Raw genomic sequence first — 41,415 nt, 5'->3', positions numbered from 1 at the left:
AAATACAAACAAAAAATTGCCTATATCATTTTACGGATACAGACAATTTTATTAAGTGAAAAACTTAAAGCCGCTTTTTAAGGGGTGACTAATTACAATAACAAAACTTAGTTGAAAAAAGCATGGGTGCTTTTGGGGAAAAGTACGCATGCTTTCTTTAAAAAGTACGCATGCTTTTAGGTGAAAGTATGCATGCTATTTTTGGAATTCGTAATTGATTGATATTTAAATAAGTGTGAGACTGAGAGAGGATGTGTCTTAAAATACAAATAAAATACAATAACTATCGGTAAAAAAGGTCTGTCGTAAAAAATATCCTGATAAAAAGAGCTGGATATTAACATATACTTGTTCTCTTTATCAGGATACGAGTTATCAGATATGAGGATTTTACAGTCCGCTGAAGTCCACTTCTTCGAAGGCGAGGGAGGGGATACGCCAGCTGGATGATTCGCGTACGTCGTTACCGATTTCTTTTAAGTTGCTCCATAGAGTCAGCATGTTGCCGGTAATGTTCATTTCGGACACAGGCTGGGTGAGTTTGCCGTTTTCAATCAGGAAGCCTTCTACTCCGTAAGAGAAATCACCTGTTGAGCTATTGGAATTACCTCCGTTGAAGCCTGTTACCAGAATACCCTTTTCTACGGATGCTATCAGGCCGCTTTCGTTTTTGCTTCCCATTTGCATGGTTAGGATAGATGGGCCACTGATGGTAGGAGTGGTTCCTAATTTATTGGCATTGTAGATGTCGATATAGTAGGTTTTCAATACGCCATTTTCAAAAACAGGTAGGCGTTTGGTTGCTACACCTTCTCCGTCAAAGTAGCGGGCACCTTGTTTTTTTGCCATATGAGGTTCGTCGATGATGGTAACATTGTCTCCGATCACCTTCTGGTTTAGTTTATCCAGCAAGAACGAGTTTTTCTGTTGGATAGACGAACCATAGATCGCGCCCAGAATGGGAGAGATCAAGCGAGCCGAGTTCATATTGTCTACTACCATAGTATATTTACCGGAAGCGATCTTTTTCTGTCCCAGTTTGCGTATTACGCGCTCTAAGGCTTTTTTACCGATACCTTCTTTTATCAGGGCATCGTAGAAGATAGACGAGTCGTACCAGTAAGATTCCGGACGAGCTTCGCCTTCACCCTTGATACTTACACTTCCTACTAATGTAAAGGAGGAGGAGGCTCTTTCGCCTTCAAATCCGTTGCTGGCAATCATGTAACTGGCGTTTCTTTCGTCGCCATAAGAAGATGTAGAAGAGATGATACGAGGGTCTTTTCCCATAATCTCATCGCATACTTTCATGGCGAGGTCTTTCTTGCTGTCGGGCTGGATAGCGTCGAAACGTGTGTCCAGCAGTTGCAGGTCTTTACCACCACCTTTGTAATACAAGGACGGATCGGGTAGGGTACGGGCCAGGTCTTCTGCCAGATAGCGGGTAGAATCTATTCCGTTTTGTATGAACTTTTCGAGTTCTTTTTTCTCCAGACGGTTTGTTGAGAAGGAGCCGTAGCGTCCGTCTACGAACAAGTGGATTACCAGACTACTTTCCGAGGCTTGTGTGAGACGGTCGGTTTTCATGTCACGTATCTCAAATGAGCTGTTTGTACCTTTGTACAAACCTACGCGTGAAGCTTGGCAGCCGTTTTTCAGGGCATATTCCATTGCCCATTGTGCTAATGCTTTATTATCGTTTGTTATCATATCAGCTTTCTCCTCCTACTGTAAGTTTACTAACCAAAGCCGATGGCATACCGCAAGTTACCGGACAGGATTGTCCGTCTTTACCGCATGTCCATGTGCCGTTATCCATCTCGTAATTATTACCTACCATTGTCATGTCGGCTAAGGCTTTCGGGCCATTACCGATGATGTTGATATCTTTGATAGGTTGCGTGAGCTTACCATCTTCAATGAGGTAACCGTTCTTTACGAAGAAAGTAAAGTCGCCTGCTCCGATCTGCACCTGTCCGTTGGTAAAGGTAGAAGCATAGATTCCTTTCTTTACAGTAGAGATCATTTCTGCTTCGCTTACATTGCCGGCTTCCATATACGTTGCACGCATACGAGGTATCGGCATCATGCGGAATGATTCGCGGCGTCCGTTACCTGTTGAAGGTATTCCGTAATGTTTAGCGCTGATACGGTCGTGCAGATAACTTGTAAGGATACCGTTTTTCACAATATATGTCTTTTGTCCTTCCACACCCTCATCGTCAATATTTACCGATCCACGATTGAACGGAATCGTACCATCGTCTACTACGTTGATATGCTCGTTACAAATCTTCTTGCTCAGTTGGTCAGAGAAGATAGAAACATTTTTGCGGTTGAAATCGGCCTCAAACGCATGTCCGATAGCTTCGTGTAGCAGAATACCAGAGCCTCCGGCACCCATTACAACGGGCATTTCACCTCCTTTAGGCTTTACTGCTTCAAAAAGGATAGATGTTTTCTCTACGGCTTCTTTAGCAATGGTTTCAATAATCTCATCGTTCAGGAATTCTGCTCCCATGCGGTAAGCACGTGAGGCATACGAGTTTTCTATCTTACCGTCTTGCTCCATGATACAAACGGCAGCCAGTGTTACCATCGGACGATAGTCGTAATACATTACTCCTTCCGAATTACAGAAAAAGATATGTGAGGTAGAGTCGCCCAGTGAGGCATTTACCTTCATTACACGCTTATCCAATTCAAATATTCGATCATTGATCACTTGCAGATAAGGTGTTTTTTCTTTTACGGAAATCTCATCCCAAGGCAGTTGTACCGTATAGTGATTATTGCTTATCGGCTTTTCTGTCAGGTTGATTGGTTTTTTAGCTCCTGATCCGCTGGCAATTTGTGCAGCCGTACGAGCTGCTTTCAGCATTTCGTCGAGGGTTACACTTTCTACATAGGCATAGCCGGTCTGATCACCGGACAAGACACGTACACCCATACCGAAGTCGATGTTGGAAGATGCCCTGTTTACGGCACCATCCTGCAAACTTACATTATTCCGGTAAGAATGTTCAAAGAACAGGTCGGCATAATCGCCTCCTTTTTCAAGTGCTGCAGTAAGCACTTTCCTCAGATCGCCTTCACTTACTCCGAAGTGATTCATGGCGAATAGGATACCGGCTGCTTTATCATTTGCAGCATTGGCCGTACCTCCTAAAAAAGAAGGCGCTGCTAATGACCCTAACATCACCATACTTCCAGTTTTAATAAAATCACGTCTCTTCATTGTTTTTAATTTGAGTATATTTTGTCATAACGTTTGCCGGTGGGCGTTGGGCTAATAGCTCTTTTTTCATGAAGTCCATGTAGGGGGCCACATGTGCAAAGTATTTTTTATATCCTTTGCATAAATAGTTTAAGCCCGGTTCGCCATTAGCATCGGTTATAAAACGGTTTTTGGGACATTCCCCGTTGCAGGCAAACAAATAGTTACATGTTTTGCATTGTGTAGGGAGTGTATCGTATTTATCAGCGCCGAATTTCATTTGTTCCGGGCTGTACATCATCTCTGTAATTGTTTTTGTGTAGATATTCCCCAGTTTGTATTCCGGGAATACGAAGTGGTCGCATGAATAGATGTCTCCGTTAAATTCCATGACGCCTGCATGTCCGCAGGTACGTGCCATGCTGCATATTCCCGGTTGTTCGCCTACCCAGTTGGCCAATGTAGCGTCAAATAACTGAATATAATAGGTACCTACATCCGTCTTTACCCATTCGTCGAAGATGGCACAGAGGAAATCTCCCCATTTTCCAGCATCTACTGAGAACGGAGCCAATTCGGTAGGTTGTAGGCTGTCGGCTGTTGACAAACCACCATCCGGCATCAGGCGCTCTACAATGGGGGTAAACTGTATGTAATGGCATTTCAACTCTTTAAAGAAACGGTAGAACTCCAGGGGATAGTCTACATTATAGTCGTTTACAACGGCCATTGCATTGTATTCTACTCCGTGTTTCTTTAGTAGCTGGATACCCTTCATAACCTTTACAAACGAGGGTATTCCTTGTTTATTACGTCTGTATTCGTCGTGAAATTCCTGAGGGCCATCAATGGATATACCTACCAGAAAGTTGTTATCCTTGAAGAATTTGCACCATTCGTCTGTAAGTAATGTTCCGTTGGTTTGGATACTGTTATCTATCTGACGGCCTTGTGCGTATTTCTGTTGTAGTTCCAGTGCCTTCTTATAAAAGCTGATAGGACGCATCAATGTTTCCCCTCCATGCCAGGTAAAGAGTACTTGCTGCATAGTTTGGCTTGCAAGATACTCCCGGATAAAGCGTTCCAACAGTTCTTCTGTCATAACATGATTCTTCACTTGCGAATAAAACTTTCCTTTTTCAAGGTAGTAGCAATATTCGCAAGCCAGATTACAGACAGAACCAACGGGTTTCAACATCACGTAGACTGGTCTGGCAAAAGGTGAAATATATTGTTTATTCATGCGCTATCTCTGATATATTAGATATGGCTCTCAATATATTTACATATATTTTCAGGTCCGTTTTCACTCCGTATCTGCTCTCCCAATGCAGCTGCATTTTTCTTGTAGGAGGCATTTGTCACCAGATCGCAAACCCTGGATTCCAGTAGCTCACGGGATATTCCCGACGGCTTCAGACGATTGGGGCCAATCCCTAACCTGAACACCCGGTTTCCCCAGTAATGCTGATCTATTATTAATGGGATTACCATCTGAGGCTTACCGGCTCGTCCTGCACTATGGGTTGTTCCGCATCCTCCATGATGGATAATAGCGTCACAATTGGGGAAAATCAGCGAGTGGGGAAGCGGCTTGTCTGTAATGAATACATCCTCGTTATTACGTAGATTTGAACCGGTATTTGACCATCCGCTACCTACTACGAGTTTATAATTGTGTTTGTTGCAAATCTCAACCAGCCATCCACATATCTTTTCTTTTTTCTTTGTGTCACAACTTCCCAGCGTGAAGAATACAACAGGTTTCTGGTCTTTTTGCACAAAAGAGATCAGCTCCTGATAGGCCGATACCTCATACTGTAACTTATCGTAGAAGCAATATCCTCCGATTTGCCATTTGTACTTCCAGGTAGAATCTGTATTTCCTAAATAAGAACTATACACCAGGTAATTATTTGCCGAACCGGCAGCATGATCCCCAAAGTTTTTAATGGGCGACATGCCTAACTTAGTCCTGTTTTTATTGATTGTTTTTAACACCATAAAGTTGGTTCCCACATTCAGCATCTTCCACAAGAACTTAGGGGTAAATATGGCATTTGGCTCCGGCCAGGGCAAGACCGCCGGCGGTATTTGTGTACCGGGTATAAAAGGTCCGAAAGCTGTCCGGATGAACGGCTTTTGGCAGTATTCGGCTATACTGGCGGCGGCAAACTCTGTGTTGGCAGAGATCAGCATATCATGCTTTTTGAGTAGGGGGATAAACTCTTCAAACTGTTTGTCTATTACCCTACGAACCCATTTCAGGATATGTTTTGTCTTCTGATTGGTATCTGCAGCTCCTTCAATCATTCCGCCAATGTCGTCAAAAGCCTGTAACACATAAGGAATGCCTGCATCTTTTGCATGCTTTTCAAATATGCGGGGGAGACTTAGTGTAACCTCATGCCCACGACTCATTAAAGTATCGGCTAGTGTGAGATATGGGTAGATATCTCCCTGCGAACCTCTGGTGACAAGGAACAGTTTCATAAGATACCTATTTGGGCTAGTTTTTCACTGTCCAGATTATATTTTGCTTCCAGGTCTTTCAATAGATTCTCGTTCATATTCAATGGCTTAGCCAGCTTTTTTGTTTCGCGATAGCCTTTGTATACTTTGGATACCATTTTGCCGGGGTTGAATATAATAGACGACATGATCCAGCAGCCGTGTGTACACCAGCAGTTGGCAGTATATCCGTGTCCTATCTCGTTTACTTCCTTTTTCATGGCATCTCCGTACATGATAGACTGTACGTCGCAGTTGTAATCCTTTACATTGCCAATGGGTTCTCTTAATTCGCAGGAGCGGAAGCGGCCGTCATAGTCTATAACCAAGGTTGTTTCACCAGCTGTACAATCCATTCCCCAAGGGGTAGGCTTGTCTATATTACCGGCTCTTACATTATACATGGCGCGGATAAGCCCTAGATAGAAGAAGCGGGTTACGCGTTTACGAAAACCGGTTACTCCTTCCGCCATACGGTCGGCATAGGCAGCATAGAAGGGTACGATTTTATCCTGTAGCTCGCGTAATGATTGCTCCGTAAGGATTTTCACACCGTCTTCACGGGTCATGCCGCGAGCAGCTTCTATTGTATGTGTCAATACATTCAAACGTCCGTATGCCCACATCATGAAATCGATGATTTCTTCTATATTGTATCGCGTAATAACAGTTGCTATATTTTTGAGGACTTTCCCGTCATCCCCGAAGTTTTCGTCTACTTTCTTCAGGGTTTCTACAGCTTTGTAGAAGTTACCGGGTACTCCGCGCTGTGTATCGTGTGTATTGCCAAAACCATCCAGTGATACGCTGACTGTCATATTTAAATCGGGACAGTTTTTCCGGATGCGTTTTACCCATTCTATTACACGGTCCGCTTTCAGTCCGTTAGTAGGCATGTTTACATCCTTTATATGGTTGTTTTGGTAGAACATTTCTATAATTTCAGGTAAATCTTCTCTCAGAGTAGGTTCACCACCGGATAGCCATAATCTGTTAAACTCTCCTGCGCTTTCCGATAGCTTTTTTATCTCTTCAAATGTCAAATCCTGCTCTTTCATTTCCATGTCGTTGGCATAGAAACACATGGTGCATTTGGCATTACATCTACCTGTTACAAATAAGAAAACAGATTCGAGTTTCCTTTTAGAACTCATTTGCTGAAAAGAACTTCCTTCACGTTTTGTTTTCATGCAATGTATGTTATTTGTTATTAAGTAGCCTCCCGGCTGTTGTTGGATTATTATTTCTTTATTTTAATATTTAACTTTTCGATACGTTGCTTTATTTCATCGGCCTGTTTGATGGCTAGTTGGATTTCTATTTTAAATCGCTCCTGAAGTACTGTATCTGTATAATTGGTTAGAATGATGAGATTTTTTTTAACTATTTCAATTTCTTTAGAAGTCAGCATTTTTCCCTCTTCTTCTAAATGAGTCTTTAATGCCCAGAATGCCTTGGATACCTTTTCGTATGTGGATTTCTCCGGTTCGGTAGAAGTTACTTTACGCTTAACTCTGGCCTTTTTGACTCTTAGGTTGTCTTCTTTCTTTTCTTTATTGATTTCCCTGATAATGATTTCCTGTTCACGGGTAGGAGAAAAGTCATTTAATTTGTTTTTGATCCGCTCCAACTCCGGAATATCATATTGTGGAGACAGATCTTTTGTTCTTCTTATATTGTTTAAGTATTTAATACTTGATTTAAATTCTTCTTTCTCTTCACCCTCTAGTGTGTCAATGTAAAATTCTGCTGTTTTGTTCTTTATATAACGTTTTATTTTTCCAAAATCAATTGCTTTTTTATCGGCTGCCATAGTGTCCTTGTTTTTTATTGACTAGAAATCATTTTGTTTACAAACATAATAATAATTTAAATATATTCATGCGGATGTTTAAATTATATTATTTGTGAAAGGCTATGAAACTGATTTATAATATGACGCCTGATCGACTTTGTTCTAGCATCCATTTATATATTTGAGGGTGTGTTTCATAAAGATACTGGATTCCATGTCCTTCTCCTTCTAATTTGGTAAACTTGGTTTTCCCTTTACATTTATCTAAAGCATTTATGATACGTTCTGTTTCAGAGATCGGTATTAGGTTGTCGTTGGTTCCGTGAAATGCCCATATAGGGATGTTTTTAAGGGTACAAATGCGGGGAGTGTCACTATCGTTACAACCTCCGCACAATGGTACTATGGCCGCAAATTTATCAGGATGATCCATTGCAACTATAAATGTACCATATCCTCCCATGCTTATACCTGTAAGATACACTCTGTCAGTATCAATCTGATACTCAGTCTGTATTTTTTCAAATAATGGCTCAAACCAATTATCTGACGACCAATACTTATCATCAGGGCATTGAGGTGATATTATAATAAAATCAAATTCATTTCCCTTTTCTACTAAATAAGGCAGTCCATATTTTTTCAACTTATTTAAATCATTCCCCTTGTGCGCTCCCCCGTGAAGGTAGATCACCAGAGGATAACTCTTATTTCCTACAGCATAATCTTCAGGCAAATACACCAGATAGTTATAATCTACTTTGGCTTTTTCCTGTGAGCAGATGTACCCACAGAAAGTAAAAACAAAACACACAAACAAGTATATCCTTTTGTGCAACTTGTGTTCCCATTGTTTTTTTGTTGACTTCATACGTGCAAAGATATAGGATTGCTATCCATTGCATAGCCTCTTTATCGAAATAATCGCTATTTTTACGTCTTTTTAAAAGAGCAAAAACGTGATTATGGATAATAAAATAGTGTTTCCGGCAGAGTGGTATCGGCAGAGTGCGGTGCAGCTTACCTGGCCGCATGAGGATACGGACTGGGGGCCGATATTGGAAGAGGTGATACCTTGCTTTGTTGCTGTGGCGAAGGAGATCATCAAGCGGGAGCGATTGTTGGTGGTTTGCCGGGATGAGGCGGAGGTTCGTGTTCATCTGGGAGATGTTGATTACGAAAGGATTCTCTTTTGTGAGATGGAAACGAACGATACCTGGGCGCGTGATCATGGGGGGATTTCTGTGTTTGAAGATGGGGTGCCTGCTGTGTATGATTTTGTTTTTAATGGCTGGGGGATGAAGTTTCCGGCTAATTATGATAATTTGATTACCCGCAAGTTGTTTGAGGCTGGGGTGTTTCAGGAAGATGTTTTACCCTTGAATATGCAGCCTTTTGTGTTGGAGGGAGGAAGCCTTGAAACAGACGGGAAGGGTACGCTGCTAACTACCGTAGAATGCCTGGCGTCTGTCAACCGGAATGAATACCTGGGAAAAGAACAACTGGAATATCACTTGAAAGAATTGTTTGGCCTGAAGCGTATTTTGTGGCTGGAGAATGGTTATCTGGCAGGTGATGATACAGATAGCCATATCGATACATTGGCTCGCTTTTGCAGCGAAGATACCATTGCCTATGTGCAATGCCGGGATGAGTCGGACGAGCATTTCAGTGAGTTGCAGGAAATGGAGCGGGAACTGATGGCTTTTACACAAGAGAATGGAGAAGCCTACCGCCTGATCCCCTTGCCAATGGCTGACAAAGTAGAGTGGGAGGGAGAGCGTCTGCCTGCTACATACGCCAACTTCTTGATTATAAACGATGCGGTATTGCTTCCGTACTACGGCTCTCCCAAAGATGAGGAAGCGAAAATAGCTTTACAAAAGGCATTTCCGGATCGAGAGATCGTAGGTGTCAACTGTCTTCCACTGATAAAACAACATGGCTCACTCCATTGTATAACAATGCAATACCCGGAAGGCTTTATTTGATTAGAAATTGAAAATTAAGAATTGAAGATGAAGGTAGGATTGATTCAACAGGCGAATGGCGGTGACAGGGATGCCAATGTCGCGAAATTAAAAGCAAATATAAGGCGTTGTGCCGAACAGGGCGCCGAGTTGGTGGTACTACAGGAATTACACAATGGCCTCTATTTCTGTCAGACAGAGGATACCTCTGTTTTTGATCAGGCGGAAACAATTCCCGGACCCTCTACAGACAGCTTTGGAGCCTTGGCAAAAGAACTGCAAATCGTGCTTGTTTTATCCCTGTTTGAAAAGCGGGCGCCGGGTCTCTATCACAATACGGCTGTTGTATTGGAAAAGGATGGAACAATCGCCGGTACCTACCGGAAGATGCACATCCCGGATGATCCGGCCTACTATGAGAAGTTCTATTTTACACCGGGTGATCTGGGCTTTAAACCGATCCAGACCTCTGTAGGCAAGCTGGGTGTTTTGGTCTGCTGGGATCAATGGTATCCCGAAGCCGCGCGGCTAATGGCTATGGCAGGTGCCGAAGTGCTGATTTACCCTACGGCTATTGGCTGGGAAAGCAGTGATGCGCAAAAGGAGAAAGAGCGTCAGTTAAACGCCTGGGTTACGATACAGCGGGGGCACGCAGTAGCCAATGGTTTGCCCGTAATTGCCGTAAATCGTGTAGGTTATGAGCCGGATCCCTCCGGACAAACCAAAGGAATAACCTTTTGGGGGAATAGCTTTGTGGCAGGCCCTCAGGGAGAACTATTAACGGTATTTCCTAATGAAACGGAAGAGGTACAAGTAGTGGATATTGATCAAACCCGAACAGAGAATGTGCGTCGCTGGTGGCCTTTCTTCCGCGACCGTCGCATTGATGCATACAGCGATATCACTCAGCGCTTTTTGATCTAAGCCTTTCAGGACTGCTCTTTAGGCACTTTGAGGACAAAGCGAATCAAAGCGACAAAGACTTTGCCGTATTTTTCGAGCTTGGCATCTCCTACGCCCCGTACATCGCCGAAGGCTTCTAAGGTGATGGGTTTCTTGAATACCATATCTTCCAAGGCGGCGTCTGAAAAGATGATGTAAGCCGGCATACCTTCTTGCTGGGCGATCTGTCGCCTGAGTTGGCGCAGGGAGTCCATCAGGCGTTCGTCCTCTGAACCTGACTCTATTACACGGATCGGACGTGTTTTGTCTGTTGCTTTTTTCTCTTTCTTCTCCTTTTTTTCTTTCTTTTCTTTTTTCTGAATTTCTTCCGTGTCGCGCCAGGAGGCCAGTTGCGCCTGAGCTTCGCCAAAGAGCACTTTGCGTCCGATGGAGGTGACCTTTAGCGTCTGTGCATGCGCATAATCTATTTCAATATAACCCAGTTGGAGCATTTGGTAGATGTATTCTTTCCATACCTTATAGGGTAAATCCCTTCCGGCTCCGTATGTCTTTAGTTTGTCATATCCCTGCTGAAGTAATTCGATACGTCCCGAGGCACGTAAGATATCAATCAGCATCTGCATGCCGATCCGCTCTTCTGTCCGGACAATGGCGCTTAATGCTTTTTGTACCAATACGCTGCCGTCAAAGCGTTGAGGCGGGTTCTTGCATACGTCGCAGTTGCCGCAATCCTGATCGCTTTCTTCTCCGAAGTAGTTGAGCAGAATGCGCCGTCGGCAGATATCGCTTTCGCAGTAGCGTTGCATACGGTTCAGCTTCTCCAGGTTTGTGTCACTTTGCCCGCTCTCTTCGGCAAAGCGACGGAGTAAAACAAGGTCGCCCAAGGTGTAGAATAGCAGGGTGTCACTGGCTAAGCCGTCACGCCCGGCACGCCCTATTTCCTGATAATAGTTTTCAATACTTCCGGGCATATTGTAATGGATGACCCAGCGCACATTGCTTTTGTCTATCCCCATACCAAAAGCTATGGTGGCACAGATCACCTGTGTATTGTCGTTGATGAAATCATTCTGCGCTTGTTCCCGCCTGGCTGTTGGTAATCCGGCATGATAAGCCGTAGCAGCAATACCATATCCGTTCAGGGTAGCAGCCAGTGCTTCCGTGTCGGCACGCTTCATGCAGTAGACAATGCCGCATTGTTCTTTATGTTTGTTGATAAAACCAACGATAGCAGCTATCTTTTCTTTCTTACCCAAGCCCCGGTGAACGGTGAGCGAGAGGTTCGGACGGTCGAACGAGGAAATGAATATCTGAGGCTCATGTAGTTTCAGTTGTTCTACGATATCTGCGCGGGTAATCTTGTCTGCCGTAGCCGTTAAGGCAATAACGGGAACATCAGGGAAGCGCTCTTTCAAGATAGCCAACTGTGTATATTCAGGCCGGAAATCATGTCCCCAATGCGAGACGCAATGCGCCTCGTCTATGGCGATCAGTGAAATATCCATGCGTGAGAGTAGCCAGTCCAACTCGCTGATTAGCCCCTCCGGAGAGATATAAAGCAGTTTCATCTTGCCGGCAATGCATTGCTGCCTGATACGCTGTTTCTCCTCTTCCGGCATAGAACTGTTAAGCGAAGCCGCCGCTATACCGTTGGCCACCAGTCCCTCCACCTGGTCTTTCATCAAAGCAATCAGCGGAGATATCACAATAGCCGTCCCGGGCAGATGTATCGCAGGAAGCTGGAAACAAATCGACTTCCCACCCCCGGTAGGCATTAATACCAACGAATCCTTCTTCTGGATAACCCGCTGTATAATGTCTGCCTGCAAAGGCCTGAAAGAATCAAAACCAAAGTACTTCTTCAAGAGAAGCAATAATTCATCCATTCATTGTTTTTTTACGTAGGGCAAATTTATGAAAAAAAACGCTTAAACCCTTCCTATTTTTCAGCTCTCTATTATTGTTTATTTCAGCTTCTTTTTAGCGGCTCACCTATGTGAACCGGATGGCTCACAATGGTGAACCGATCTGTTCACATAGGTGATCTGCATCGTTCACCTATGTGAGCTATTTAATAAGTCGGCATAAAAGCACGAAATTCATACGAGTAAAACAACAATTTTACCTCAGTTATATTATTTATTTTATACTTTTGTGTCAAACTTAATTGCAATGAGAAAAATACGAAAATATGAATGATTTGTCGAAGCCAGAGCGCTTTTTCAAGAAGTACAGACTATTGATCGTTTTACTGACTCTTTTCTTACTACCCTTTATATTAGTAGCCGGTGGAGCCCTTTTGGATTTATATGTGGCGGAACTATATACCTTTGGACTGAGTGTGCGTGATTTTTATCTGGTATGGGTTGCTGTCTTTGCCGTATTGGGGATAGGATATCTGATTTATTTGACACGCCGGAAGATAGATGCTCAAAAAGAATTGCTGCTTCAGCAAAAAGCACAATATGAGTTGGATAATATAACCCAGCAAAATAATCGTTTTACTAAGAGTGTTGAGCTACTGGGGAATGAGCAGGAGTCGTCCAGGATCGGTGGAGCTCAGAACCTTTATCTGCTGGCAAAAGATTATCCGGAACAATATGCTAAGTCTGTTTTTGACGTTCTTTGTTATCACCTAAGAACGATTACTAATAATCAGGACTATTTAGACAATCATAGCGAATGGCCTTCCGGTGAAATACCTACTCTTTTGAATTTACTCTTTAAAGACAAGGAAGACAGCGCTATTTTTAAAGAATTTCAGGCAGAATTGCAACATACTTATCTGGCAGGAGTAAATCTGGATGATGCCGGATTAAATAAGGCAAATATGACGGAGTCAGTGTTGGAGAAAGCCAACCTTTGCCGCGTGGCTATCCTGCATTCAAACCTGAGCCATTCTAATTTGCAGCAGATAACATTGACGAATGTGGATTTAAGCAATTCTACGTTTGAACATGTTGATTTAAAGGAAGCTGTCCTTAAAGGCACTACCTGTAAAAATGCGAATCTGAAAGAAGCGGATTTAGAGAATATTACTTTAACTGATGTTGTATTGGATGGCTCGAATGCCGAAAGTGCTTTGTTTAAAAAGGCTTCTCTGACAGGAGTAAGTATGCAAAACGTGAATCTGCATAAAGCCAATCTGGAAGATAGTGCTTTGGAGAATGTGAATTTGCAAAAAGCAAATCTATCGGATGCCAATCTGGAGTCGGTATCTATGCGTGATGTTACCCTTCAGCAGGCAATTCTAAGGAACACAAACTGGATGCATGCCAACTTAGAAAATGCAGACTTAGAAAATGCTGATTTGGAACAGGCAAACCTTAGCGAGGCAAGCTTGGTGAATGCAAACATGCTTTCGGTTAATTTATCGGACTCTATCCTATATAAAACAAATCTAAGTGACGCCAAATTGGATCGGGCAAACTTAATGAGGGTAGAACTGAAAGAGGCGAATCTTACAAAGGCCTCGCTGATAGGTGCGAATCTGCACGGAGCGCGACTGATTAAAACCAATCTGATACAGGCGGATATTGAGGGAGCCGTTTTGGCGGAAGCTCAGCTGCAACAGGCTGTATTGAAAGGAGCCAACCTGGACAAGATGAACCTGGAAAAGGCAGACCTTACCGAGGCTCTGCTGGAAAATGCTGTCTTAACGGCTAGCAATATGAACAAAGCTATATTGGAGCGAGCCAATCTTTCTAATGCAAATGTAAGTAATGCGAATGTAAGCGAAGCAAACCTTTATGAGGCTTGTCTTTGTGAAACGAACTTCACTGGAACCAACTTAATTTGCGCGAATCTGGAAAAAGCCAACTTAGGTAAAGCGATATTGAAAGGAACGCAATTAATAGATGCTAATCTGAAGAATACAGATGTAAGCAGTGCGAATTTCTTAAATGCTGACTTGGAACGGGCTGTTTTGGAAAATAGCCAGATGGAGAAAACCATCTTTGATAATGCAAATTTGCGGGAAGCTAATTTAACGAATACGAATTGTAAAGGGGCACATTTTGTTAGCGCAACAATGGAAAAAGCCTTGCTGCATAAGTCTTGTCTGGAAGAAGCCGATTTGTCGAAAGCCAAAATGGAAGGAGCTTTTCTTACAGCTGTTAATCTGGTAAAGGCAAATATGGAAGATGCGAGCCTTGTTGGAGCAGATCTGGAAAGTGCCAATCTGGAGAATGCCTTGATGATAAAAGTAAACCTGCGTGGTAGCAAACTAAAGTATGCCAATTTGCGGAATGCTCGTTTTGAAAGAGGCGTTCTCTCAGAAGCGAATCTGGAAGAAGCTAACATGGAACGGACAAACCTGAATGGTGCCAATCTGGAGAAAGCAAATATGCGAAAAGTCTACTTTGCGGATGCTTCTTTGGAGAAAGCAAACCTGAGCGGTATAAACCTGGAGGATGCCAATCTGGAAAGAACCAATTTGGAACGGGCTATTTTACTGGATGCCAATTTGGAACGGATAAACCTGACGGAGGCAAACTTGTCAAAAACAATCATGGAAAAGGTTAGTCTGACAGATGCCGTTTTATGCGGTGCCAATCTGAATGGTGCCAACTTGAATGGTGCGCTGATGAATAAAGCCAATTTTGAAGCAGCGAATCTGTCGGAAGTTTCGATGGAGCGTGTGTATCTGAAAGAGGCTAATTTGACGGATGCCCGCTTGGAATGGTCTGTTTTAGTTTGGTCTGACCTGGAGAAAGCCAAGATGAGTCGTGCACTTATGACAGGTGTGAACCTGAATGGAGCCAGTATGGCTGAAGTTGACCTGGAGAAGGCTAATCTGACCGGAGCAACGATGGTTGGTGTAAATATGGTAGGAGCTAATTTATCGAATGTTATAGCCGAGAAGGTAAACCTGAAAGGTGCTATTCTGAAAGGAGCCAATTTGAGAGGAGCCAACCTGGAAAGCGCGAATCTGGAGAATGCCAACCTGGAAAATGCCGATCTGGAAGGAGCTAATGTTCGGAACGTGAACCTGAAAAACGCGAATGTAAAAGGAACAATATTGGATAAGAGTTAAATGGACGCAGGCGATAATTTTGGCAGACTACTTACGCTGCTGTTAATTACATTAATCATTTGTGTAGGCTTATATTGGTTACCTGATTCTTTCCTTTCCCACAAGATAAAAAAGGTAGATCTGTTGTCCGATATCCGGGTAAAGCCGGTATCTATATCAATGGACTCCCTTCGTGCTCAGTTGTTACTGCCGGAGTTACCTGAGATTGATACGATTGCCGTCAATGATTCACTGATACAAGCCGGCTTGATAGATAAAAAGGCAATTGTTTTGCGCGATTCGCTCTACAAGGTCATGTCGGCCAGCCGGGGAGCTGATTCAAGCGGTGTTCATATCGAAGATTATTCCGTTGCTCATACGGGCTTGAAGCGTTTCTTTGCAGCATTGGGTCGAAGTGCAGAGCGCCCTGTTCGTATCGCATTTATGGGTGATTCATTCATCGAAGGCGATATCATGGTGGCTGACTTCAGGAACGAGATGCAAAAACTTTTTGGAGGGAGAGGCGTTGGCTTTGTTCCTGTAACCTCCAAAACCTCTCAGTTCCGCCCAACGATAGATCAGCAGGCAGAAGGATGGATCACTCGTTCAATCCTGTATGACAAGAAACAAACCTATACCATGCCGGGTATGACATTTGAGGTAAAGTCGGACGATGCCGCTTTGTCTTTCAAAACGGCAACCTATTTCAATCGCTTAAAGAAGGTATCTTCCCTCAAACTGATCTATGAACAAACGGAAGGTGTCTCTATGCAACTGGCATGTAATGGTTTGACGGATACGTTAACACAAGTAATAGCTACGCCTAATCAGATAGATCAGTTTGTGATTAAAAGTGATAGTATCACGGAAGGACAATTTATCTTCTCACAGGCAAAAGGTTTCCGTGCCTTAGGACTTGCCTTGGAAGACGACTGGGGAGTGGTGGTTGACAACTATTCGTTGCGTGGAAACTCCGGTTTGCTGATAGAGAACCTGGATCCCTTGGATTGTGTATCCTTCTCAAGAATACGCCCCTATGACCTGATAATTTTACAATACGGATTGAATGTAATAGACGAAGATATGCTGGAATATGGCTGGTACAAAGCGCGTATGGTAGAGGCAATCAGGCACCTCAGAAGCTGTTTCCCTGAAAGTGATGTCTTGTTGCTGGGTATCTCGGACCGTTGTAACCAATATAATGGAGAATTCGGAACAATGCCGGCTGTATTGGCGCTTCTGCATACACAGCGACAGATTGCCAGAAATGCCGGTATCCCTTTCTGGAACACATTCGGCGCTATGGGAGGAGAGAATAGTATGGTTCAGTTTGTAGATAAGGGTTGGGCCAGTAAAGACTATACTCACTTGAGCTTCAGAGGAGGGCGGGAAATTGCCAGAAGTTTAATCAAAGCATTAATGTTAGAAAAGAAGTTTTATGATGAAGCAGACAAGGTTATATACTGATACGATGCGCTTGCTTCTGTTTGTTGCCATACTGCTGTTTCCATGTATGCGGATGTATAGCGTAAGCGATACCATACAAACGAATCTTACATTCGTTGTTGATTCTTTGTGTATTGTAGATGATCCGGAGCACTCTCTGGATGCTTTCTTTGCCGAGTTGGATATGTTGGCAGCCGGAGCAGATACAACTGTTTCTATCGTTCATTTAGGCGACTCGCATATTCAGGCAGGATTCTTGAACGGAAGGGTTATGCGCTTACTGCAAGAGCAATACGGCAATGCCGGGCGGGGCTGGATCGCACCGTTTAAGATATCCAAAACAAATGAACCCGACGATTATTTCATTACTTCGCTTGTGAAGGAATGGGTGACCGGACGTGCCACTCAATCTGTGCCTAAATCAACGGTAGGGCCGGGGGGAATTGGTATTCAGACAGAATCTCCGTTTGTAAACTTTGATATTGCAATAGCTCCCAATAATGGAGCAGGCTATTGGTTTAATCAGGTGGTGCAGTACAGGGGAGATGAATCCATGCCAATGTTACCCGCCGGAGATGAACGGGATTCAACAATGATAGGAAGAAGCCATATAGCAATAGCTCCGGCTGTTTTAACGGATACGTTCCGCCTGCATGAACAAACGGATAAGCTGGAATTACAAAGCACAAGACGTAAAGAGGGAACAGACTCCCTGCTGACAGCCGAATCTTTTGAAAACATCTATTACGGCTTTAACCTGACAAACGGAAATCCGGGTGTCTTATATCATGGGATAGGGGTAAACGGTGCCATGTTTGTCAATTACACAGATGCGAGTTATGTGAAGCGATTAGCTCTGTTGAATCCTTCATTATTAATTATATCTTTGGGGACGAATGAGACTTTTGGGAGAAACTTCAATACTGCTGAATTTAGCGGGCAGGTACGTGCTTTCCTGTCTCTTGTACGGAAATATATGCCTCATACGGCTATCCTGCTAACCACTCCTCCCGAATGTTATAAACGTGTGTGGGTGAACAAGAAACGGACGTATACACGTAATGCTCATACCGAGAAGGCAGCTAAAGCTATCCGGGAAGTGGCCGAAGAAGAAGGCATTGCCTGCTGGGATTTATTTGCAGCAACCGGTGGAAAAGGGTCTTCGCAGAAGTGGTTTAACGGTAAGTGGATGGGGCGGGATCGTATTCATTTCACGAAGGATGGCTACCGGGAACAGGGTACATTGCTGTATAAAGCACTTATGAACCTGAAAATAAAAAGAGAAAAGGACAAAATAACAAACGATAAAGATGAACGACAAATTACAGCAGATTGATATTACCAGCTTTTTTTCGGGCTTGTCCTGGGAGAAGTTGGGCGAGCAATTCGTTTATCAGCCTAATGCTCCAATGCTGTTTAGCAGTGGTTTATTTTTCTTTCTTTTTATCGGTTTCCTGATTATTTACAAATCGCTGAAGAAGCATCTGCTGGCAAGGCTTGTCTATGTTACCTTGTTTTCTCTGTATTTCTATTATAAAAGCAGCGGTATTTGGTTTGTCTTATTGCTAGTTACAGCTACTTCCGACTTCTTTATCGGGCGTAAACTTCCACAGATATCATCTGCTTCCAGGCGTAAATGGATGGTGGTTCTCAGCCTGTGTATCAACCTGGGAATGCTGGCTTATTTCAAATATTTTAATTTCTTGTTGAGCCTTGGTGCTCAGCTGGGGCATGAGCTTGGCACTTTGCTGGGTAATGATACCTTGCAGCAAATCACATACGAACCTCTGGATATCTTTCTACCGGTGGGGATTTCCTTTTTTACCTTCCAGTCGCTCAGTTATGTTATCGATATCTACAGGCGGCAGTTGGAACCGGTGCATCGCTGGATCGACTATGTTTTCTATGTTTCCTTTTTCCCTCAGTTAGTAGCCGGGCCCATTGTTCGTGCCCGTGACTTTCTGCCTCAGATATATAAGGAGATAACAGTTACCCGGGCACAGTTTGGAGAAGGTGTATTCTTAATCCTGTGTGGCTTGTTTAAGAAAGCTGTTATATCAGATTATATCAGTCTTAATTTTGTAGACCGTATATTTGATGCCCCTTTGCTCTATACCGGAGTGGAAAATCTGCTGGGAGTCTATGGTTATGCCCTGCAGATTTATTGCGACTTTTCCGGCTATTCGGACATGGCGATCGGTATCGCTTTATTGTTGGGGTATCGCTTTAATATTAATTTCGATTCGCCTTATCAGTCGGCTACTATTACGGAGTTCTGGCGGCGTTGGCATATTTCCTTATCTTCCTGGCTGAAAGATTATTTATACATTTCTTTGGGTGGAAACAGGAAAGGCAAAGTGCGAACCTATATTAACCTGATAATCACGATGCTTCTGGGTGGTTTGTGGCATGGAGCATCCCTTCGTTTTATCTTCTGGGGAGCATTGCATGGGGTATCGTTAGCCATTCATAAGTTTGTGATGGGGCGTTTCAGTAGTTTTAAGCAATTAGGAACTCAGATGGGGTCTTTCAGACGAGTAGTAGGGATATTTATCACCTTCCATCTGGTTTGCTTTGGCTGGATATTCTTCCGGGCCGAGTCCATGCAGACAGCAGGGGAGGTGTTGACTCAGATCTTTACCCGTTTTCATCCCGAGGTTTTCCTACAGTTTGTGATGGGGTATAAGGGCGTATTTTTACTAATGCTAATAGGCTATATCCTCCATTTTATGCCTAAAAAAGCAGAGCAGGCAGCACAGGCTGTTGTCACGCGTTCTCCTTTAGTTGTGCAGTCTTTGATGTTGGTAATCCTTATTTTTATTGTTATTCAAGTCAAGAGTGCAGGTGTGCAGCCATTCATTTATTTCCAATTCTAATATAGTTGTTATGAGTGCATTATTTAAAAAGACAAAGACACCGCTTCCTGCTGTCAATAAGAAGGTTGGTTCACTTGTTATGAATGATAAACTTGTGATTATTGTAGGTGCTTCTAGAGAGGAAATAGAACTGCAGGTCAGGCAGTTTTGTAAACTGTATCACCGGAGCGACTATAGTATCCAAGTAAGGCTACATCCGATTGAAGACCGCATCCTGGCGCTTACTTTCCCCGAGGATTTGGATTTTGTTGTGTTCTTTTATATGATTAAGAGTCTGAGTGCCTCTTGTGTTGATACTTCTGCTAATGTATTGGGATGGTGTACTTTGCCCCCTGTGGATGTTTGTAATCCGATAAGTGCTCAGGCCATGCTTTATGTGCATAATGATGCAAAACTGGGCAGAAGCGTATTTGTGACTACACAAGAGAATGCTTGCTGGGTGGTTAATTTCGACAAGAAACGCTATGAATCCGTCCCATTGGTACAACACTATACCCGGCCTCCATATTCATTTCTGGAGGTCAAGCATCGTGAAGGTTATATCATTTCCTGATTTCTCTTATTGGTGTTTTAATCCCTGTTGGAGAAGTATTTCATGAATTGCGAACGTTCGTACATTCCCGGGTTATTGATGTTGGCATAGTTTAGTTTGCCCCGGAACTGTGATATCGAATTATACTTCGCTTGTGTCATCCATTCTTCTACGCAGGTTAATACCTGTGATATGATCTCAGAACCATGGGTGTAGACGGCGCTACACATCTGTACTGTAGAGGCTCCGGCCAACAGACATTTGATTACATCTTCCCAATCATGTACCCCCGTAGACGAAGATATGCTGAAGCCAGGTATTTTACCTGATACGATAGCTGTCCAACGAAGGGTATCTCCCAGATCGGCATGACTGCTGAATACATTGCCGGAAACAAGTTGAACGGTATTTATATCGATATCCGGACGGTAGAAACGGTTGAATAATACGATTCCGTCTGCCCCATTTATTTTCAGAATATGTACTAAAGCCGGAATATTACTGAAGAATTTACCGATCTTCATGATCACCGGAATGGAAATAGTTTCCTTTACTTTACGTATGATGTTTACGTACATCGCACGGGTAGAGTCGTAATCATGTGCCAAGTCTGTATCCATATAAAATACGTTTAACTCAAGAGCGTCGGCTCCGGCCTGTTCAATCTGACGGGCAAAATTAATCCAGGCATCCGCTTTATAGCAGTTAATACTGGCTATAATAGGAATAGAACATGTTGCCTTGGTTTTTTTAATTACCTCCAGATAGTTGTTTATTTGGTTGGTTTTAACATATTCCCTGATATAGTCGGTGGCTTCCGGATAATCGGAAATTTTCATTAAATCGGAGCTTTGCATCTCGATCTGTTCTTCAAACAGCGATTTCAGAACGATGGCACCGGCGCCTGCCTTTTCATATTCTTTATTACGTTCCGGGCTTGATGTCAGTCCGGAGCTACCTATGATAATTGGATTTCGTAGGGTTAATCCCGCATATTGAGTAGTAAGATCAATCATGTCTTCGATTTAATTTCGTTTAACTTTAATACTAACGTTATACAAATGTACATAATTATTTCATCAGACCTTAATTCAGGCTATTTAAAATGGTTAAAACAGGAGTAGGGCGTTTTTTGTTCAACGGCTTCCGAAGATGTAGCTGCCTATACGAACCATAGTACTACCTTCTGCAATAGCTAGTTCGTAATCATCGGTCATTCCCATGGATAATTGACAGAACTGTTCGTTTGCTCTGAAATAGCTGGTTTTTAGTTCGTTGAACAGACTTTTTAACGAGCGGAATTCATTTTGTACCTGTACTTTATCTTCTGTAAAGGTAGCCATCCCCATCAAACCGCATATAGATACATTGTTGAGCCCGGAAAGCATGTCTTTGGCTAGTAGCTCTCTGACTTCTTCCGGACTGAAACCATGTTTGTTTTCTTCCCTGGCGATGTGGATTTCCAGCAGTACACGGATAGTCCGGTTTTGTTTTGCTGCGTATTTATTGACTTCTTGCAATAGCTTCAGGGAGTCAATGCTATGGATCATGTATATAAATGGTGCAATATCTTTTACCTTATTGCTTTGCAAAGGGCCGATGAAATGCCATTCAATGTCTTTCGGCAGTTCGTTTTGTTTGGCTTTCAACTCCTGTGCCCGGCTCTCTCCAAATACCAGTTGTCCGGCCTGATAGGCTTCCATAATCGCGTCAGCCGGATGGAATTTGGAGACAGCAACCAGTTTTACATGGTCTGGGAGTGTTTTTTTTAATGATTCTATTTTTGATCCAACACTCATGACTTTTCTTCTGCCGAGAAGGGGAATACATCCATCAGGGCTGTTTCCGTTACAGATGCGATAGTATAGTCAGCCATTGTTCCTTTCATGCCTTCTTCCAGTATGGCGATGGCGCTTTTCAGGTCGGATGCTTGTGCCAGCATCTGAACGGCTGTTTTCTTTTCTGCTCCGCTTTTTTCGTCCAGTGAAATAAAATATACTTTTATCCGATAGAAACGATCTCCGTTTTCATTGAAAAATATTTCGGAAAAACGGGCACGTTTTATATCGGCAATAGTAAATTCGCCGGTAATAAACGGACGTATTTCTTCGATGATCCGGGCTTCGGCTTCCGTAAAAGACAAAGCATCTACTAAATAAGGTTCTGATACCTTCTTTTGCATCCCATTTTCAAGCATCTTTTCATACGATACTTTGCATTCAAACCAATTGTGCATAAATATTATTATTAAATGTATTTTTCGTGAAAAATCAAGGGCAAATATACAATAAATCATTGGAATTTGGTGAAAAATCCGGATTAATTAATATATTTGCTTTTGATATCATAAACCTAGAAAAAAATAGCAAAAACAATGGCAAGAAAGAAAATGACAGAAGAAGAAAAGGCATTGAAAAGAGCACAAAGAGAACAAGCTTATGAATTAGTAACAAAAGGCTTGAAGTATCTTACTTTTCCTGAATTAGAAGAAGTGATTGAATTAGCAATGCGTTATAAGAAAGAAAAGTTGGGCAAAGAGGAATTACGTTTGATCAAAGAAAAAGAAAAAATTGAACTGCAACTTAAGGAGCTGAAAAAGCTGGATTCCGCTGAAAACTTATAAGTATTATATCATCATTGTTTAAGATGTAATAAGGCGAGAGTAACCCCATCAGGTTACTCTCGTTTTTTTGTGTTTTAAACTGAATACAACCAGCCTATAGCTCATCAGGAGCATACGTGTTTCGGATGTTATTCAATTTATAATCATATAGTTCGTTTTCATTAAAGAAACGTTTTATTTCATTTTTAGCTGTTTCCGGCGAATCGGAAGAATGGATAATGTTTTCTTGTACACTCATGCTGTAATCTCCGCGTATTGTTCCCGGAGCTGCTTCTCTTCCATTTGTTTTTCCGGTCAGGTTTCGTACCACTTCAATGGCGTTTACTCCTTCCCAGCAACACAGAATTACGGGGCAGATCCGCATGGAGTTTTTTACTTGTTGAAAGAATGGTTTATCTTTCAAATGAGCATAATGTTCACTCAGAATTTCATCTGTCAACCATATCATTTTCATTCCGGCCAGGCGGAGGCCTTTCCTCTCAAAACGAGTGATAATTTCGCCAATTAATGCCCGCTGTATGGTACTTGGTTTTAATATGACTAATGTCTTTTCCATTTGTGTTGATATTAAATACAATGAATCCTAAAGATAGTTTTTATTTTCAGTATACGACTTTTATTATGTTATTCTCACATTTGATAATATAGATACCCTGGGCAGGAAGACTTATGCTAACTTCTTTATTCTTTGCTATATCTCGGCGAATCAGAATGCCGGAACTATTGTACACATACCACGACTTTCCTGTTGTTAATCCACTAACATACAATAATCCGTTTTCTTTCCATGCTCTCAGTTTATTCACCTGCGGATTGTCTTTTTCCAACTCTCCCATAATTCTTTCGAATGGTACTTCGTCTGTTACAGTCATATTGATAGAGCTGATGCTTGGTATTATGCAGTCGGAAACCTGTATTTCACTTACTGTTTTTCCAATAAAAGTACTCGGATCGCTCCCATACGAATAAGGGATGCCATATATGCTGTAACTACCTATATTTAAGAATCTGAAATCAGCTGTAGCACTCTGCATTTTAACCAGATTATCCGATTGGTCAACAGCTATGTATGTATAGCTTGTTCCGGGCGGAATCGCTAATTCGGGATAACAAATGCCGGGACCGTTTATTGAGATACTTAATTGCGTATTGGGTGGCGTATAATATATGGCCTTTATATAGTAAGTTGTATTAGCTTTTAATGATGCAGTAACTCTCTTGCTGTAATAGGTACTGGTACCATTCCCGGCCCAATATGCCGAAGAATTAATGAAGCTGGAGTGAGAAGTAGTATCGCTGTCGAATAACGTTAATACAAGGGGGTAATTTGCTGTAAATGTATATTTTCCATCTTGTGTTACTTTAATTTTTGAAGTACTTAAATAAACATAAAAACTGTTGCCGTTGGCAAGAGAATGGCAATTGGTTGAATGAATACTATCTCTCATATATATAGGCGAACTGCAGTACGCCAGGTTAAGCGAAAGTAAATTATTCCCCATAACAGGAGCCTCCGGACCCATATTCAGATTCAATGAATCATCTCCGAACATAGCAGAAACATCGCCATCAAACGAAGGATGACTTGGGTACGAATCACAGGCAGATACTACACGATTAATGATAATATTGTACTTTTTCGTAAAAGTACTATTACCTGATACCGCTGAAAGTGGGAAGATATTCTCGCCATAATTCAAAGCTGCATTTGTTACATTTCCATGTACCGTTGCATAATCGGTAGTGATACCTTCTATCGTAACAGTCTCGTCTTCAATAGTGAGTGTGTAGTTACTTTTGTCTATATCAAACCCTTCTATTGTCGTACCGTTTACTTTTAAATCGGTTAAAATCGTATGATTGATTATCTCTTTATAGGATGCTACAATGTGTTTGGTTTGCCGAATTGTACGAGCATTATCTGCTGTATTGTTATCTCCGATTGGTACATTGGTGCCCGGATAGGTTATGTCGGGGCTTGAAAAATAAGGGATTTTTATATAAGAAGAATTGTCGTTCCAATATCGGGGATTATCATACGTCATAATACTACATTTGTTCTCTCCGTTAATAACTCCCTTCCAGCCTGAAGAATAAAGATAAAGCCCCGGACCAGCATTTGCAAGCTGATCTTTATGATGGGCACAGCCCAGATTATGTGCCATTTCGTGTACCATTGTGTATGAGTGGCTTAGGTTTTGGATTTGCAGTAAAGTAAAGGCATAAGCTGGTGAGCCGTTCGGATTACTCAAACGCCAGGCTACCCCTCCTGTATAGTCAACTTTAGGGGTAAACACTACCAGATCAGCCTTGTGTAGCCTTCGGAGAGCATGTACTTCGTCCAACTCTCCATCATCCGGATTTGTCAGGTTATTTAAGTCTGTTGTATCGTTTAGTTCCTGATAATCGGTTTGGTAGCTATGAACTAAAGAAAAATCTACACCGAGATTAGAATTAGCAGATGCTTCATTGGCTCTTTGTATAGCCAAATCAATTTCAAGATCAATAGAGGATTTCAGATTATTCTCAATATATTCTTTTGCGTCTTTCGTATATACAACTAAAACATTGATAGTTGCAGGGGTGTTTTCATTGGCGGTTGTATTTTTAAGCTGCATTTGCGCAGAAGATAAAGGCTCTATTTGCTTAGGTGGCGAAAGGGGGGCGCATTGCGGTTTATTTTTCATTAACTCCTTCATTTTGTGTGCAGATAGATACCCGTCACTCAGTCTGCTTGTTGCAATATAGAACTCGTCCTTTTCCGGTAATTCCGTATTAATCAGAATACCTTTGTCTGAAACGGAAAGGTAGCAATAACCAAAATCCGTATCTTCAACCTTTGCCGTAATGCCGATTATTCCATTTTTATTTCGGGTAACTTTCTTAATTAAAGCGCGATACTGTTTGTCTTCAAAAAAATCAAGCAATAATATGTCGCCTTCATTTTCTTTGGTAAGTGACTTTAATTGCGAATTAGATTCAAATGTTCTCTGTTGCGGAGCGAGTAATTGTGAACTTCTCAAACCGGAGGATTCATCATTGATATTTATAATTCGTTGAGCGAATATCCCTTCGGAACACAGATGGAAAAGTATGAGAAACAGACTTAATACTTTTATGAATTTGAATAAAATATTTTTTTTCATAATCTATTTTAGCTTTTTAATAACAATAATATATCTACTGCCTTATAAATAAGCAGTTTTCTCCTCCAACAGTTAGTCTATGATTTTGCATTATAAATTACACAGTGAATATATGAAAAAATAATTTATTTTCTTCCTTTTTGATGTTAAAAGACTTGATGTCTGTTTATTTTGAACATAAAGAATACTTTTCTGTTAGAGGTACGTCTAATTTTATTTACACGTACCTTTAAATTGGTTTACACGTACGTCTAAATTCATTTACACGTACCTCTAAAATAATTTAGACCTACCTCTAAATTTATTTATACGTACCTCTAACAGAAAATAAAGCCGAGATGTTCCAGGAAAACAATCAGAATAATGCTTTTTTCCATAGAATGGTGTAGAAAAAGGATGTAAACTATTTTCCTTTTCGCTTATACCGCTTTTTGTATATAATGTATCCCGATAGCAGTACAAAAAGAGTGAAAAATCCCAAGAGAAATACGTATAGGTCGCTGAAGAAACCGATGATGGGTTCATAGATTCTGCCGGTGTGTATTTCGAGGCAGAGGTGCCATAAAGACATACGGCCTTTTTGGATGCTATCGGGCATAGGAGCGAAGTCTTGCTCCGAGTCGAAAACGATGGCTCCCCGGTTGTATTCAAAGATAACCAGCTTATCGGCAAAGTCGCCGGCATAGCCGCTGACAGGGTTGTTGGCTACAGGGCGGCCGCTCTTTTTTGCTTCTACCAAACGCCCGGTATAACTATCGACAATCAGCTTGTCTTCGCGGTCCCAATAGTAGAGGCCGCTGAAGGAGCCTACGATCCAGCCTGTAGCATCTATTTGCTCTAAAACGGTAGCTCCCATTACACTTACCGGAGGCGCTTGAACGATCTCCATCGGAGTATCTGTCAGTTCTTTCATCCGGTAGAAACCGCTTGAAGAATAAAGGATCCATTCGCTGTATGTTGTATCATAGCGGAGCATTCTTAGTTTGTCGTGCCAGGGATTGTCACTATTGAGGATCGTTCCGGGCAAGGTTTTTACCTGTGAGCGGATAATGGCAATCAATAGGGGAGGGCGTAGGAACATCCCTGATATCGTGAGTATAAGTAAGAAAATAAGAAACCAGCTTCCTACTTTATTATGCCAGCGAATCGACCATTTCATGTGAGAAACACTGCTTGCTGTTGGCTTGTTTTTCTTCTTTTTCCGTCTGATAATGCCGGGACAAATGAAGTAGATAAGACCTGTTATACACAAGATAATGACCAGAATACCAAGGGAGTCAACAAATAACTGGCCGGGGAGGCCGAACAATTCTCCGCTATGCAGCAGCCAGAGTGTACGGAAGAGTGTGGCCTTGCGTGTATACCCTTCGGGCTGAGGTAATTCACTCTTCTGAAAATGAGTAAAAGGAGCTGTTGCTATATATATGTTTGAACGGCTGACAACCACCAGGGTGTCTCCTTTTACCACCAGGTCTGCAATGCGTTCTTTGTTATCTATTCTGTCGGAAATCGTCTGCCAGGAGCCATCTTCCCTCAGTTGGTAAAGGTCGAATGTAGAAGCAGCAAAGAAGCTCTGTTGGCAGTAAACGATACGGCTAATGATTTGATTGTCTGTTCCTTTTTTTAGCCCTTTATTGAAGTCTGCGAATGAGGAATGTAGTGTGTCTGTCAGCCATATTCCGGCTCCTCCATATACTAACACCGAATCGGGAGATAGTTTGATACTCCCTTTTACAGACGCGTTATTCCAGTTATTATATTGGTAAACACCGGGTAGCAGAGATCGGGAGATATCTAGGGAAGAAACTACCTTCCGGTGATTCAACATTATACCGGAAATTGCCGACATTAACAGGAAAAAGGCAAAGAGTAAACCAACCCATTTATGATACTTTTTCAGAAATTTCATCATCTTTTTCAGCTCTATCCTGCAAAAATAGGATGATTCCGGATATGATGGTGTAATAAATGTTACAAAAGGATAGAATAATAAGGGAATATACCTATTAGTAGGTATTGGAGATTCTCTGATTTTATTAACTTTGCAGCCGGATTTTAAAAATAAAAATGAAGCAAAATATAAACAAGTATAAGAAGTGGTTTTTACTGATGCTGTTTGTTGCGTATTACAGCACTTCTGTTTTGTTTATGCACTTCCATTACAATAACGGCAGATTTTTTGCTCACTCCCACTTGCTGCCGATATCCGAACAATCCGTACCACATCATCACAATTCATTGGCCGAGTTATGGGTTGCCCATGACCTGGGAATGATACATATTAGTGATGTGAAGCTGGATTCTTTTCAGCTGCAATTATTTCATACAAATGTCATTAAAATTGCAGAACATACCGTATATCCGGACTATCTGACTCCGATTGCCGGACCTTTATCTCTTCGCGCCCCTCCTGCTCTTGTCTGAAAATAAATGACAGAATAAAGTCTGTCCGAGAAAGACAAAGAACTACTTATTAATTTTCATTTTGATCTATTTTTGATGAAAAGAATTATTTCATTAGCATTGGTGTTATGCTGTGCTTTTTGTATTGTGAAAGCCGAAGATATACCAAACCTCAACCCTTCTGATGCAAATATTGTTGGGCATATATTAGATAAAAAAACGGGTGAACATCTTTCCTTTATGAATGTGTTTTTACAAGGAACAACCATCGGTACATCTACAGATGCAACCGGGCATTATTACCTGAAAAACCTGCCGGAGGGAACCTTTACATTAGTTATGAAATCAATTGGTTATAAAACGATTGAAAAGAAAGTAACATTGAAAAAAGGGAAAACACTTGAAATAAACTTTGATGCGGAAGAAGATGCCGTGTCGCTGGATGGAGTGGTAGTCTCTGCCAACCGGAACGAAACGACCCGCCGCATGGCTCCTTCTCTGGTTAATGTGTTGGACTCAAGAACGTTTGAAACAACCAGTTCGACCTCTTTAGCCGATGGACTGAACTTTCAGCCGGGTGTACGGGTAGAGAATAATTGTCAGAATTGCGGATTCCAGCAGGTGAGAATCAACGGCTTGGAAGGTCCTTACACGCAGATACTGATGGATAGTCGCCCGATCTTTAGTGCATTGACGGGTGTGTACGGATTGGAGCAAATCCCGGCCAATATGATTGAACGGGTGGAGGTTATGCGCGGGGGAGGCTCTGCCTTGTTTGGCTCTTCAGCCATTGCCGGAACCATTAATATTATAACTAAAGAGCCCTTGCGTAATTCGGCGCAAATTGCTCATACGCTAACGATGACAGGAGGTGATCGTCCGGACAATAATACTACCTTTAATGCTTCCCTGGTAACAGATGACCATAAAGCCGGTATCTATATTTTTGGACAAAACCGTTACCGCGCGGCTTATGACCATGACGGAGACGGTTATACCGAACTAGGTAAGCTGGATGCTAAAACCTTGGGATTCCGCTCGTATCTGAAAACAAGTACCTATTCCAAACTCATCTTTGAATATCATAATATTACTGAGTTTCGCAGGGGAGGAAACCTTTTGAACCTGCCGCCTCATGAAACGAATATAACAGAGCAAACCGACCATAATATCAATGGGGGAGGGTTAAAGTTCGACCTGTTCTCTAAAAACTACAAACATCGGCTGAATCTGTATACCTCTGCTCAACATACCAAACGGGATAGCTACTATGGGGCTGATTTTGATGCAGATGCATACGGACATACTACCGACCTAACCTTTGTAGGTGGCGGACAGTATTCGTATGCCTGGGATAAGTGTTTGTTTATGCCGGCTGAGTTTACAGGCGGATTAGAGTATAACTATGACGATCTGCAGGATGAAATGCTAGGCTATAAGCGTACCATAGAGCAGACCGTTCATATAGAGAGTCTTTTCCTTCAAAACGAATGGAAGAACAAGCAATGGAGCTTCCTGATTGGCGGACGTTTGGACAAGCATAATCTGATAGACGGTGTGATATTCAGCCCACGTGCGAACTTACGCTTTAATCCGACAGATGATATCAATATGCGGCTTTCGTATTCCAGCGGTTTCCGTGCACCTCAGGCCTTTGATGAAGACTTGCATATCACAGCTGTAGGAGGAGATGTGGTAATCATCAATCTGGATCCGGATCTGAAGGAAGAAAGCTCACAAAGCCTGAGTGCTTCTGTCGATTACTATCGCCGTTTCGGAGCTGTACAAACCAATTTCCTGTTGGAAGGCTTTTATACCGATCTGCGAAATGTCTTTATTCTGGAAGAACAAGGGCATGACGAAAAAGGTAATGTCCTGATGGAACGCCGCAACGGGAAAGGTGCCCGGGTAATGGGTATAAATGCCGAAGCAAAAATAGCCTATGCCTGGATGCAACTGCAAGCCGGAGCAACCCTGCAACGCAGCCGCTATAAAGAGGCTGAGCAATGGAGTGAAAATGAGAATATAGCTCCTCAGAAGAAGATGTTCCGCTCGCCGGATGTATATGGCTACTTTACCTCTACCTTTACACCTGTTAAGCGCTTCACAGCTTCTCTGACAGGTACCTATACGGGAAGTATGCTGGTGCAGCACATGGCAGGATATATTCCGGAAGACAGGGAAGAAAAGACTCCCGATTTCTTTGATATGAGCCTCAAGCTGGCTTATGATTTTCCGATATACCGCTCGGTAACATTACAGCTAAATGCCGGAGTGAAGAATATCTTTGATGCCTATCAAGACGACTTTGACAAAGGCCCGCAACGTGATGCCGGCTATATGTATGGACCGGGTATACCACGCAGCTACTATATTGGCTGTAAAATTAGTTATTGATTTTTAAGAAAAAAACTGCAACGGGAGAACCTGCTGATACGTCTTATAGGTAAAAGACGTAATAATTATGATCAAGTTAGAGAGTATCAGTAAGTTCTTCCGTACGGAAGAGGTGGAGACAATCGCCCTTCACAAGGTCTCCATGGAAGTGAAAGACAATGAGTTTGTTGCAATCATGGGGCCATCGGGATGTGGCAAGTCTACCTTGCTGAATATCTTTGGCCTATTAGATAGCCCGACAGAAGGGAATTATTATCTCGGAAACCAAGAGGTAGGGCACTTGAGAGAAAGAGAACGAACCTGTATACGAAAGGGGAATATCGGTTTTGTTTTCCAAAGTTTTAATCTGATCGATGAACTGAATATACAGGAGAATGTAGAGCTTCCGTTAACCTATTTAGATGTGAAAGCTTCCGAGCGAAAAAAGAGAGTAGCTCAGGTATTAAAGCGCATGAATATCGGCCATCGGGCACATCATTTTCCTCAGCAACTATCTGGCGGGCAACAACAGCGGGTAGCGATTGCCAGAGCAGTAGTTGCCAGGCCAAAGATCATTCTGGCTGACGAACCTACTGGTAATCTGGATTCGAAAAATGGAAATGAAGTAATGCAGCTGTTGACAGAGTTAAACCGGGAGGGTGCTACAATCGTAATGGTAACCCATTCCATGCATGATGCTTCTTTTGCCCACCGGGTTGTTAATTTATATGACGGAAGCCTTATCTCATCGGCTGTCGGAAGGTATGCGTAAGTTTATTTGATCCGGTCGCCACAGAAGGTTTTACGTTTACATTTGGAACAGAAACTGCCCATCCAGACTGTATCAAACTGGTTAATAGTAGCCTCCACCAGTGCGGGATCTGACGTTAAGATCCCAGCCTCAAAGTTACGTGTATCATCTCCTTTCATACCAATGCCTGCACCTGTCAGGTTGGCCGATCCTATATAGACTGTTTCCAGGTCGAAGATCATCAGTTTAAAATGCACACGGGGGCATAGTACCCTCTCCAGACCGGATGCTAAAGCGGGGTATTTGTCAAAATCTTTCCGAAAATTCGGACCCGGCTCCTTTGCGTGGATCAAACGTATCTCCACTCCTCGCTGTATGAGGTTTGAAAGCACTTTCAGAAAAGGAAAAGAAGCGGTACCCTGTTTCACATACAAGTCTTTGATGTCGGCAGTACCTATCCAGAGTACTTTCCTTACCTTTTGAACCTTATCCAGCACAATGGAGTAGTGTTCACTATTTGCGATATATGTAGATGGGGTATCCATACACTTTCCTATCCTGATACAAAGAAACGAAATATTTGCAGTATCAGCTACTCTTTCGGTAGCCGAAAATGGCTAATATATTGAAGCCTATGGCAAAGAGGCAAATTACTCCAAACTGCTGTAAGAGGTCGTTCAGTCCGCTTCCTTTCAGGTATACCATGCGCATTACGTCTATAAAATAGCGTACGGGATTGAATAACGTGAGTTTTTGCGCCCATTCGGGCATACTGCTTATGGGGGTGAAAAGCCCACTCATCAACGCAAAGATGATGATAAAAAAGAAAGCAGAAAACATGGCTTGTTGCTGGGTAGACGAGATAGACGAAATAGCCAGCCCGAATCCCGTAAAGGCAATCAGGTAGACAGCTGCAAACAGGTAAATAGTTCCAAAACTACCCACGGGAGTGAGCCCGTAAACAATCCAGGTAATGAGGCATCCGATTGTTAATAATATAAATCCGATAATCCAGAAAGGGATCAGTTTGGAGAGCAGGAACATTGATTTGTGTAAGGGGCTGACATTAATCTGCTCTATTGTACCTTTCTCTTTCTCGCTCACAATATTCAGAGCAGAGATAAACCCTCCGATAAGCGTAAGCAAGAATACCATGATACCGGGTACCATATTGAACTTATAATTGAGGTGAGGATTAAAGAGGTAACTCCAGCTAATTCCTTCCGCCATACTTGCATGTCCATAGCCTAACTCCTGATTGAAACTTTGTATGATGTTCGACAAATAAGAGCTGCCCAGTCCTCCCTTTGTTCCGTTGATAGCGTTGGCTGCAATGGAGACTGTAGCCTGCCCTTCCCGTCCCAGTTCCCGCTCAAATCCATTGGGTATTTCCAGCAAAAGGTCTGATTCGTTACTTTCAATGGATGCCAATCCGTCCTGATAGTGGGTAGACACGTCGCTAAGCTTGAAGTAGCCAGAAGAGAGGATCTTTTCCGTCAAACGCTGGGAGTAAACGGAATGATCATTGTCTATGATTCCCAGATTGATGTTCCGCATCTCAAAATTGGCGGCAAAGGGCAGAATCAGCAGTTGCAAAACCGGCATAGCGAAGATAATCTTTGGCAGAAAGCGGTCTCGCCGGATCTGCTTAAATTCTTTCTCCAACAGATATAGTAATGTTCTCATGCTAAACGAATCTTAAAGCGTTTGACACTCACAATGATAATAAAGAGAGCCATGAAGAGCAGGATACCCACCTCCGGCAGGATAGCTTCTAAGCCTAAACCTTTTATCATTACGTCTTTTACAGCAATGATATACCACTTGGCCGGTACGATATTGGATAGTATTTGTAGTATCCAGGGCATATTTTCGATAGGAAATATCATACCACTTAACAGCATAACCGGAAGCATTAACACCATTCCGCTGATTAGCATAGCAGCCTGCTGGGTGTCTGTTATAGTGGAAATTAGCAATCCCAAACAGAGGGAAACAATGGCATATAATATGGATAATGCAACTAACAGCCACAGGCTGCCAACGATAGGAACATCCAACAAAAAACGCGACAAGAACAGGATGGTCCCGATATTTATAATGCTGATAAGCAGGTAGGGAACGGCCTTTGCCAGGATAATATAAACAGGTTTGAGGGGAGAAACCAGCAGCACCTCCATGGTGCCAAGTTCCTTCTCCCTGACAATGCCTACAGAGGTCATCAAAGCACAGATCAGAATGAGTACTAAGCCCATAACCCCCGGTACAAAGTTGTATGCCCCTTTCATCTGCGGATTATAAAGCAGGCTGACAGTAGGTGTAATGCCAGGTTGCACATTGCTTACCGAGATGGTTTCCTGAGCCATGCCGGATGATGCTATAATAGCTGTGGCATACTGAACAAGTAAGGTAGCTTCATTGGGGTCAGTTGCATCTACGAGTATTTGCACTCCACCCTGCAACCCACCCCCCAACCCCCTAAAGGGGGGGCTAACTGCGGATCTCCATATTACCCCCCCTTTAGGGGGCTGGGGGATGATTGCTATCTTGATCTTCCCCTGCCGGAAGAGGCTTTCTACTTCTTCGTAGCTCTTTGCTGAGGTATACAGATCGAAGTATTCGCTGGCTTGTAACTGCTCTATAAGCTTTGTGGTTACATTGTCTCTATTGTAGTCGAGGACTGCCATAGGTGTACTCTTGATTTCCGTAGAGATGGCGTATCCGAAAAGGATAATCAGTACAATGGGGATAACCAGTATAATGATGGTTGTGCGTATATCACGGAAAATGTGATAAAACTCTTTTCTGATGAAGGATATAAACTGTTTCATAGGCTTATTCTCCTCGGGTTGCTTTCCTTGCTAATGCCTGGAATACTTTGTTCATATTTGCTGCTTTATAGGTGGTTTTCAACACAGAAGGTCTGTCAAGTGCTTCTATTCTTCCATCTACCATAATAGACACACGGTGGCAGTATTCCGCTTCATCCATGTAATGTGTAGTAACAAAGATGGTGATGCCACGTGCAGAGGCTTCGTAAATCAGCTCCCAGAATTGCCGACGTGTGATGGGGTCTACTCCTCCTGTAGGTTCATCCAGGAATACAATTTTAGGTTCATGAATGATTGCTACTGAGAAAGCCAGTTTCTGCTTCCAGCCCAAGGGTAGTGCATCCACAAGGGTTTCTCGTTCCTGTTCCAGTTCCAAGGTGTGCAGAAGTTCGTCTGTTTTAGAGGCTAACTGCTTTCTGGAGAGGCCGTAGATTCCTCCGAACAGCCGGATATTCTCCCATACTTTCAGATTGCCGTAGAGTGAGAACTTCTGGCTCATGTACCCGATATGCTTCTTAATTTGTTCTCCTTCTTTGTAAACGTCATATCCGGCTACTGTAGCCTCGCCTGATGTAGGAGTGGATAAGCCGCAGAGCATACGCATAGCGGTAGTTTTTCCGGCTCCGTTGGCACCTAGAAATCCGAATATTTCGCCGCTTTCCACTTCAAAGCTGATACGGTCTACAGCTGTAAAGTTTCCAAAACGTTTTGTTAGTTCTTTTACCTCTATTGCGTTCATCCAAAATAATGATAAAAGGTTAATGATTAGCGATTAACTCCATGAAACAATCTTCTATGCTTGGGTCGATAAGCTTGATACCTATGTCTTTGTAGCCTTTTTCCAGCAGAAGGTTTTGTAGGGCTTGTATGCCGGGAGCATCTGGTTTTAATGTCAGATGGTGTGAATCGCCGAAGGCATAACAGGACTCGCTTCCTTCCCACTTTCTTATATCCCCCAATAGCTTGAACATCTCGCTGGAATGTATGCTATATAGCGTTTTGCTGAATGACTGGCGGATATGAGCCGGTGTGTCTACCGAAAGAAACTCTCCCGAGCGCATCAGAGCGATCCGGTCACAACGCGAAGCCTCGTCCATATAGGGAGTGGAGACAAGGATGGTGATACCTTGCTTCGTCAGCCTGTCCAGCATATCCCAAAACTCGGTACGTGATACCGGGTCTACTCCTGTTGTCGGTTCATCGAGGAATAAGACTTCCGGACGATGGATCAGGGCGCAACACAGCGCCAACTTCTGCTTCATCCCTCCGGATAGCTTTCCGGCTCGTCGTTTTTTGAAAGGTTCTATTTGTACATAAATATCACGTATCAAATCGTAATTTTCCTTGACAGTTGTCTGAAATACAGAAGCAAAAAAGCTGAGGTTTTCTTCTATCGAAAGATCTTGATACAGCGAGAAGCGCCCCGGCATATAACCTACCCTCCGGCGTATCTCTTTCCAGTCTCTAACGACATCTAAGCCACAAACAGAGGCCGACCCGCCATCCGGCAACAATAAGGTTGTAAGGATACGAAACAGTGTTGTTTTCCCCGCTCCATCCGGACCGATAATACCAAACAACTCCCCAGGTTTCACCTCCAGAGAAATACCCTGTAAGGCAGCCCCCAGCATTCCACCCCCCAACCCCCTAAAGGGGGGGCAATATGGGGATCCGCAGTTAGCCCCCCCTTTAGGGGGTTGGGGGGGAGGTTTGGGTTTGGGCGTATACGATTTATATATTTTTTCAATCTTTATCGTTCTCATGGCTTAATGCTTTAGCTATCTTTTTTAATACGCTGTCAATGTCAAACAGAACTTCTTCATTAGTAAAACGAATTACTCTAATGCCTAATTCTTCTAATTCGTGCTCTCTGTTTTTGTCGTATTCATATTGTTCAGGTACCCTATGGTAACTTCCATCTACCTCTATTACAAGCTTTATTTTATGACAATAGAAATCTGCTATAAAGTATAAGATAGGATGTTGCCTTTTGAAACGATATCCATGGAATTGCTTACCTGATAAAAATTGCCATAAATACTTTTCAGCTTCCGTTTCTTGAAGCCTTAATTCTTTTGCCAATTCAAATAAAATAGGAGGAGCCCCATAAAACATTGATTCTTTATTCATAATATTTCTTTTATAAGTAAAAAACAGGAAAGTCCCCCCTTTAGGGGGTTAGGGGGTGATTTGGGTTAAACTCCACTTCCCCATACTGTCCGATCTTTAGGTATCTGTCGTTTTTGACGGCTATCTTGATGGCGTATACTAGGTTGGCTCGTTCGTCTTTGGTTTGGATGCCTTTGGGGGTGAATTCGGACTTGTCGGATATCCAGGTGATGGTGCCGGGATATTCGCGTTGCTCTATTTCTCCGTAATCGGCAAATACCCGTACGCTTTGTCCTGTCTTTAATTGTGTTAGTTGTCCTGCCGTGATGTAAGCGCGTAAATAGAGCAGGTCTGTGTCTGCTATCTTGTAGAGTGGCTTTCCGGCGGCTGTTACTTCTCCGGGCTCTGCATATTTAGTTAATACTGTGCCGGTTTGTGGGTTCACGATCCTGCACTTTTGCAGTTGGTTGTCTAATTGCATGATTTGGTATTGCAAGCCTTCCGCTTCTGCATCTGTACTGCCGGAAGTCTTGTTTAATGTGGAATATTGAGCGTCCAGTTGCTTTTGTAAGTACTTGATGTTGTTTATAATGTCATCCAGCTGTTTCTGGTTTCCGGCTTTGGCATTCACTAGGTTTTCCATGCGTTGCTGCTCTGTGCGTGCTGTGGCTATTTGTTGCTCCAGAGCTGCTATTTGCTTGCGGATGTCCGGTTTACGAATGTCTACAGCCTTTAGCCCGGCAGCCAGTTGCATCTTCTGCAAATGTAGATGTATACTGTCTACATAGCCGAGATATGCTCCTGCTTCCAGGCGATCTCCTTCCTGTATATTCAACTCCATAATCCGACCGTTCACCTCTGATGAAACCAATATCTCGGTTGCTTCAAAAACGCCTGTAGTATCAAAGGAACCTTGATTGTTCCGGCATGCCGTACTGCCTGCCAGTATAAGAATGGCTAATGCCAAATAAGTCACTCGTTTCATTTGCTTATTGATTATTCGTTGTGTACATATAATTATAAATAGCCATCAGTTGTTGTATCCGATGGGTAGCAGCCGTTTGCTTTGCCATATCTTCGGCATGTATTTCCCGTATCAGGTCGGTTACGGAAATAACGCCGTTCTCCAGCTTTACTTCTGCAGCTTTCTTGATGCTCTCCCGCAGGCGTACGATTTCATAGTCAGTATTCAGTAACTCGTTCATTTTTTGTATTTCTGTATTCTGTTGTACTACCTGTAGGGATGTGTTGAATAAAAAGGTTTCCCTTTGCATATCAATGGCTTGGCGATTGATTTCTATCCTCCGGCGATCATTATTCAAGGTGTAAAACTTTCCGATGTTCCACGACAGGCGTACACCGGCAATGTAGAAGGGCTCGAAGCTGTCTTTCAGCATATTCAATCCTGGCCTGCCATAGCCCCCCTGCACAAATAGTCCTAAACGCGGCATGAGTCCTGCTGTGATTTGTTTGTTTTGTACATCCAATAAATGGTTCTTAGCATCCAAGGCGCGTAGTTCCGGGCGCTCCACCCCCCAACCCCCTGAAGGGGGGGTAATATGGGATGCCGCAGTTAGTCCCCCCTTCAGGGGGTTGGGGGGTGGAGCGAGGAGGGGTGGGGTCTCATTTATCAATACCCCAAGCATCTGCCCGTAGGCCGTGCGACTGGCTTTCAGTTCTATTTCCCGTTGGCGGGTATTTAGTAGTTCTACTTGCATACTTTCCAGGTCGGACTGGTTGGCTATTCCATTGTCTATCATAGCTTTGATCTTGTCTATGTTTACCTGTAACTCTTTCTGCAAGGTGGCGTTTTGAAGCAATAGTTCGTCTTGTAGTAAACAGCCGAAATAGAGTTGGTTTACGCGATCTATCAGTGGGTATAAGTCACTTTCGAGCTGTTCCCGTTCGGCTGTTGCCTGAGCGCGTGACAACTCGCGTGAAGATTGAATAATGCCTCCGTCCCAGATGGTTTGGCTTACTTCTGCTGTCACTTGGTACTGATCTTTGCTCAGAGTTGGGATTGTGAATCTTGGGATGAGGGCAGATAACATATCACTGTCGAACGGTAACTTAGTTACATCGCTCTGGTACGAGGCCTTTGCATTGATCGCCACTTGCGGTAACCACCCTTTGGCAGCGTTTGAGAGGTTGTATTGTTCTGTTTGGCCGATCAGTCCGTATTGCTTGATTTGGGGATAGTTTGCGCGTGCCAGCTCATAGCATTGTGTAATGGTGATGGCTTCCTGTCCTTTTATGTGGTTGTTCAACAGGAAAGTAATCATAATGAGGCATAAACAAATACGTTTCATACGTCAGATGGGTTTGATAGGTGATGAATTGTTGGGTGTAAGTAGATAAAGCATGATTTCCGTGATTAGTTTTTCCCGGTTCAACAGGAAATCTTTGAAGGCTGCTTCGTTGTTATCCATAAATACCTTGGTGAGGGGTGTTTTCAGCAAAAAGGGGAAAAGAACCAAGCTAAGCAAAGTGGAAGCAATGTCGACCAGAGGTCTTTTTTGAATCAACCCTTGTTCCATTTCCTCATAGATCTGTTCTCGTAATCGCAGGAGAGGCTCTATTTTAGATGGATTTTTCAGTATGGCATGAAAAAGATGCTCCGGATCTCTGTTTATTTCGCTTACTACAAATATGGGAAATAACATATTCTGTCTGATTGCCTGCAAATACTGTGTGACGATAGCAGGAGCCTTTTCCAGAACAGAACTCTTCTCGTTGATGATTGTTTCTATATTAGGCAAAAGGTGCTTCATCAACTGCTCGAATATAGCCTCGAACAAGGTCTCTTTGGTGCGGAAGTAGTAATGCAGCGATGTACGGCTAATACCCACTTCGTCAGCAATATCCTTCATCGTTGTAGCCACATATCCTTTCCGTACGAATACTACTTTAGCCGCCTCTATAACTCTGGTTTCCATATTGTTTGTATCATCCGTTCCCATTTTCTATAGATGTTATTTAATGTTTTGACTGATTTGTTTGACACATATGTCAAATATATAGTGAAAAAGCAATATAGTACTTCTCTATCTTTCTCTTTTATATATATTTAACGGAAGGGAAAGTAGGCTAGAATCTTTTGTATTTATATAGTACGCGAAGGAAATACGTTTTGTTTTTATAACAAATTTTGACGTGTGATTGACGGTCTGCCGCTTTGCCCTATTTTACAGGGATGTATAGGGGCTAAAAATCGCATGCATACGTTTTACAAAACGCATGCATGTGATCTTGAAAACGCATGCGTGCGATTTTTCAATAGCACGTATGCGATTTTTTTATTACTTATTTATGGTTCGTGAGGCTACGCCTTCGAAAGTTATTTTAACAGGGTTTATGAATCCTTTGTCGTCGAATGTCATTTTTTCAATACAGGTTGCGCGATGATCCCGGGCCTTGTCATTCAGCGGGCGGCGATGGTATACGATGTAGTAATCTTCCGATCCGGGGACGTGCATAATTGAATGGTGTCCGGCACTAGTGGCCACTTCAGGGTCTTGTTCAAGTATTTTAGCGATCCTGTTAAACGGACCGAAAGGTGAATCGGCTATGGCATAAGCCACGCAATAATCCGGGCCGCCCCAGCCCCCTTCGCTCCACATGAAGTAATACTTGCCGTTTTTCTTGAACATGAAAGGGCCTTCTACGTAGTTTTCGGGCGTTACTTCCTTGTATATTTCGCCATCTTCAAAGGGTACTAATCCGGTGAAGTCATCGTTTAGCTTTACGATATTACAATGCCTCCAACCACCGTAATACATGTAGTATGTGTCATCATCGTCGCGGAATACGAACTGGTCGATCGGTTGTGCCCCATTGATGATCTCGTTTATCAGGGGCTTTCCCAACAAATCTTTGTAGGGACCTTCCGGACGGTCGCTGACAGCTACTCCGATACCGCCTACTTCGCCCTCGTGTACATCGTTGGCACTGAACAGGAAGTAATATTTTCCGTCTTTACGGATAACCGATGGAGCCCACATAGCACGTTTGGCCCATTTTACTTCTGTAGTGTCAAGTATGCTGGGATGCTTTGTCCAGTTTACCAGGTCTTTAGATGAGAAGCAATCGAAAAATATCTGGTTCTCGTAAAGATCACTCCAGGTGGGATAAACCCAATAGGTATCATCATAGATAATCCCTTCCGGATCGGCATACCATCCCTCGAATATAGGGTTACCACTTGTTTCTACTTCTTTGGCAACTTGTTTGCACGAAAAGAAAAGACAAGCAATCGCCAGATAACAAATAAGCGTTTTCATAATTTATTTAGTTTATTGTTTACCTTTTACAATGGCTAAGCCTCCTTCGGAGGTTTCTTTATACAGACTGGGTAAATCGTGTCCTGTCTGACGCATTACCTCTACTACTTGGTCGAAACTTACCCGGTGGCGGCCATCAGAGAAGTTGGAGTAGGTGTTGGCGTCCAATGCACGGGCAGCAGCAAAGGCATTACGTTCTATACAAGGGATTTGTACCAATCCGCAAACCGGGTCGCAAGTGAGTCCCAGGTGATGTTCGAGTCCCATTTCTGCTGCGTATTCTATTTGGGCAGCCGTACCTCCGAATAGTTGACTGGCGGCTGCAGCAGCCATGGCACAAGCCACACCGATCTCTCCCTGACAACCTACTTCTGCTCCGGAGATAGAGGCATTTGTACGCACCACATTACCAAACAAACCGGCAGTAGCCAAGGCATGTAATATACGTGAATCGCGAAACTCCCGGCTGTCTTTCAGGTGGTATAAAACAGAAGGCATCACTCCGCAAGAACCACAAGTGGGAGCTGTTACAATCTTGCCTCCGCAAGCATTTTCTTCGGATACTGCCAATGCGAATGCATATACCATACCGCGACTTTTGATACTGCTTCCATAGCCTTTGGCACGTATGA

Annotated in this window: 36 protein-coding genes (1 of these 36 running past the window's edge); 11 read left to right on the top strand and 25 right to left on the bottom strand. The window is 42.9% G+C overall.

Annotation, left to right across the window (positions count from 1 at the left end):
* Positions 1–390: 390 nt before the first annotated feature.
* From M2470_RS15200 to M2470_RS15170, 7 genes are all read right to left on the bottom strand, one after another.
* Entirely contained in the window at positions 391–1,710 is a 1,320-nt protein-coding gene (locus tag M2470_RS15200) for a TldD/PmbA family protein (RefSeq protein ID WP_280745769.1), read from the bottom strand.
* Between the two features lies 1 nt (position 1,711).
* Positions 1,712–3,238, bottom strand: a complete 1,527-nt coding sequence (locus M2470_RS15195) for a TldD/PmbA family protein (protein WP_280745770.1) — start codon at positions 3,236–3,238, stop codon at positions 1,712–1,714.
* Entirely contained in the window at positions 3,225–4,460 is a 1,236-nt protein-coding gene (locus M2470_RS15190) for an anaerobic sulfatase-maturation protein (protein ID WP_280745771.1), read from the bottom strand. Before M2470_RS15190 ends, M2470_RS15195 begins: the two co-directional genes overlap by 14 nt.
* A 17-nt stretch (positions 4,461–4,477) precedes the next feature.
* Positions 4,478–5,710 (bottom strand): glycosyltransferase, encoded by a 1,233-nt coding sequence (locus tag M2470_RS15185; RefSeq protein WP_280745772.1) that lies wholly within the window; start codon positions 5,708–5,710, stop codon positions 4,478–4,480.
* Entirely contained in the window at positions 5,707–6,918 is a 1,212-nt protein-coding gene (locus M2470_RS15180) for a radical SAM protein (RefSeq protein WP_280745773.1), read from the bottom strand. The genes M2470_RS15185 and M2470_RS15180 overlap by 4 nt, the downstream gene beginning before the upstream one ends.
* 50 nt (positions 6,919–6,968) lie before the next feature.
* Complete coding sequence (locus M2470_RS15175) at positions 6,969–7,541, bottom strand: hypothetical protein (protein ID WP_280745774.1); 573 nt, start codon at positions 7,539–7,541, stop codon at positions 6,969–6,971.
* A gap of 115 nt (positions 7,542–7,656) precedes the next feature.
* Positions 7,657–8,394 carry a prolyl oligopeptidase family serine peptidase gene (locus M2470_RS15170; RefSeq protein ID WP_280745775.1) on the bottom strand — a complete coding sequence of 246 codons (738 nt, stop codon included), beginning with the start codon at positions 8,392–8,394 and terminating at the stop codon, positions 7,657–7,659.
* A gap of 94 nt (positions 8,395–8,488) precedes the next feature.
* On the opposite strand from M2470_RS15170, the gene M2470_RS15165 reads away from it, so the two are divergent.
* Positions 8,489–9,514, top strand: a complete 1,026-nt coding sequence (locus M2470_RS15165; RefSeq protein ID WP_280745776.1) for an agmatine deiminase family protein — start codon at positions 8,489–8,491, stop codon at positions 9,512–9,514.
* A 27-nt stretch (positions 9,515–9,541) separates the two neighbouring features.
* Positions 9,542–10,417 (top strand): carbon-nitrogen hydrolase, encoded by an 876-nt coding sequence (locus M2470_RS15160; protein WP_280745777.1) that lies wholly within the window; start codon positions 9,542–9,544, stop codon positions 10,415–10,417.
* A gap of 5 nt (positions 10,418–10,422) precedes the next feature.
* Here M2470_RS15160 and recQ read toward each other — a convergent pair whose 3' ends face one another.
* Entirely contained in the window at positions 10,423–12,282 is a 1,860-nt protein-coding gene (gene recQ, locus M2470_RS15155) for a DNA helicase RecQ (protein WP_280745778.1), read from the bottom strand.
* Positions 12,283–12,587: 305 nt separating this feature from the next.
* On the opposite strand from recQ, the gene M2470_RS15150 reads away from it, so the two are divergent.
* Genes M2470_RS15150 through M2470_RS15130 form a run of 5 tightly spaced genes read left to right on the top strand, consistent with a single transcriptional unit; the run spans position 12,588 to position 20,285 of the window.
* The gene (locus M2470_RS15150) at positions 12,588–15,431 is read left to right on the top strand and encodes a pentapeptide repeat-containing protein (protein ID WP_280745779.1); all 2,844 of its coding nucleotides are present in this window, start codon (positions 12,588–12,590) and stop codon (positions 15,429–15,431) included.
* Positions 15,432–16,877, top strand: coding sequence for a GDSL-type esterase/lipase family protein (locus tag M2470_RS15145; RefSeq protein ID WP_280745780.1), 1,446 nt, complete (start codon positions 15,432–15,434; stop codon positions 16,875–16,877).
* Positions 16,849–18,192, top strand: a complete 1,344-nt coding sequence (locus tag M2470_RS15140; protein ID WP_280745781.1) for a GDSL-type esterase/lipase family protein — start codon at positions 16,849–16,851, stop codon at positions 18,190–18,192. Before M2470_RS15145 ends, M2470_RS15140 begins: the two co-directional genes overlap by 29 nt.
* Positions 18,167–19,732, top strand: a complete 1,566-nt coding sequence (locus M2470_RS15135) for an MBOAT family protein (protein WP_280745782.1) — start codon at positions 18,167–18,169, stop codon at positions 19,730–19,732. Before M2470_RS15140 ends, M2470_RS15135 begins: the two co-directional genes overlap by 26 nt.
* Before the next feature lie 10 nt (positions 19,733–19,742).
* Positions 19,743–20,285 carry a hypothetical protein gene (locus M2470_RS15130; RefSeq protein ID WP_280745783.1) on the top strand — a complete coding sequence of 181 codons (543 nt, stop codon included), beginning with the start codon at positions 19,743–19,745 and terminating at the stop codon, positions 20,283–20,285.
* 17 nt (positions 20,286–20,302) lie between these two features.
* Here the strand turns inward: M2470_RS15130 and M2470_RS15125 are convergent, their stop codons facing one another.
* The 3 genes from M2470_RS15125 to M2470_RS15115 all read right to left on the bottom strand — a co-directional run bounded on the left by M2470_RS15125 (position 20,303) and on the right by M2470_RS15115 (position 22,500).
* Positions 20,303–21,280, bottom strand: coding sequence for a dihydroorotate dehydrogenase-like protein (locus tag M2470_RS15125; protein WP_280745784.1), 978 nt, complete (start codon positions 21,278–21,280; stop codon positions 20,303–20,305).
* A 120-nt stretch (positions 21,281–21,400) separates the two neighbouring features.
* Complete coding sequence (locus tag M2470_RS15120; RefSeq protein WP_280745785.1) at positions 21,401–22,063, bottom strand: YggS family pyridoxal phosphate-dependent enzyme; 663 nt, start codon at positions 22,061–22,063, stop codon at positions 21,401–21,403.
* Positions 22,060–22,500, bottom strand: a complete 441-nt coding sequence (locus tag M2470_RS15115) for a DUF4494 domain-containing protein (protein ID WP_280745786.1) — start codon at positions 22,498–22,500, stop codon at positions 22,060–22,062. Before M2470_RS15115 ends, M2470_RS15120 begins: the two co-directional genes overlap by 4 nt.
* A gap of 138 nt (positions 22,501–22,638) precedes the next feature.
* On the opposite strand from M2470_RS15115, the gene M2470_RS15110 reads away from it, so the two are divergent.
* Positions 22,639–22,887, top strand: a complete 249-nt coding sequence (locus M2470_RS15110; RefSeq protein ID WP_280745787.1) for a hypothetical protein — start codon at positions 22,639–22,641, stop codon at positions 22,885–22,887.
* A gap of 94 nt (positions 22,888–22,981) precedes the next feature.
* Here the strand turns inward: M2470_RS15110 and ndk are convergent, their stop codons facing one another.
* The 3 genes from ndk to M2470_RS15095 form a co-directional block, all read right to left on the bottom strand.
* The gene (gene ndk / locus M2470_RS15105) at positions 22,982–23,443 is read right to left on the bottom strand and encodes a nucleoside-diphosphate kinase (RefSeq protein WP_280745788.1); all 462 of its coding nucleotides are present in this window, start codon (positions 23,441–23,443) and stop codon (positions 22,982–22,984) included.
* Positions 23,444–23,489: 46 nt separating this feature from the next.
* Positions 23,490–26,033, bottom strand: a complete 2,544-nt coding sequence (locus M2470_RS15100) for a M12 family metallo-peptidase (RefSeq protein WP_280745789.1) — start codon at positions 26,031–26,033, stop codon at positions 23,490–23,492.
* 403 nt (positions 26,034–26,436) lie between these two features.
* On the bottom strand, positions 26,437–27,945 hold the full coding sequence (locus tag M2470_RS15095; protein WP_348524223.1) for a PepSY-associated TM helix domain-containing protein: 1,509 nt from the start codon (positions 27,943–27,945) through the stop codon (positions 26,437–26,439).
* 155 nt (positions 27,946–28,100) lie between these two features.
* Between M2470_RS15095 and M2470_RS15090 the strand changes: the two genes are divergently transcribed.
* From M2470_RS15090 to M2470_RS15080, 3 genes are all read left to right on the top strand, one after another.
* Positions 28,101–28,457: a hypothetical protein gene (locus tag M2470_RS15090; protein ID WP_280745790.1), complete on the top strand. Its 357-nt coding sequence runs from the start codon at positions 28,101–28,103 to the stop codon at positions 28,455–28,457.
* A 75-nt stretch (positions 28,458–28,532) separates the two neighbouring features.
* A complete protein-coding gene (locus M2470_RS15085; RefSeq protein WP_280745791.1) occupies positions 28,533–30,833 on the top strand; it encodes a TonB-dependent receptor in 2,301 nt (766 codons plus the stop codon).
* Between the two features lie 67 nt (positions 30,834–30,900).
* Positions 30,901–31,584 carry an ABC transporter ATP-binding protein gene (locus tag M2470_RS15080; RefSeq protein ID WP_280745792.1) on the top strand — a complete coding sequence of 228 codons (684 nt, stop codon included), beginning with the start codon at positions 30,901–30,903 and terminating at the stop codon, positions 31,582–31,584.
* Positions 31,585–31,586: 2 nt separating this feature from the next.
* Here the strand turns inward: M2470_RS15080 and M2470_RS15075 are convergent, their stop codons facing one another.
* The 11 genes from M2470_RS15075 to M2470_RS15025 form a co-directional block, all read right to left on the bottom strand.
* On the bottom strand, positions 31,587–32,108 hold the full coding sequence (locus M2470_RS15075; protein ID WP_280745793.1) for a phospholipase D-like domain-containing protein: 522 nt from the start codon (positions 32,106–32,108) through the stop codon (positions 31,587–31,589).
* A 43-nt stretch (positions 32,109–32,151) separates the two neighbouring features.
* Complete coding sequence (locus tag M2470_RS15070) at positions 32,152–33,249, bottom strand: ABC transporter permease (RefSeq protein WP_280745794.1); 1,098 nt, start codon at positions 33,247–33,249, stop codon at positions 32,152–32,154.
* Entirely contained in the window at positions 33,246–34,394 is a 1,149-nt protein-coding gene (locus M2470_RS15065) for an ABC transporter permease (protein WP_280745795.1), read from the bottom strand. Before M2470_RS15065 ends, M2470_RS15070 begins: the two co-directional genes overlap by 4 nt.
* Before the next feature lie 4 nt (positions 34,395–34,398).
* The gene (locus M2470_RS15060) at positions 34,399–35,133 is read right to left on the bottom strand and encodes an ABC transporter ATP-binding protein (RefSeq protein ID WP_280745796.1); all 735 of its coding nucleotides are present in this window, start codon (positions 35,131–35,133) and stop codon (positions 34,399–34,401) included.
* A 19-nt stretch (positions 35,134–35,152) separates the two neighbouring features.
* A complete protein-coding gene (locus M2470_RS15055) occupies positions 35,153–36,025 on the bottom strand; it encodes an ABC transporter ATP-binding protein (RefSeq protein WP_280745866.1) in 873 nt (290 codons plus the stop codon).
* A gap of 112 nt (positions 36,026–36,137) precedes the next feature.
* Positions 36,138–36,524 carry an endonuclease domain-containing protein gene (locus tag M2470_RS15050; RefSeq protein ID WP_280745797.1) on the bottom strand — a complete coding sequence of 129 codons (387 nt, stop codon included), beginning with the start codon at positions 36,522–36,524 and terminating at the stop codon, positions 36,138–36,140.
* A gap of 40 nt (positions 36,525–36,564) precedes the next feature.
* Positions 36,565–37,488 (bottom strand): HlyD family efflux transporter periplasmic adaptor subunit, encoded by a 924-nt coding sequence (locus M2470_RS15045; RefSeq protein WP_280745798.1) that lies wholly within the window; start codon positions 37,486–37,488, stop codon positions 36,565–36,567.
* Positions 37,489–37,492: 4 nt separating this feature from the next.
* On the bottom strand, positions 37,493–38,812 hold the full coding sequence (locus M2470_RS15040; protein WP_280745800.1) for a TolC family protein: 1,320 nt from the start codon (positions 38,810–38,812) through the stop codon (positions 37,493–37,495).
* 3 nt (positions 38,813–38,815) lie between these two features.
* Positions 38,816–39,463, bottom strand: coding sequence for a TetR/AcrR family transcriptional regulator (locus M2470_RS15035; RefSeq protein WP_280746484.1), 648 nt, complete (start codon positions 39,461–39,463; stop codon positions 38,816–38,818).
* Positions 39,464–39,802: 339 nt separating this feature from the next.
* A complete protein-coding gene (locus M2470_RS15030; protein ID WP_280745802.1) occupies positions 39,803–40,783 on the bottom strand; it encodes a glycoside hydrolase family 43 protein in 981 nt (326 codons plus the stop codon).
* Positions 40,784–40,795: 12 nt separating this feature from the next.
* Positions 40,796–41,415: the 3' portion of an L-serine ammonia-lyase gene (locus M2470_RS15025; RefSeq protein WP_280745803.1), read on the bottom strand. 586 nt of this gene lie beyond the right edge of the window; only the last 620 of its 1,206 coding nucleotides appear in the window; its start codon lies beyond the right edge, outside the window; it ends in the stop codon at positions 40,796–40,798.

It is taken from the genome of Parabacteroides sp. PH5-46 (genome assembly GCF_029892785.1).
Classification (GTDB): Bacteria; Bacteroidota; Bacteroidia; order Bacteroidales; family Tannerellaceae; genus DFXE01.
This window is presented reverse-complemented; position numbering and strand designations above follow the sequence as displayed.

What these genes read in the sequence shown, in the direction of transcription:
- M2470_RS15030 (WP_280745802.1), bottom strand. Translation starts at nt 40,783, where the DNA reads ATGAAAACGCTTATTTGTTATCTGGCGATTGCTTGTCTTTTCTTTTCG.
- M2470_RS15115 (WP_280745786.1), bottom strand. Translation starts at nt 22,500, where the DNA reads ATGCACAATTGGTTTGAATGCAAAGTATCGTATGAAAAGATGCTTGAA.
- M2470_RS15170 (WP_280745775.1), bottom strand. Translation starts at nt 8,394, where the DNA reads ATGAAGTCAACAAAAAAACAATGGGAACACAAGTTGCACAAAAGGATA.
- M2470_RS15195 (WP_280745770.1), bottom strand. Translation starts at nt 3,238, where the DNA reads ATGAAGAGACGTGATTTTATTAAAACTGGAAGTATGGTGATGTTAGGG.
- M2470_RS15100 (WP_280745789.1), bottom strand. Translation starts at nt 26,033, where the DNA reads ATGAAAAAAAATATTTTATTCAAATTCATAAAAGTATTAAGTCTGTTT.
- M2470_RS15125 (WP_280745784.1), bottom strand. Translation starts at nt 21,280, where the DNA reads ATGATTGATCTTACTACTCAATATGCGGGATTAACCCTACGAAATCCA.
- M2470_RS15200 (WP_280745769.1), bottom strand. Translation starts at nt 1,710, where the DNA reads ATGATAACAAACGATAATAAAGCATTAGCACAATGGGCAATGGAATAT.
- M2470_RS15140 (WP_280745781.1), top strand. Translation starts at nt 16,849, where the DNA reads ATGATGAAGCAGACAAGGTTATATACTGATACGATGCGCTTGCTTCTG.
- M2470_RS15035 (WP_280746484.1), bottom strand. Translation starts at nt 39,463, where the DNA reads ATGGGAACGGATGATACAAACAATATGGAAACCAGAGTTATAGAGGCG.
- M2470_RS15185 (WP_280745772.1), bottom strand. Translation starts at nt 5,710, where the DNA reads ATGAAACTGTTCCTTGTCACCAGAGGTTCGCAGGGAGATATCTACCCA.
- M2470_RS15090 (WP_280745790.1), top strand. Translation starts at nt 28,101, where the DNA reads ATGAAGCAAAATATAAACAAGTATAAGAAGTGGTTTTTACTGATGCTG.
- M2470_RS15130 (WP_280745783.1), top strand. Translation starts at nt 19,743, where the DNA reads ATGAGTGCATTATTTAAAAAGACAAAGACACCGCTTCCTGCTGTCAAT.
- M2470_RS15145 (WP_280745780.1), top strand. Translation starts at nt 15,432, where the DNA reads ATGGACGCAGGCGATAATTTTGGCAGACTACTTACGCTGCTGTTAATT.
- M2470_RS15045 (WP_280745798.1), bottom strand. Translation starts at nt 37,488, where the DNA reads ATGAAACGAGTGACTTATTTGGCATTAGCCATTCTTATACTGGCAGGC.
- M2470_RS15150 (WP_280745779.1), top strand. Translation starts at nt 12,588, where the DNA reads ATGAATGATTTGTCGAAGCCAGAGCGCTTTTTCAAGAAGTACAGACTA.
- M2470_RS15080 (WP_280745792.1), top strand. Translation starts at nt 30,901, where the DNA reads ATGATCAAGTTAGAGAGTATCAGTAAGTTCTTCCGTACGGAAGAGGTG.
- M2470_RS15160 (WP_280745777.1), top strand. Translation starts at nt 9,542, where the DNA reads ATGAAGGTAGGATTGATTCAACAGGCGAATGGCGGTGACAGGGATGCC.
- M2470_RS15095 (WP_348524223.1), bottom strand. Translation starts at nt 27,945, where the DNA reads ATGATGAAATTTCTGAAAAAGTATCATAAATGGGTTGGTTTACTCTTT.
- M2470_RS15120 (WP_280745785.1), bottom strand. Translation starts at nt 22,063, where the DNA reads ATGAGTGTTGGATCAAAAATAGAATCATTAAAAAAAACACTCCCAGAC.
- M2470_RS15180 (WP_280745773.1), bottom strand. Translation starts at nt 6,918, where the DNA reads ATGAAAACAAAACGTGAAGGAAGTTCTTTTCAGCAAATGAGTTCTAAA.
- ndk (WP_280745788.1), bottom strand. Translation starts at nt 23,443, where the DNA reads ATGGAAAAGACATTAGTCATATTAAAACCAAGTACCATACAGCGGGCA.
- M2470_RS15055 (WP_280745866.1), bottom strand. Translation starts at nt 36,025, where the DNA reads ATGCTGGGGGCTGCCTTACAGGGTATTTCTCTGGAGGTGAAACCTGGG.
- M2470_RS15040 (WP_280745800.1), bottom strand. Translation starts at nt 38,812, where the DNA reads ATGAAACGTATTTGTTTATGCCTCATTATGATTACTTTCCTGTTGAAC.
- M2470_RS15175 (WP_280745774.1), bottom strand. Translation starts at nt 7,541, where the DNA reads ATGGCAGCCGATAAAAAAGCAATTGATTTTGGAAAAATAAAACGTTAT.
- M2470_RS15065 (WP_280745795.1), bottom strand. Translation starts at nt 34,394, where the DNA reads ATGAAACAGTTTATATCCTTCATCAGAAAAGAGTTTTATCACATTTTC.
- M2470_RS15050 (WP_280745797.1), bottom strand. Translation starts at nt 36,524, where the DNA reads ATGAATAAAGAATCAATGTTTTATGGGGCTCCTCCTATTTTATTTGAA.
- M2470_RS15110 (WP_280745787.1), top strand. Translation starts at nt 22,639, where the DNA reads ATGGCAAGAAAGAAAATGACAGAAGAAGAAAAGGCATTGAAAAGAGCA.
- M2470_RS15165 (WP_280745776.1), top strand. Translation starts at nt 8,489, where the DNA reads ATGGATAATAAAATAGTGTTTCCGGCAGAGTGGTATCGGCAGAGTGCG.
- M2470_RS15190 (WP_280745771.1), bottom strand. Translation starts at nt 4,460, where the DNA reads ATGAATAAACAATATATTTCACCTTTTGCCAGACCAGTCTACGTGATG.
- recQ (WP_280745778.1), bottom strand. Translation starts at nt 12,282, where the DNA reads ATGGATGAATTATTGCTTCTCTTGAAGAAGTACTTTGGTTTTGATTCT.
- M2470_RS15060 (WP_280745796.1), bottom strand. Translation starts at nt 35,133, where the DNA reads ATGAACGCAATAGAGGTAAAAGAACTAACAAAACGTTTTGGAAACTTT.
- M2470_RS15070 (WP_280745794.1), bottom strand. Translation starts at nt 33,249, where the DNA reads ATGAGAACATTACTATATCTGTTGGAGAAAGAATTTAAGCAGATCCGG.
- M2470_RS15075 (WP_280745793.1), bottom strand. Translation starts at nt 32,108, where the DNA reads ATGGATACCCCATCTACATATATCGCAAATAGTGAACACTACTCCATT.
- M2470_RS15085 (WP_280745791.1), top strand. Translation starts at nt 28,533, where the DNA reads ATGAAAAGAATTATTTCATTAGCATTGGTGTTATGCTGTGCTTTTTGT.
- M2470_RS15135 (WP_280745782.1), top strand. Translation starts at nt 18,167, where the DNA reads ATGAACGACAAATTACAGCAGATTGATATTACCAGCTTTTTTTCGGGC.